Below are 57671 nucleotides of genomic sequence, written 5' to 3'. Positions count from 1 at the left end.
TGATGAAAATTCAGAGGAGATATCTACAGATATATCTGCAGACGAAGAAATAGTGAATGTTTCTTTTAGAATGACTATAGGTGATCTAGTAGATAGTAATATTGTTCAAATATTACCAATTGCTACAGCAAAGAAAATTGTAAGTATTATGATGGGAACTGAGGAAGGTGCACCAGTATCAGAATCTACAAAGGCATCAACTGAAGTGAAAGTTGTAGCTGAGCCTAAAGAAATTTCTATGAATAATGAAGTTGTAGCTAATGAAATAGCTTCAAAAGACATTAATAGAAATGAAAATAATTACAGTGTTCAAGGTCAAGGAATTGTAGAAAATCATGAAGAACCTGTTAACGTGAAGCAAGCATCCTTTGGACAACTAGAAGAAATTAGAGGTGCAGAAATGCCTAAAAATATAGACTTAATATTAGATGTTCCATTAGAATTATCAGTAGAGCTTGGTAGAACAAAGAAGAATATAAGAGATATTCTAGCTCTTACTAGAGGTTCTTTAATTGAATTAAACAAACTAGCAGAGGAACCAGTAGACATCTTTATCAACGGTAAAAGAATTGCCCATGGTGAAGTAGTTGTAGTAGATGAAAACTTTGGAGTTAAAATTACTGAAATTGCTAGTGGAGAGGATAGAGTAAAAAGTCTTTCTAAGTAAAGACTTTTTTTCTATTAATGAGGCAATAACAAGTTTGTAAAAAATTTACTAAAAAACCCTATAAACTTTAATTAAATAGGTTCGAGTATAAAGGTAGAGAGAAGTAGTTGGGAGTGAAAACATGAAAATTAATAATGGAAATATTCACGCTCTATATGTAAATAGCTATAAGACTAAAGAAAATGCTAAAGCCGAAAATTCTAAATCAAACAAGGATATGGTTAAGGATACTTGTCAGCTTTCAACTTTAGGAAAGAGCTTGAATAAATTAGCATTAGAAGAAGAAAGTGTTGGTATCAGTGATAAAGAAGTAGAAAAGATAAAAAGTAGAGTTTCTAAAGGAACCTATACTGTGGATTCGCAGGTTTTGGCTAAGGCTATGATGGCATATGGGAAAGGTGGACAATAGATGAAAAACCAGCTTAAAGGAATATTAGAAGAAGAGTTAAAGGCAATAAAGGCTCTTATAGATATTTTAGAAGCTCAACATGAACTATTGGTTCTTCAAGATGTGTTTAAATTAGAAGCTATAACTAAAGATATAGATGATTGTAGTAGAAACTTAGCAAGAGCTGAAGGTTTGAGAAGAAGCTTAACAGGTAAAGAATCTATTAAAAAAATAGTAGAAGAAGTAGATGAAAAGGAAATTACTCATATATATGATGAGATGGTTAAAGCTATTAACGCTTTAGTAATTCAAAAGGAAACTAATGAACTACTAATAAAACAAAGTCTTAGCTATACAAATTCTATGTTAGCTATGATAAGTCCTAAAAAAGAGCCGGTAGTTTATAATGGATATGGAAAAATAAAGAGATAAGGAGAAGGTTATGTCAGGATTATTTGCAACATTAAATACATCAAAGGGCGGTATGTTTGCTCAACAGCAATATATCAATGTAACTAGCCATAATATTTCAAATGCTAAGACACCAGGTTTTTCAAGACAACATATTGTACTTCAAACAGCAAGACCTCAAACCATAGCAGGGGGAGTAGGTCAAATTGGTACAGGTGTAACAGTTAGTTCTATTGAAAGAACAAGAAATCAGTTTCTTGACTATCAAATAAGAAAGGAAAGCTCTCTTCTTGGGAATTATGGTGTTAGACAAGATTACTTATCAGAAATTGAAGGTATCTTTAATGAACCTTCTGATACAGGAATGTCAGAACTTATGTCAGAATTTTTTGATGCTTGGCAAACTCTTTCTAAGAATCCAGAAAAGTCTGATGCTAGAACAGTAGTAGCTCAAAAGGCAAAAGCTTTAGCAGATGAATTAAATCATACTTATAAGAAGTTAAATGATACTAAGGATAATGCAGCTAAAGAAATACAGAGCAACCTTTTTGAAGTAAATACTATTCTTGATCAATTAAATTCTATAAATAAAGAAATAATAACTGTTACCATTGCGGGGAACAATCCTAATGACTTATTAGATAGCAGAGATTTACTTTTAGATGAGCTAAGTACAAAGTTTGGTATCGATACTAGAAATCAAATACTTAATGGAATTACTTGTAAACCAGAAGATAATGACTCTATGAATCTAATAAGAAATAAAGATTCTCAAGATATTAATAAATTAGGATTTGTAAATAAATTAACAAAAAATCCAGATGGAAGTTATGATATAGAATACTATAAAAATGGAGATATGACTTCAGATAAAAATAAGGTTACATTAACAGGAGTTACCCTTTCTGATGAGCAATATGAAAATTTAAATAATGGAAGAGTTCTTGTTACTGAAGAAGATGGAAATGTAAATCTTACAGGTGGAGCATTAAATAATGATCAAATATTTAATCCATCCTCAGGAAGAATAGGTGGACTTCAATCAATTCATGAAGATGCTGAAAGTTATATAGAACAGACTAATACTTTAGCAAAAACTTTAGCATTTGCAGTAAATGCAATTCATACAGAGGGTATTCCAGCAGGTGAACAGTATGCCTTCTTTGTTAATTCAGGAAATGACCCTCTTGATTATGATGGTATTACAGCGGGAAATATAGTGATGAATTCAGATATTCTAAAAAATGTTATGCTAATTCAGGCTGGAGCAAGTAAGGGTTCAGGTTCTACTGATGGAGATAGAGCGCTAGCATTGGCTAGCCTAAGAGACTTTGGTTTGAATATAGATAGTATTCAAAGTGGTAAAAAGAAAGATGGTTCAGTATATGACTATAAGGCTTTTGTAGAAGAACATCTAGGCATTACCGCTGAAGGTAATGTACCAAAGTTTAATACTATAGATGGAGGAGTTAAGGTAGAAGGCTTCTTTAAGAATACTATAAATAAACTGGGAGTTCAGTCAGAGGAAGCTACAAGAATTGTTAAAAATCAAAATACTTTATTAAAGGGGCTTCTTGAAAGAAGACTTTCAACTTCAGGAGTATCCTTAGACGAGGAAGCAATAAACCTTGTACAATTCCAGCATGCATTCCAAGCTAATGCAAAGGTAATAACAACGGTAGATCAACTCCTTGATGTAGTAATTGGTCTAGTTAGATAGAAATAGTAAAGATATAGAGGTGATAAAATGAGAATAACTCATGGTGTAATGGTTAGTGGCTTTTTAGGTGATATGAATACTAACTTAAATAGCTTAAACAAAATACAAAAGCAATTAAATACTGGTAAGGTATTTTCAAAACCTTCCGATGACCCTTTTAAAGTAGCAAGATCTATGCAGATGTATTCAGAAATAAATGCTAATAAGCAATATAACACTAATATAAAGGATACTATAAACTGGATGGATACCACAGACACGGCACTAAGCAATGGCACTAAGTGTCTTCAAAGAATAAGGGAACTTATGGTATCTTCTGGAAATGCTGCCTATGGTTCATCAGAACTTACTGCTATTAAAGAAGAGATAAATGAGAGAGTGGCAGAATTTGGACAAATCTTAAATACTAGCTTTGATGGAAAGTATATCTTTGGTGGTAAAGATGGAGATTTAAAACCGGTAGAAGTAAATCTAGATGGTGTAACAGGTGAAAATTCCATAAGTATATCAGGAGATGAAAATATTATAAATAAATCTCTAAAAGTAGAGATTTCTTCTGGGGTTACAGTGGATTACAATGTAAATGCGGTAGAAGTTTTAAAGTTTAAGGACAAAGCAGGTAATGATATTGAAGTTACGCAATTCTTTGATGACCTTCTAAATAACTTGAGTGATGTAAATGGTAAGTCAAAGGTTGTAGGAGAAAACTTGGATCAGATGGATAAGGTAATAGAAAATATGATTAGTATAAGTGCTAAGGTTGGTACTGTGCAAAATAGGATGGAAAGTGCTAAGGATCTGAATACAGCACAAAATGAAAACCTTACAGAAATACTATCTGGTAATGAAGATATAGATTTCATGGAAAAGAGTATGGAGATGGCTGTAGCAAGAACCATCTATGTAGCATCCCTACAAACTAGCTCCAAAGTCCTTCAGCCATCAATTCTGGACTTTTTATAAAGACTTGTAGGCTATGAAAATTTTTTTCCGTGCCAGATAAGTGCTTGAAGCAAATTTTACATTAAGAAACTCTAAGTCTACGCTTTTGTGAAATTACCTACCCTCACTATTCGCCATCCTGGCTCAGTGTTCGGCTCTTGCCGTCCGTGGCAAGAGTTACGGTAATTTTACAACGCTACTACTAAGAGTTTCTAAAATTAAAATTTTCATTGCTTCTGCGTTACTTATCCTTGTCACTACAAAGAATTTTTAAATAAAACAAAGTCATGTAAAAGTTGATAGTAGATAGGCAGTAATTAATAAAGATAGAGGTGTTATGATGACCGCAGAGAAAAAAGATAAGAATGTTATTACCTTTAATAATGGGTTGCCGGGGTTTGAGAGTTTAAAAACTTTTGTTCTTGAGGAGATAGAAGGGTCAGAGCCTTTTAAGACCCTTAAGTCTACAGAGGATGAGAATATTGGCTTTGTTACTATAGTTCCCTTTGATTTCAAATTGGATTATGAAGTTAAGTTAACGGAGGCTGTTATAAATTCTCTTAAGATAGAAGCTCCTGAAGATGTTTTGATTTTAAATACGGTTACTCTTAATAGTGATGTTAAGAAGATAACTACTAATTTAAAGGCTCCTATTATAATAAATTTGAAAAATAACCTAGGGTATCAAATGATTCTAGACAGGGAAAACTATAGCATTAAACATCCCTTAATAAAGGAGTGATAGTATGCTAGTGTTAACAAGAAAACCAGGTGAAGGAATTAAAATTGGAGACGATGTAGAGATAACTATAGTTAAAATTGACGATAACTCTGTTAAGGTATCTATCAATGCACCTAAGGAAGTTAAAATATTAAGAAGTGAACTTTATAAAGAAGTAGGAGAAGAAAACATCAATGCTTCTAAAATAAACATGGAGCTATTACCTAAAATAAAAAAATAATCTTATACATAACCCCCAAATAGTTAAATATTAACACTTTTAACTATATGACTATATAACTAGTTAAATAGTTACCTAGTTGTTGTCATAGTGCGGGGTTGAGAGGTTTATCCGATGACTACCAGCTCTAATACTCCATCTTATTTGAAGTGGGAGTAAAGAGCTGCTACGTCCCTGGATAAAGATTTCTAAGGCTTCATAGAAGCTAAGAACTCTGTTTATATATAAAAATCAGGGAAGATAATTAATATAATTTACAGAAACATTTATTATAAAATATTATAATTTGGGGGAATTAATATGGAAGTTAGTAGAGTTAATGTTGGAAGAACCATGGAAGGTGTAACTCCAGCAAGAGAAGTTCAACCTATATCACAAAATAATGCAACGACACAGGAAGCTATAGATAAAAATCAAAATTATAAATTAGAAGAGATTCATAAGGCAGTTGATAAACTTAATAAATTTATGGAAGACGAAGATATCCATGCAGAGTATGAGGTACATGATAAATTTAACCAAATAATGATAAAAATAATAGATAATAAAACAAAGGATGTATTACTTGAAGTACCACCAAAAAAAATTCTAGACATGGTTGCTAAAATGTGTGAAATGGTGGGGATACTTGTAGACAAAAAGGCCTAAACTGGAGGAGATAAAATGTATAATGCAGGTGCTAATGCATATAACGCATACAAAAATAATAGTGTAAATTATGCTTCTAAGGAGCAGTTACTTTTAATGCTTTTAGATGGAGCTGTAAAATTTGCTAAAATGGCTAGACAAGCTATCTTAGATAAAGACATTGTTAGAAGTCATGAAAATCTAGTAAAGACTCAGGATATATTCACAGAACTTATGATTACTTTAGATCAAAATGCTGGTGAGTGGGCTGTAAATATGTATAAAATATATGAGTTTATAAAAGAAAGACTTTTCCAGGCAAACATTAAAAAGGATGTAATAATTATAGATGAAGTTATGCCACTTATAGAAGAAGTAAGGGACACATGGCAAGAGGCATATGAAGCTTCAAAGGGAAAAAGGTAAGGAGGAATAAACATGAGAATTACAGGACTTGCTACAGGGATGGATATAGATCAAATAATTAAAGATACTATGAGTCCCTATAGAATTAAAATTCAGCAACAAAAACAACAAAAGGATATACTGGAGATAAAACAACAACTTTATAGGGATGTAATTAAGGAATCTAGAGAACTTTACAATAAGTATTTTGATGTTGCGAAAACAGATAGTTTGCTTTTTAGTAAGAACTGGTCAACAGTAAAATTTCAATCATCCAATGAAAATGTGTTAACCGTAACTGGTGGTAGTGATGTAAAACCAGGAAATTATACAGTAACAGGAAATACAGCCACAGCAGCTAAAGCAATAGTGACAGAGGGGCTAGATGTAGGTAATAGCATTGCGATAAATGGAAAAGAATTTACGCTACAAGGTGATACAGCAAAAGCAAGGGCTGAAAACTTAAATAAAGAATTAAAAGCAGCAGGAATAAATGTATCTGTTAGGTATAGTGATTTTGCAGGAACAGAAGCTGGAAATCAAAGTGGATTTATCTTTGAATCTACAGTTTTAGGTAAGGATAGCACCTTTACTATAGGTGGGACAAGTTCATCAGTAGGAACTATAGTAGGTGGGATAAATGCAACAGCTGCAACTGTAACTGGTTTTACAGTTCAAGATTTAAAAGATGCTAATGGTGAAATAAATATAAATGGTGAAATAGTAACTATTGATATTACACCTGAAAATGTTAATGATGATATAGAGAAATTATTACAGAGTAAATTGAAAGATAAAAAGTTAACTGCGGAAATTGATGACAGTGGCAATATTACTTTTAGTAGCACAGTATTAGGAAGTAAAGTTGAAGATCCTGATATCAAAATAAGTGGTAATACTGGGATTTTTACTAGCGGAATAGATGCTACTTATACTACTAATGTATTGGATAAAAATTTAATAGATGGTAAAACAATTTCAATTAATGGTAAAGCTTTTAAGGTTGATTTTTCACAAGCTCAATCTGGTAAAGAGGAAGAGTATTTAAATAATTTATTAAAAGAGCAAAATGTAACTGTAACAGCAGTAATAGGTGCCGATAATAACATTACATTAACCTCTAAGATAGCAGGTGAAGCTGGTAAAGTTGATACTGGCATATTAGACACATCTTCAGCTGGTATAAAAATGCCTTCACAAGGAATAGATGCTGAAATAGTAGTAAAAGATGATAAAGGTGGAGTGTATACTCATAGCGGTACTTCTAATACTGTTATTTTAGATGGAATGACTTTTAAATTCACAGGTGAAATACCAGCAGACGGTATAAGTGTAAATGGCAAAAATGATGTTACAGCAGTAAAAGACAAGGTTATCAACTTTATTAATGATTATAATAAGCTTATGGAACAGCTTAACACTTTAACAACAGAAAAAAGAAATAAGAATTATATGCCTTTGACAGACGAACAAAAGAAGGAATTGTCTGAAAGTGAAATAAAACTATGGGATGAAAAAGTTAAACAAGGACAACTATATAAAGATTCTGATGTATCAAGAATAGCAAATGCAATGAAGAGTGCCATGAGAGGCCTTGTGAGCGGTGTTGATGGAAACTTAGAGAAATTTGGCATTAAACCAGTGGCAGATTATCAAGGAAGTAAAAATGGAACTTTTACTATAGATGAGACAAAACTTACAGAAACTTTAGAAAATAATTCAGAAGAAATAATGAAATTTTTCACAAGTATTCCTCCTGAAGTGGAAGGAATGTCTGATCAAGAGAAATATAATAGAACAGGAGTTGCTCAAAGACTAAAATCCATACTTTATAATGAAACTGTTACTGTTTCTTCATCATTAATAAAAAAAGCTGGTATAGAGGGGTCGGCTTCTATAAGTAACAATGAGTTAACAAAATCCATAGGAAAATATGAAAGAAAAATGGAAGATATGGAGAAAGACTTTATAAGAAGAGAACAACAGTTATACTCAAAATGGGCAACAATTGAAAGTATGATGAATAAATTAAACTCTCAACAGAGCAATCTAATGTCTCAATTAGGGATGTCATAGACTATGGAGTTAAGAAATTTATTATTGGAATATAAAGATACTACTAAAGAGTTCATTGAAGCTATGGAAAAGAAAGAATATGAACTTCATGGAGAGGAACTTTTAAATAAAAGAGAAAATCTTTTAAATGAATTAAAAACTATGTCTTTTGATAAAAATAAACTTAAGGAAATTTCTAAGGAAATAGATTTAATAGCATTAGAAGATCAGGCTTTTAAATTGCTTAGTGATGAAAAAAATAAAATAAAAGAAGAAATTTTTAATTTGAAGAAAAATCGTAATGCTATTAAAACTTATGGTGTTAATTTTAAAAATATTAATTTTATTAATAAAGAAGTATAAAGTAAAACTTATAATCTTCGATAAAATTAATATAGGGATTGAAGAATATAAATTAAAAATATTTATAGAAAATATTTATAGAAAATATTAAAAAGGTATAAAGTTATATATAATCAATCCGATTAATAAATTATAAGGCTTAAGCAAAACTCTATATAGGGAAAACTATTACCTTAGGTAATATTTCTAAATAAAAAAATAGGACAAGGATGTCCGTTAAAATCAAGGAGGAATATAAAATGATAATTAATCACAACATGAACGCATTAAATGCACACAGAAACATGGCAATCAATAACAATGGTACAGGAAAATCTATGGAGAAATTATCTTCAGGCTTAAGAATAAACAGAGCTGGAGATGACGCTGCAGGACTTTCTATATCTGAAAAAATGAGAGGACAAATTAGAGGTTTAGAGCAAGCTTCTAGAAACTCAGCAGATGGTATATCAATGATTCAAACTGCAGAAGGTGCATTACAAGAAACTCAAGCTATTCTTCAAAGAATGAGAGAACTAGCTGTACAAGCATCAAACGATACTAACGTTACTGCTGATAGAACTGCTATCGGTGTAGAGTTAACTGAACTTGGTAAAGAAGTAACTAGAATCAAAGATAATACTCAATTCAACGAACAAAACATCTTAGATGGTTCAGCTAAAACTGTAAATATCCAAGTTGGTGCTAACAAAGGTCAAAAAATGGAATTGAAATTTGACACAGCAGGTATCGATTTAACAGCTATAAACACAGCTGTTGGAAGCTTAGCTGCAACTAATGTTGTAGATCATGCTACTGCTACAGCTTTAGTAGAAACAATTAATACTCAAATTACATCAGTATCAACTGGAAGATCAACATTAGGTGCTTACCAAAATAGATTAGAGCACACTATTAAAAACTTAGATAATGCTTCAGAAAACTTAACAGCAGCAGAATCAAGAGTTAGAGATGTTGATATGGCAAAAGAAATGATGAGCTTCTCTAAAAACAACATATTACAACAAGCTTCTCAAGCAATGCTTGCTCAAGCTAACCAACAACCACAAGGAGTTCTTCAATTATTAAGATAGTTGAAAAGCTTGTGGAGTTAATAAAAAGCCAGAATTTTCATTCTGGCTTTTTTATTTTACAAAAATACATGATTGTATGTAGTATTCAAGTTTCTAAAGTTTTTAGGGAAAATATCGATAATTAAGGGAGAAAAGATTTACGGAGGATAATAATAATGAATGTTTTAAAACCATTTTATTATGATGAGTTTAAATGTATAGGTACTCAATGTAAAGATAGTTGTTGTATAGGATGGAAAGTTTATATAGATAAAAAAAGTTATATGAATTATAAAAAAGTAAAAGGGAGATTTAGTAAAATACTAAACCGTGGGATAAGTAGAAATAGAAATAATGAAACTTATTTACACTATGGTGAAATGAACTTAAGAGATGAAAGATGTGAATTCTTAAATGATAAAAGTCTTTGTGATATATATATAAATTTAGGGGAAAAATATTTATGCAATACCTGTAAACAGTATCCTAGAATTATTCATAAGTTTGGTAATTTTTTTGAAAAAACATTGAATTTATCTTGTCCAGAGGTGACAAGAATATTTGTGGAGTCAAATGAAGCTTTTTCTTTTAACGTGGAAAATGAAGAGTTAAGTGATACAGAAAAACAATTTATTCAAGATATTAAATATAATAATGATTTATACAATTTATTATGGAAAGGCCGCGATTTATCTATTGAAGTTGCACAATTTAGAGAAATAGATATATGGAAGAGACTCGTATTTATAAAAATAATAGGAGAACAGCTTCAACAATTAATTAATGAATCGAAATATAATCAATTAGAAAATACCATTGAAGAGTTAAAAAATACAATAACAAGTCTTGAAGTTATAACTTCTTTAGATAATATAGAAAGGGTTAATACAGTAAAAATAGCATTTATTAATGTATTACTTCAAAGAAGAGTGAATATAGGAGAAAATAATATAGTATTTAATGAAATACTAAAAAACTTTAACCTAATATTTAAAGATAATGAAAAGGCTTCTTTAATATTAGAGAAAAAGGAAAATGAATTTAATATTTACTTTAAAGAATATGAGTATATTTTTGAAAATTATATTGTATATAGTTTGTATAATAACTATATAAAGGCTTTAGGTAGTAAAGATTTAAATAAAAACATATTAATATTAACATTAAGTTACAGTACAATAAAAATGTTATTGTTAGCAAAATGGATTAAAAATAATGGAGTATTGAATAAAGACGATATTATAGATGTATTATATTCATTTAGTAGGGTTACGGAGCATAATAATATTTTTATGGAATGCTTATATAAAGATTTAAAGAAAGAAGGCTATGATAGTTTAGCCTATTTAACTATATTAGTTAGATAAAGGTAAGCTATACAATAATATTAGGGAGATTCATTATGTTAAGTTTATGCATGATTGTGAAAAATGAAGAAAACAATTTAGAAAAATGTCTTAATAATATAGCTGAATATGTAGAAGATATAGTTATAGTAGATACAGGCTCTACAGATGATACTAAGAAAATTGCAAAGAAGTATACAAGTAAAGTATTTGATTTTAAATGGTGTAACGATTTTTCAAAAGCTAGAAACTTTTCAATTTCTAAGGCATCAAATGATTGGGTTTTAATTTTAGATGCAGATGAGGTTATATATAAATTTGATAAAGAAAAAGTTGAAAAATTTATTCAGATCAACAGTAAAGTTGTAGGTAGAATAAAGAGAATTAATCCCTTTGAAGATGGAAAAGAAATAAAAAGGTATATCGAAAGAGTAAATAGATTATTTAATAAGAAATACTTTCATTATCAAGGAACAATTCATGAACAGGTGGCATCAAAAGATGGAAGTCAATATAGTATGAAGTCTATTGATATAGAAGCTGATCATATTGGATATTTAAATGAGGTTATTGATGGGACAAATAAATTAGAGAGAAATATAAATTTGCTAATTAATGCTATAAAAAGCAATCCTAATGACCCCTACTTATACTATCAGATAGGTAAATCTTATTATAGAAAAAAAGATTATAGCAAAGCCTATGAGAGCTTTTCAAAATCAGTTGAGTTATGTACAGATTTTAGGTTCGAATACACTGAAGATTTGATAGAAAGCTATGGATATGCTTTGTTAAAATGTGAAAAGTATACAGAAGCAATGAAATTAGACGAGTATAAAAATTACTATGGAGATTCTCCTGATTACAATTTTATAATGGGATTAATATATATGAACAATGGAAAATTTCAAGAAGCTGTTGAGTATTTCGAGAAATGTATTGGGGAAAAGGAAGGCAAGATAGAAGGTATAAACTCATATCAACCTAATTACAATATAGGAGTTATTTATGAAACTCTAGGGTTTAAAGAAGAAGCACTTGGATTTTATCAGGGATGTGGAGAGTATTTACTTGCGAAGAAAAGGATTGAGAAAATGATAGATAAGAAAAAAGAGGGTATAGAAAATTCACAAATGGACTCTAAAAATATAAATGAAGTGAAAAATAATATTCAAAGGTGTATTGAAGATAATAATTTAGTAGAGGCAAAAAAGTTACTAGAAGAAGCTTTTAATGCTACCAATAAAGACATAGAGTTATATTCAATGAAGTCAGTAGTAGAAATTATGGAAAATAGATTAGAAGATGCAGAAAGGACATTAAAATATTCTTTAGAAATTAATTATAAAAATTTTGATATATTACATAACATGGGATATTTGTATGAAATCAAGGGTCAGAATCAATTAGCAGTAGATTTTTATACAAAAGCATTATTATTAAGTGAATCTGAGAAAATGGAACAGGAATTAAGAGGACATATAAATAGTATTAAAATTAATGCTTTTAAAACTAGTATTATAATATTGACATATAATAATTTAGATTATAACAAGATTTGTATCGAGAGTATAAGAAAGTATACTAAAAATAATAACTATGAAATCATAGTGGTAGACAATAATTCAAAAGATGGTACTGTAGAGTGGTTAAAAGAACAGAAAGATATAAAGGTTATTTATAATAAAGAAAATCTTGGATTTCCTAAAGGCTGTAATCAAGGAATAAATATAGCCAATGGAGAAGAAATTTTATTACTAAATAATGACACAATAGTTGCTCCAGGCTGGCTTGAAAACCTAAAGGAGTGTTTATATAGTTCGGAGTACATAGGGGCTGTTGGTCCTGTTACGAACTCTTGCCCTAACTATCAAAGTATACCAATTAGCTATGCTAGTGTAGAAGAGATGATTGAATTTGCTGAAAAGTATAATTACAGTGAACCTAAAAAATGGGAAGAAAGACTACGCTTGATTGGATACTGTATGTTAATTAAAAAGGAAGTTATAGATAAAGTAGGATTACTAGATGAAATATTTACTCCAGGAAATTTTGAGGATGATGATTATTCATTGAGAATGAGAAAAGCTGGATACAAGTTAATGCTTTGTAAAAATAGTTTTATTCATCATTTTGGAAGTGCGTCCTTTGAAAAAATATCTAAAGAGTTTAGCGAGTTGCTTATTAGAAATAGAAAAAAGTTTTTTGAAAAGTGGGGCTTTGATCCATATCATATTGTAGATATGGAGAAAGAGGCTGCAGATATTATTATAAGTGAAGCACAGTCAAATGCAAATATACTTCATATTGGATGTGCTGGAGGAGCTACATTATTAAAAATAAAGAGTGAGGTTCCAAGTTCTAATCTTTATGGAATAGAATGTTGTAAAGACGTTGTAGTCCATAATATTCATCAGAATAATATTAAATTCGGTGGTATTGAAAACTTTAAATCGTATGTAGAAAATTATTTTGACTATATTATTATAACAAAGTTTGATACTTATTTTAATAGTATAGAAGAATGTCTTTTAACTGCAAAAATGTATATAAAAGAAACTGGGTGTATTTTTATTTCTATCCCAATTAATTTTGAAGAAAATGTAAACTTGAAAAAACAACTAGAATATACTTTAAAGAAATTAAATTTTAATTTTAAAACAATAAAAGTAAACGGACAAAACTTACTAGTTTTAAATAAACAGATGTTGAGATTGAAGTCTAATTCCCCACTAGTAAGTGTCCTTATTCCAGCATATAATCGTCCAGAATATCTGAAGATCGCTTTAGAAAGTGTTTTAAATCAGACATATAGAAATATTGAAATTATAATATGTGATGATAGTACTACTGTGGATGTCGAAAATATGATTCAAGAATATTTAAAACAATATAGCAATATAAGATATTATAAAAATGAAAATAATCTTGGACAATTTAATAATGATATAAAATTATTTAATCTAGCTAAGGGAGAATATATTAATTATTTGATGGATGATGATTTGTTTGAAAGAACAAAGATTGAAAAAATGATGTATTATTACCTAAAAGATTTAAATAATGAAATAAAATTGGTTACATCATACAGGAAGCTAATTGATGATAATGGGCTACTACTAGAAGATCAAGATATTAATAAGTGTTTATTTGAAAATGATACCATTATAAATGGAACAGCACTAGGAGATTTTATGGTTAAACTTAATTATAACTGTATTGGTGAACCTACAACTGTTCTTTTTAGAAAAGCTGACTTAACTGAAGAGTTTGGAACTTTTGATGGTAGAAAATATGGGTGTAATGTAGATATTGCTACATGGCTAAATTTATTATCTACTGGTAAGGCAGTATATATTGCTGAACCATTAAGTTATTTTAGAATTCATAGTGGTCAGCAGTTGCAATCTATAAAAATGAAAGTATTGGGAACAATTGATTATGGACATGAAATAATTTCAGGATATAAAAAAGGATTTATACAGAAAAAAGGTGACCTTAAGAAAGCGATAAAATACTATTTAAGGTATGCTATAAAGGTATTTAAACAGTTAGAAGATATAAAAGTAAATCAAGAGGATTATAGAAACCTTATTGGAGTAACATATAGAATAGTAGAGATATTTAATAGATATAATACAAAGAAAGACTATATAAAATTAAAATTTTTATTAAGAAGAATTGAGTATTTTAATGATATAGATAATTCTATGAATATAATTGTAGGAGATATATTAAAAGGAAAGATAAATGAAATAGATATTATATTTGTTATTATAAAAGATATTATAAAAAAAGAAGATGTTGTTCAAATTGTTGCAGCAGCATTACTTAAAGTGGAATTATTTAATATTGCTATAGATTTATTTGGGGTTGCTTGTGATATAAACTTTTCAAATCCAAATAATTTATATAATTATGTACAAGCACTTACTATAGCCAATAAAAAAGAAGAAGCTTTGAAGTTTCTGAATCAGGTTAAAGAATACGAACCACTAGTTAAAGAATTAAAAATTCAAATAATGGAGGCCAAATAATGGATGAAAAAAAAATTTGCTTTATTACCTGTGTAACGGATTTAGAAATCTATAGTGAGAGTTTATTGTATATAAACAGTTTAAATGTACCACAAGGATATGAAATAGAAAGTATTAACATTACAGAGGTACAGTCTGTTGCAAAATCATATAACGAAGCAATGAAAATATCTGATGCTAAATACAAAGTATATTTACATGAAGATATATTTATAATAAATAATAATTTTATACAGGACATGCTAGATGTTTTTTTTAGTGATAATAATATTGGTTTAATTGGTATGATAGGAACAAAAATGTTATCAGGAAGTTGTAACTTTTATGAATCAGATATGATATATGGTAAAATATGCACAAATAAAACTGGTATTATGGAAGTAGATACATTTAATGAAGTAAAAAATAATTATGAGAAAGTTAGTACTATAGATGGATTGATAATGATAACTCAATATGATGTTCCTTGGAGAGAGGATATTTTTGACGGATGGTATTTTTATGATACTGCCCAAAGTGTAGAGTTTAGAAAAGCAGGATATAAAACAGTTATTCCATATTCAAAAGAGCCTTGGGTAATTCATGATTGTGGTATTGTAAATGTTAAGAATAAGTATGAGCATTATAAACAGTTATTTTTGGAGCAATATTCAAAAGATATTTTCCCTTTAGTAAGTATTCTTATACCTGCATATAATCAAACTAAGTATCTGAAAGAAGCATTAGAGAGTGCTATTAATCAAACGTATCCTAATATTGAAATAATTATAGGTGATGATAGCAGTACTGATGAAGTTGCTAAGTTTATAATTCCTTATCTAAAAAAGTATAAAAATATAACGTATTTTAAAAATGAACGGGAAGAAATAGATTATGGTTATATAAATCATATAAACTGCTTAAAAAGATGTAAAGGAGAATATGTTAATTTTTTAAATCATGATGATGTATTTCATAATAGAAAAATTGAGAAAATGATGATGTATCTTTTAGGTAATCCTACGATTACCTTGGTGACATCGGTACGTCAATTAATTGATGAAAATGGTAATGAAATGCTAGGAAATGGGCCATTCTTGAAACTATTTGAAAATGATACGATTCATAGTGGATATGAGTTTTGTAGATTAGTTATAAAAAATTTATTGAACTTTATAGGAGAACCAACAACAGTTTTATTTAGGAAGTGCTATATTGATGAAGTACAATTAAACTATTTTAATGGAGTACGTTTTAAAAACATAGGAGATGTTGCTAATTGGTTTACGCTATTACAGTATGGAGATATTGCGTATATATCTGAACCTTTAAGTTATTTTAGAATACATTCTAAACAGAACTCCCAAAAACCGGAAGTATATATTCAAGGAGTTATTGCATGGTATGAATTAATTAAGCATAGTTATGAGACTGGTATTATTACGAATTTAGAAGAATATAAAATAGTAATAAATAAGTGGCTAACAACATTTATACCGGTATTAAATAAGTTTGTTAAAGAAAAATATGTAGATGCAGATTATAAAAGTCAATTATCAAGTACCTATAGTGACGCTATTAAAGAAATAATCTATAAAGAGGTTGAACATTATTATAAATGTCCTGTTTGTAATAATAAAGTTGAAAGATTTTTGCCTTATCAGTATAAAAAACATAAATCAAGTTTCACAAGCAAGTTTAATTCTATAGGAAGCGATACTGACAATTTCTTATGTCCTATTTGCTATTGTCATGACAGAGAGAGACATCTTGTAAGATATTTTGATATACTGAATATATGGAACAGATTTATATTAAATAAGAATGTTCTTCATATTGCTCCAGAAAAGAATATACAACAAATTATACTTAATTTAGATACTAAAAGTTACGTATGCGGAGATTTATATCCTACTAATAACTTAGTAACAAAAATGGATATTACTAATATACAGATTAAGGAAGAAGAATTTGATTTTATTATTTGTAATCATGTTTTAGAGCACATTCCAAATGACTTAAAAGCGATGAAAGAATTGTATAGAGTTTTAAGAAAAGGAGGTTATGCAGTTTTACAAACACCGTATTCTCCTGAAATATATAAATCCTTTGAGGACAAAAATATAAATACAGATGAGCTTAGAAGCAAATTATATGGACAATCAGATCATATAAGGGTATATGGTCTTGATTTTTTTGAAAGATTGAAAAATGTTGGATTCTCTTTAGATATTATAAAAAATGATGAATTATTTACGAGAAATGAGTGTAAAATATATGGGGTTAATCATAGAGAAGATTTAATATTACTAAGTAAGTAATATTAAATAGAAGAGAAATTAGAAACACCAATATATATTTTTTAGTACAATAAAATTTTAGAAAGTTGTAGTTATAAACTATATTATCTAGTATTATTAACTAAAAACTAATTAATAGAAAATTTTATAAAGATAGAATTATTTGATTACATCTAATGAGATTTCGGTTTTGTGAAAAATGGAAGCGTGGTAATTATAAATCAATGCTTCCAATGAATATACTTTACATGAGGTTAGTTTTAGCTTTTATCATAGATAAAAGAATACTTAAAATTGAAAATACAGAGCTATATTAGGAGGAATGTATAAAATGAAAATATTAGTAACAGGTTTATGTACATTACATTGGGGGAGACTTGAGTATGGAAATATAGGTAATTATTATATAGTAGAGCCATTCTTTAGAGAACTTCATCGTGTATTTCCCGATGCGGAGATAGTTACAACATTTCAAATGACTAAAGAATTTTCTAAAAGAGAAAATGTAAAGTGTCTTCCAATGAATATTTACTATGAATGGTCGGATAATGATGTTAATAATGCTTTGAAAGATTACGCGATTTCTCAAATTTTTAGTGAAACAGGAGAGCTAGTAGATAGTACACCTTATATTGAACAAGTAATGTCTAGTGATATGGTTATCGATATTAGTGGAGAAATGTGGGGAGATAAAGCTGATGCGGTAGGAAAAGATAGGATGGTGGTTAATTTACTAAAAATACGTACTGCTCAATTATTAAATAAACATACAGTTCTATATGCAGTTTCTGCAGGACCATTTAATGATAAAAAAACAAATAAATTAGCAAAAACTGTTTTTGAAAACTTTGATTTAGTTACTATACGAGAACACGAAACAACTTTGAGGCTTAAAGATTTAGGATTTAATATTGATAAGGCACAAGAAATACCATGCCCATCATATTTATTTGAACCGTTTAGTGATAACGAAATGGTTCAAATATTGAAAAAAGAAAAAATTATAGGATATGAAAAACCAACAGTAGGTATGATTGTATGTGGATTTAATATCAGACCTCCTTATGATAAGTGGCCTCGTGAAGATGAAGAGTACTATGAATTTGCTATTGTTATTGAGCATATTGTAAATAATTTAGGAGCTAGAATTGTTCTCATGTCACATAGTAATGGCTTTGATTTGCCACCAAATTTTAAGTTTAAACATGGTAGAGACTATGATGTGGTAAAACAGCTACAACAAGTAGTTAAAAGTCGTGGTAAAGTAAAAAATATGGATGATGTTATATGTATAGAAAATGCTTATATTCCAGCTGAAACAAAATATATTATTGGAAAATTTGATATGCTTGTAACTGGTAGGGTACATGCTTCAGTTGCTGCAGTTTCACAATATATTCCAACTGTATTTGTTACATATGAAAAAGGAGAAAATAGTGGAAAAACTTTAGGATTTTCATTAATAGCGGGACTACAGGATTATGTAGCTAATCCTGTTGCACGAGATATGATAGATAAGGTTAATATGTGTTTTACTGATCGGAAATCAATTCAGTCTCATTTGAAAAAGCAAATACCAAAAGTAAAAGGCATGGCAATACAAGGATTTGATGTGTTAAAAACTTTAATTAATGATAAATAAAATGGATAATATTAAAGTTTTGCTTTTACTAAATTTATTATAAATAATAGCTTATAAAACAATTTTGTAAGAATAGAGAAAAGAGTGTTATAAATTGAAAATTGCAATAATGCAACCATATTTTTTCCCGTATTTGGGATACTTTAGTTTGATAAAGCAGACTGACAAATTCATTTTATTTGACAACGTTCAATTTATTAAACATGGGTGGATTGAAAGAAATAGAATATTAAAACCAAGCAATGGATGGCAATATGTGGCTATACCTTTAATTAAGCATAGTAGAAATACTAAAATCAAAGATATATTAATAAATAATGAAATTGATTGGAGAGATAAAATACTCCGCCAATTAGAGCATTATAAAAAACGAGCTCCTTTTTATAGTGAAACAGTTGATGTGATTAGAAAAGCTCTTGATATTGAAACACCAAGTATTGTGAAATTAAATGAGAATATTATAAAAAAAGTTTGTGAATATATAAATATAAATATAGATATTAGTGTTTTTTCTGAAACGGATTTAAAAATTGAAAAACCTAATGCTCCAGATGAGTGGGCTCTTAACATTTGTAAGACATTAGAAAATGTTGAAGAATATATGAATCCAGAAGGCGGATTAGAATTCTTTAATCGTGAAAAATATGAAAAAGAAGGAATTATGATAAGTTTTTTAAAGATTAATATTTCACAATATTCACAGAGGAGACAAGAATTTGAGGCTGGATTATCTATTATTGATGTTATGATGTTTAATGAACCAACAAAGATAAATAATATGTTGGATGATTATGAGTTATTATAGAGGAGATACATATGTCTATAGATATTAATAAAAGTTATAGTAAAAAATATGTAATTTTGCAAGTTAATAATATTATTGAAATACGTAAGGTGGTTCATGATTTTGATAAAGTATTTAAACCGTCGTTATCAGAAAGACTAATAGATTTAAATGAGTATGCAGAAAAGCTATATAAAAATGCTTTGGTTTTTGTTGCAATTAAAGAAAATGAATTCATTGGTTTTGTAGCTTTTTATGCCAATGATACAAATGATAATATAGCTTATTTAACACAGATAGGGGTAAATGAAAAATCACAAGATAGAAGTGTTGGTAAAAGTTTATTGGATTTATGTATTAAAATTTCAAAAAATAAAGGTATGACATATGTGAAATTAGAAGTTTTTAACTACAATATTAAAGGTATAAAATTTTATCAAAAACATGGATTTTATTTTTCAGGGAATGCCTCTTCACAATCAATATATATGATGAAGAAATTAAAATAGAGGTGTAAATAAATTATGAATAAACCAATTCTAGTAACTCAGTCCTCAATGCCATATTTTGAGGAGTACGTAGAAGAAATTAAGGATATATGGGAAAGCCATTGGCTGACTAATATGGGTATAAAACATAAACGATTAGAAGCTGCACTATTAAAATACTTAAATAATCAGAATATAACACTTTTTACCAATGGCCATTTAGCGTTAGAATGCGCAATATCTGCGTTAAACCTTACAGGAGAAGTTATTACGACCCCTTTTACATTTGCATCTACGACTCATGCAATAGTAAGAAATGGATTAGAACCAGTATTCTGTGATATAAATGATTATGACTATACTATAGATGTAAGCAAGTTAGAAGGTTTAATAACAGATAAAACTTCTGCTATTATTCCTGTTCATGTTTACGGGAATATTTGCAATGTGAAAGAAATTCAAAGGATAGCTAATAAGTATAACTTAAAGGTTATTTATGATGCTGCACATGCCTTTGGGATAACGGTGAATGAAGTTGGTGTTGCCAATTTTGGAGATGCCTCTGTGTTTAGCTTCCATGCTACAAAAGTATTTAATACTATTGAAGGTGGAGCAGTGACTTATAAGGATGAAAAGTTATCTAGAGTATTATATGATATAAAAAATTTTGGTATTACAGGATTAGAATCTGTTGAATATATTGGTGGAAATGCTAAAATGAATGAATTTCAAGCTGCTATGGGTATTTGTAACCTTCGACATATAGATGTGGAAATAGAAAAAAGAAGAAAAGTAGTAGAAAGGTACATAGAAAGATTAAGTGATGTTCATGGAATTAAGTTATGTAAGACTCAACTAGGAGTCAAAAAAAATTATGCGTATTTCCCAGTAGTATTTGATGGATATAAGCTAAATCGTGATGAAGTATTTGAAAAATTAAAAGTTAGAGGTATTTTCCCACGTAAATATTTTTATCCACTTACTAGCAGTTTTAAGTGTTATGAAGGAAGATTTGATGATGAAAAAACTCCTATTGCGAAATATATCTCAGATAGAATTTTATGTCTTCCTCTTTATTCTGATTTAGATTTACAAGATGTAGATAGAATTTGCGATATTATTTTGAATAATTAATTTAAAAACCTACTCATTATTTGTAAAGAATTGATAGAACATATTATAAAAACATAGATTATAAACATTTAAACTTTAATTGTGGAGGTACAATTATGAAAACTTATTTAGTTACTGGTGGAGCTGGTTTTATCGGTTCGAATTTCATTCATTATATATTAAAAAAATATAATGACATTAAGATAATATGTTTGGACAAGCTTACCTATGCTGGTAATCTTGAGAATTTAAAAAATGTAGAGAATAATGCTAATTATAGCTTTATACAAGGAGATATTTGTGATAAAGATCTTGTGGGAAGATTATTTGAGAACTATGATATAGATTATGTGGTAAATTTTGCTGCAGAATCTCATGTAGATAGAAGTATAACTGAGCCCGAAATATTTGTTCAAACTAATGTTTTAGGTACTTCAGTACTCTTAAATGCAGCTAAAAAATCTTGGGAAGTAAATGGTAAATTTAAAGAAGGTAAGAAATATCTTCAGGTTTCTACAGATGAGGTTTATGGTTCTTTAGGAGAAACAGGATTTTTTATGGAGACAACACCTCTTGACCCTCATAGCCCATATTCTTCAAGCAAGACTGGAGCAGATTTATTAGTAAAGGCTTATTATGATACATATAAAATGCCAATTAATATTACTCGTTGTTCAAATAATTATGGTGCATATCAGTTTCCAGAAAAGCTTATTCCTCTTATTATAAATAATTGTTTGAGTAAGAAGCCTCTTCCGGTGTATGGTGATGGACTTAATATCCGTGATTGGCTTTATGTAGAAGATCATTGTAAGGCTATCGATATGGTAAATAACAACGGGAAATTAGGTGAAGTTTATAATATCGGTGGTCATAATGAAAGAACTAATATACATATTATAAAGACAATAATATCCTACCTTCGTGAAAATGTAGATTCTACAATAGATGAAAGTTTAATCACTTACGTAACAGATAGAAAAGGTCACGATAAACGATATGGTATTGACCCAACTAAAATTAAAGAAGAGCTTGGGTGGTATCCTGAAACTAAATTTGAAGATGGAATTAAGATGACGATTAAGTGGTATATTGATAATAAAGAGTGGATGAATAGTATCACTTCTGGTGAATATCAAAGGTACTATAAAAAAATGTATGAAGATAAATAACAAAATTTAAAGGGGGTGTACTTAGTAATGAAGGGAATTATACTTGCCGGAGGTTCTGGCACAAGACTTTATCCTATGACAAAGGCTATTTCCAAGCAAATTATTCCTATATATGATAAACCAATGATTTATTATCCGCTTTCGGTTTTAATGCTTGCTGGCATTAAAGATATTCTTATAATATCCACACCAAGAGATATTGAAACCTTTAAAGAGTTGTTTGGAGATGGTAGTGAGATTGGTCTTAATATTCAATATGAAATTCAAGATAAACCAAGAGGGCTTGCGGATGCTTTTATAGTAGGTGAAAGATTTATAAACGATGATAATGTTGCTCTTGTACTTGGAGATAATATATTCTATGGTTATGGGTTTACACAAAGATTGAAAAATGCAGTGGAAAGAAAAGAAGGTGCTACTATATTTGGTTATCATGTAAGTAACCCGGGAGATTTTGGCGTAGTGGAATTTGACAAAAGCTTTAACGTTGTTTCCATAGAAGAAAAGCCAATAAAACCAAAATCTAACTATGCTGTTCCAGGTTTATATTTCTATGATAATGATGTAATTGAGATTGCAAAGAATTTAAAACCTTCAAAGCGTGGGGAGCTTGAGATTACTGCAGTAAATAATGAGTATTTAAAAAGAGGTAATTTAAAGGTTGAGCTCTTTGGAAGAGGTATGGCTTGGCTTGATACGGGAACTGCATCAGGACTTTTAAATGCTTCAAATTTTGTAGAGGCAGTACAAACAAGACAAGGCCTTTTTATAGCATGTATTGAAGAAATTGCTTATAGAAAAGGTTTTATAGATAGAGAACAATTACGTAAGATTGCTAATTCTATGAATAAAACAGAGTATGGACAGTATCTTCTACAACTTACTAATATGAATGAAGAAGCATTAAAAGAAGTTGCTGCTACAATGGAGAGTTAAAGAATTAAAAAAATCAGTTAAATAATAATCATATAAGTCATGATGGAGTTTTAATATTACAATATCATGACTTTAATTTTATGGAGGTAAATATGAAACTTCTAGTAACTGGAGGAAAAGGTCAGCTTGGATGTCAGCTTAAATACATTATAGAGAAAAATAGCTCCGATATTGGAGAACTTGATGGAAGGTTTAAAAATTGTCAATGTAAATTCATAGATTATGATGAATTAGATATAACAAATTACAATGAAGTTATATCCTTCATTACGTCATTTAAACCTGATGTAGTAATAAACTGTGCAGCATTTACTAATGTAGATGGCTGTGAAAGTGAAAGAGATATAGCCTTTAAAGTGAATACTATAGGACCAAGAAACCTAGCTATAGCTTGTGAAAAATATGATGCTAAACTTCTTCATGTATCTACTGATTATGTATTTAATGGAGAAGGTATTGTTCCATTTAAGGAATATGACATTCCTCATCCTGTAAGTGTTTATGGAAAGACAAAACTTATGGGAGAACAGTATGTAAGAGAAAACTGTAACCGCTATTTTATAGTAAGAACAGCATGGCTTTATGGACAATGGGGTAAAAACTTTGTTCATACCATAATGAAAGCTGCTAAAGAAAAAGGACATCTTGATGTAGTTGAAGATCAAATAGGTAATCCGACTTATGCAGAAGATCTTGCTCATCATATATTAAAAATTATTTTAACTGATGAGTATGGTATTTATCACTGTACTGGTAATGGTGAATGTTCATGGTATGATTTTGCTTGTAAAATTATAGAGTATAGTGGTATAGAGTGCACAGTAAGTCCTATAACCTCTGATAAAATCAACAGAGCAGCAAAAAGACCTGCTTATTCATCTCTTGATAATATGATGCTTCGTGCAATTTCAGAAGATGAAATGCGTCATTGGCAGGAAGCATTAATGAGCTTTATTGAAAAGCTGAACTCATAATAGTGGTATATGGAGGTTTAGAATGGGAAAGTTCAATTTCATAAAAACAGAAATAGAAGGTGTATATATAGTAGAAACAGGAGTTTTCGGAGATAATAGAGGATATTTCATGGAAACATATAATTACAATGATTTTAAAGCGGCAGGTCTTGATATGGTATTTGTTCAAGATAATCAATCGAGTTCCAGAAAAGGAGTTCTTCGTGGGCTTCACTTTCAAAAGATTCATCCTCAAGGAAAACTTGTTAGAGTTATAAAAGGGGAAGTATTTGATGTAGCAGTGGACATAAGAAAACACTCAAAAACCTTTGGAAAATGGGTGGGAGTTATTTTAAATGAAAAAAATAAAAAACAATTCTATATACCAGAAGGTTTTGCGCATGGATTTTTAGTTTTATCAGATGAAGCGGAATTTTGCTACAAATGTACTGATTTTTATCATCCAGAAGATGAGGGTGGCATAGCATGGGATGACGCTGAAATAGGTATAGAATGGCCAATGGAAGGAATAGATGAAGTAATTATATCTGAAAAGGATATAAACTGGAAGTTATTAAATGATAAAAAAGATTGTAAAAATATAAAACAAAGTGACATGAAAATTCGAGTTTAGAAGGGTTATATAAAGGTTGAAAATGATGAAGGATAATATAATTAAGGAAGATGGGTTCATTATAGAATTTTGGGCTAATATATTTAGCTTTTTAAGTAAAATATCTATATTTTCTTTTATAAGAAAAAAGAAAAATGATAATATACATATTTTTGTGGAAAGATGGGTTTTAGGGAATTTATTATTAGCTATTACTACAACTTTAATAGGATATTATTTAGGAAATAAAGTAAAGTGGTTTTTATATATTATAATAGGTTATGCAATATTAAGGGTATTTGAGATTATTATATACCAATTAAATGTATTATTTTTTGATCCGTATCGTGCAGAAAAAAGAGGCAAAAAATACGAGATAAAATCACCTACGAGAATGGTTATCTTATTGTTGCATAACTATGTTGAAGTTATGTTTTGGTATGCTGCTATTATAATAGCTTTAATTCAGTTAAGTGGGAATTTATTAGATGCTACTTGGGGAGAATATGTTCGTTCAAATATACTTTGTATAGCGACTTTTGATAGTAGTGGAATACAAGAAATAGTGGGAGAATTTTATTCTAAATTATCAGGTATAGTATTTTTACAGATAATATCAGGTGTTATAATGACAATTATATCATTAGCCAGATTCATAGGGCTCATGCCCGTGATTGATTCAAAAAATGATTAAGTTTTTATGAAGGAAAAATATACTCAAGGGTATTTATTACAGTATTGGATAAGAGGTGATAAATTTGCATTATAAACTAAATACATTATATTTTAGTGCTACAGATACAACTAAGAAAGTAGTATCTGGTATAACAAAAGGACTTTCAGAAGCTATGAACATAAAAGGAAACATAAATAATATTGATTTTACATTACCAAAGATAAGGGAGAAATCTGTATCTTTTTCAAAGGATGATATTGTTATTGTGGGAGTTCCAGTTTATGCAGGACGAGTACCTAATGTGCTTTTAAAGTATTTAAATTCTATTAAAGGTAATGGTGCGTTGGCTGTTGCAGTAGTGGTTTATGGAAATAGAAATTATGATGATGCTTTTATAGAGTTAAGGAATATATTAGAACTAGATGGCTTTAGGGTTATTGCAGGGGCTGCATTTATAGGACAACATTCTTTTTCTAAAACCTTGGCTAAGAATAGACCTGATGAAAAGGATATGGACATAGTTAGGGATTTTGCTGATGAAATATATAGTAAAATTGCTACTGGAGAAGATGGACAGGTTCTATTAATCAAAGGACAAAAGACTTATAGAAATTATTATATGCCAAGGGATGAAAAGGGAGAGCCTATTGATATAAGAAAGGTTAAGCCAAAAACTAAGGATAGTTGTATAGATTGTAAACTTTGTGCTAGTGTTTGTCCCATGGGATCTATTGACTTTGAAGATGTGACTAAAGTTAATGGAATTTGCATCAAATGTTGTGCATGTATTAAAAAATGTCCTGTAGAGGCAAAGTATTTTGATGATATGGAATATTTAAAACATAAAGAAGAATTAGAAATTAATTTTATACATAGAAAAGAACCAGAATTATTTTGGGAAAGATAATTGTAAAAAGCATTAATGGCTAATAATAGCTGTTAATGCTTTTTATGTGTCATAAAGTTTATAAAAAACCATAAAGTTATTATAATAAATATCGATAATATTAATAATTTTAATTATATATTGCTAAATTTTGTGACAGAGGAGATTAAATTTATGAAAAGCTTAAAATGGAAAATAACTACTATTACTCTTACTATTATTATAATTATTTCGTTATCTATGATGTTTATGGGACTTTTTAAGTCATTTAGTGTTACTAAAAATATTATAAACAAACAATTTGAGCAAACAATAGGTTCTGGTTATAGTATGCTAGAAATTTATCTTAAGGAACAGTTTGGTACATTAAGTCTTAATGATGATAGGAAACTTATAGATTCTAATGGTAAGCCAATTGATGGTGACTATGAGTATATTGACAAATTAGCAGAAGGTATGGATATACTTGCTACTGTATTTGCTAAGTCTGGTGATGATTACGTAAGAGTTTTGACTACAATTAGAGATGATAAAGGGGAACGAATTATTGGAACAAAATTGGATGCTAATGGTAAAGCCTATGAAGAGATTTCAAAGGGTAATGAATACTTTGGAGAAGCTGATATTTTAGGTGAAAAGTATATGACAAAGTATGTGCCTATTTTGGGGGATAATAATGAAGTTATTGGTATTTATTATGTTGGGAAATCTGTAGAATCAATTTTGGATATATATAATGAAGGGGTATTATCTACCATAAAATCAGTAGTTATAGTAATAGTTATTGGACTACTTATATCTGTTGCAATAAGCTATAGCTTAGGAGCATCAATTACAAAACCTATAGTTGCGTTAACTAATACTATAAAAAAACAGTCAAATTTAGATTTTAAGTTTAATGAAAAAGATGAAACATTAAATTATATGAAAAGGAAAAATGAAATAGGTATAATGGCAAATTCTCTGAAGGTTATGGAGGACAATGTAAGAGGCTTTGTTATAAAAACTTCAGAAGGTGCAGAGAAGGTAATAGCAACTTCACAGGAACTAACAGCAACAGCGGAGCAATCATCCATAGCTTCTGAAGAAATATCAAGAACTATAGAAAATATAGCTAGTGGAGCAAGTAGCCAAGCTCAAGATACAGGGGAAGCGGCTTTAAGTGTAGAAGAAATGGGTAGTTTACTAGAAGAGAATAAAGAATATACAGAGGAATTAAATACCGCAGCAAAGGATATAGAAAAGGAAAAAGAAGAAGGCTTTATTATACTAAAAGATTTGGTATTAAAAACGAGAGAAAGTAACAATGCCTCTAAGCAGGTGCATGAAATTATAATAAGTAATAACGAAAGTGCAGAAAAGATAGAAAAGGCAAGTACAATGATTCAATCTATATCAGAACAAACAAACCTACTTGCTTTGAATGCAGCTATTGAAGCAGCAAGGGCAGGTGAGCATGGAAGAGGCTTTTCTGTAGTAGCGGAAGAGATAAGAAAACTTGCTGAAGAATCTAATAATTTTACAGGAGAAATTAAAACTGTAATAGAGGAGTTGAAATTAAAATCTGAAAATGCAGTAAATAGAATGAAAGAAGTAAAAGGAATAATTGATTCCCAATCTGAAAGTGTAGAAAAAACTGAAGAAAAATTTCATAGTATATCAAACTCTATAGAGATAACTAATAATGTTATAGATAAGCTTAATGAATCGTCAGAAAAAATGAATGAAAATAAAGAAAAGCTTGTAGACTTAATGCAAAATTTATCGGCTATAGCAGAAGAAAATGCAGCAGGAACTGAGGAAGCTTCAGCAGCTATAGAAGAACAATCAGCAAGTATCGAAGAAATAGCTAATAGTAGTGAAGGATTGGTAAATATTATAGATGAACTACAAAGTATTATCAATAAATTTACAGTATAATTATTCCACGGGGTCAGACCCCGTGGAAATTTTTTCAATTAAATTTGTTGACAGACACTTGTGAAAGAATGGAAAAGTATTAATGGTTAAAAATAGCTGTTAATGCTTTTCGCTAATCATAAAGTTATTAATAAAAAGTAACGATAAGTAAAATGAATTTAAAGTAAACATAGTTTGAATAAATGGGACTTTATTCCACGGGGTCAGACCCCAAGGGATTTTTTTCCTTGGGGTCTGACCCCATGGTAATTTTTGTGTAAGGAGTGAGATAATGAGATTAAGTAGAAATATGTCCGCTATGAGGATATTTAATAGCTATACTAAAAATTTAGTAGCTCAGTCTAAGGCTTATGGTAGTATTAGTTCAGGTAATAAGATACAGACCTATAGAGATGATCCTAATGCTAAGGCTAAGAGTGATAAGTTGAAGTTAGAGATTAGAGGTCTTCAAATGGCCACTAGAAATATTCAAGATAGTGTGAGTCTTATGCAAACCATGGATGGTGGTATGCAGAGTATAAGTGAATCATTGCAAAGGGCTAGAGAACTTATGGTTCAAGCTGGAGGAACAACTACACTGGAAGATAGAGCAGTTATTCAAAATGAAATAGATCAGAACCTAGAGCATATAACTTATACTGCAAATAATACGGAAATGAATGGTGTAAAACTGTTAGCTGATAAAAATAATCCGGGTGATACAGTGGATCTACTTATTGGAGCAACTAGTGATTATATAACTAAACTGCCAACATATAATTTTACATCCACTGGATTAGGACTGGTGAATGCTGATGGTAGTAACAAAATAAGTGTAGAGAATATAAATGATGGGTTAGAACGATTAGATGATGCTATAGATAAACTAAATTCTGGAAGAGGAAAGTATGGAGCTCTAAGTAATAGAATGGAGTCGACTGCGGATTATACCAGTGAAATAGTAGGTAAGATAGAAGGAGCAGAAGGTGAAATTACTGGTACTGATATAGCGTTAGAAATGGTTGAATATGCTAAAAATTCAATTTTAGTGGAATCAGGTATGGCTATGATGGCTCAAAGCAATGAATTTCCACAGGATATTCTACAAATATTGAGCAATGCATATCCTAATAGGTAGAGAAAAGAAATTTCATGTAGTAAATAAGGAATTTTAAGTAAAAAGTAAATAATTTACGTTTAAAAGGTTGAATGGAAGAAAAATATAGTATATAATGCAGATATGTGAAAAAATTAAATAGGCAAAATTGACGAAAGTTAGTGACGCAAAGCTATAGGGGCTAAGCCTAAGGGTATGCCAGCCAGTTGCCAAAGAGTAAGTATACTTTTTGTTTTAGGTATTATAGAAGTAAATAATATTTTTATTTTAACCTTGTTGTAATTAAAAGCTACTCTTTTTGAGTAGCTTTTTATTATATAAATTTTACAATTTATTACAAAAAAATACAAATTATTTTGTAAAATATACTGAATTATAAACAATTACTCATTTTTGTGTTTTACAATGAATATTTTACATAAAATAACATATAACTATCATTCAATATTTACCATGATATTTTTTACTAATGATGAATTTTGTAGATTTATTTCTATTTAAAGTAAGTTTAAAGTGTATAAAATAAATAAAAAATCGTATAACTAACAAAAAAAAGAAGGGATTTAAGTATTTATGTCTAATTTATAAACATCAAGTATGTTTTAGTGGAAAATGGAGGTATAAAATGTCACAAAATGAAGTATATGGATTATTGAAAAAATCTATGAATGTAACTGTTCAGGCTAATAAGGTTATTGCTAATAATATTGCAAATGTAAATATAAAAAACTATAAGAGATATTATGTTCCTTTTGAACAGGTTATGGAAGAGTCAACAGCTAATGGTAATTTAAAAACTACAAATGAAAGACATATAGGCATTGGAAGCAAAGATGTACAAGTTAAAAGAGATGACAGTGCATCTATGCGAGAAGATGGAAATAATGTAGATATTGAAACGGAAATGACAAGTCAAGCTGCTAATACTATGATGTATGAGTCTTTAGTTAGATTTGCCAGTGGAAAGCTAAATAGTACAAGTAGAGTTATAAAAGGAGGGAACTAAAAGTGGAAGCATTTAGAGGAATGAGAATTTCAGCTAGCGGTCTTACTGCAGAAAGATTAAGAATGGATACTATCTCTTCTAATATTGTTAATGCAGGAACTACTAGAGGAAAAGATGGGAAACCTTATGTGAGAAAAATTGCTATGTTTCAAGAGAACTTAAAGGAAGCCTACAATAAAAGTAATGGAAAAGTAGAGGACAAGTTAAATGGGGTTAAAGCAGTTGGCATTGTAGATGATGAATCAGAACTTATTAAAGTATATAACCCAAGTCATCCAGATGCGGATGAAGAAGGATTTGTAACTATGCCAAATGTAAATATCTCCAATGAAATGGTGGAGTTAATAGCATCAAGTAGAGCTTATGAAGCCAATGTTAATGCAATGAATGCACAAAAAAGTATGTTTTTAAAAACTTTAGAAATAGGTAAATAAAAGATAGGAGTAGTACTTTATGATGAACAATTACATATCAAATGCAACAATTTTTCAAAATGAGCTAAGGGAAATTTATGGGGTAAAAGAAAAGGATACTGAAGAGAATAGCGCTTCAAGTGGCACAGGATTTGCAGCTGTTATAAAGGATGAATTGCAGAAGGTCAACGATCTACAAGTTGAAGCAGATAACAATGTAACAGGATATATTGCAGGAGAAAAAAGTATCCATGAAGTAGTATTAGCTACAGAAGAGGCATCTATGTCCTTAGAGCTTGCTATTCAAATAAGAAATAAGCTAGTTGATGCTTATAAGGAATTTAATAATATGCAAGTATAATGGGGGTAAGGATTAGATGAGTAAGCTATCGGAGCTAATGAAGAAGATAAAAGATAAGTGGAATTCCATGTCGAAAACTAGGAAGATAGCTTTAGTGATAATTGCGGTGGTGACTTTTATAGCAGTAGGAACACTACTTTATGTATCACTTAAACCAAAGTATACAGTTTTATTTTCAAATATGGATTCCCAAGATTCAGGAAAAATTATAGCCAATTTAGAAGGTAAAGGAACTAAGTATAAAATAGAAGGAAATTCAATCTTAGTTGAAAAGTCTCAAGTAGATAAACTGAGAATGGAAATGCTATCTGAGGTTCAAATAACAGAAGGAAGCCAAGGGTTTGAACTTTTTGATGAGGGTAGCATTGGAGCTACAGATGAAGAATCAAGAATAATGTATCAAAGAGCACTTTCTGGAGAACTTGAAAGAACTATAAAGGGTTTTGAAGAAGTAGAGGCTGCAAAAGTAAATTTAGTTTTACCAAACAACTCAGCCTTTGTAACTAAACCAACTCCTGCTAGTGCTTCAGTAACGGTAAAGTTAGTGCCAGGAAATGAACTTTCACCAGAGCAAGTTAAAGCTATTGTACACTTAGTAACAGGTAGTGTGGAAAACTTAGATAAGGAAGACGTTACAATAGTATCAGATAATCTAAAGTTATTAACAGAGGGGTTGTTTGATAATGAAAAAGGAACCCAGGCTACTAGTACAGAAAATCAAATTGATTCAACTAAAAAAGTTGAGAAAGAATATGAAAAGAAAATCTTAAATGTATTAGAACCAATTTATAAAGATAATATAAAAGTATCTGTAAATGCACAACTTAATTTTGATGCTGTAAAGCAAAATAATGTTACATATGATCCAAAGGGATCTGCAGTAGTAAGTGAGCATATTATTAAAAACAATAGTAAGGGTACTGAAAATACTTCAGGAAGTACTGTGGATAATAATATGACTAATGAGCAAGATGCAGAAAAAGATACTGAAAAAGCAGGCTATTCAGAGGAAACAAGAAATTATAATAATACTAAGAGTGAAGAAACAGTTGTGAAGGCACCAGGTCAAGTGGAGAGAATTACCACATCTGTTGTTGTAAATGGAGATATAGATAATGCAACTAAGAACACTATAAAAAATTTAGTATCTGATGCTATTGGTTTTGATGACGCACGAGGTGATGGAATTTCAGTTGAAAGCTTAGACTTTAATGATGATTATAAAACACAAGCAGAAGAAGAGATTAACGCTATGAAGGAAGCAGAAGCAAAATCTAGAAAGATTAAGCTTATTGCTTTAGGAGTAGGGGCAGTTATAGCACTTATACTTATTATTGTAGTTGTTTCTATTATTAGAAGTAAGAGAAAAGAAGATGATGACGAAGAGGAAGAGGCTATAGAAGGACTAGATGTAGTTGTAGGAGATGAAACTTTAGAAACAGTGGCTGATTTATATAAAGATTTAGATTTAGAAGCAGAAACTGAAAGAGAAAAGATCATGAAAGAAGTTAAAAAATATGCAGAAAAGAAACCAGAACAGGTAGCTGATATTATAAAATCATGGATGACTGATGAAGAAGGGAGATAGTAATGGCTAAAACAGAAAAATTTACAGGTATTCAAAAGGCAGCAATATTATTTATCTCTTTGGGACCAGATGCATCTGCAGCGATAATAAAAAGATTAAATGAAAGAGATATACAAAAGATAACCTATGAGATTGCTAATATGTCATCGGTTAAAGCTGAGGATAGACAAGCTATTTTGGATGAATTTATGGAATTAAATAAGGCTAAGGATTATATTCTTGAAGGTGGAGTAGAGTATGCTAGGAGCGTTTTATCTAAAGCTTTAGGAACTCAAAAGGCCAACGATATTCTAGAGAGAGTTACAGAGTTTTCACAACAGTTTAGACCTTTTTCTATTGCTAGAAAAGCTGATGCAACTCAGCTTATGAATGTAATTTCAGGAGAACATCCTCAGACTATAGCATTAATACTTTGTCATCTACAGCCTGACAAAGCGGGTCAGATAATGTCTGCACTTCCATCTGAATTACAGAGTGAAGTTGCTTTTAGAGTTGCTACTATGAGCAATATATATCCGGTGGTAGTAAAGGAAATTGAAGAGGTATTAAATAGTAAGTTATCTTCAGTGGTTACTAGTGAAAGTAGTGTTATAGGAGGAGTTCAATCTTTAGTTAATATACTTAACCAAGTTGATAGGACTACAGAGAAAAACATTACAGAAGGTCTTGAAAGAGAAGATATGGAACTTGCAGATAAAGTTAAGGAATCTATGTTTGTATTTGAGGATATTATTACTATCAATGATGTGGAAATTCAAAGAATTTTACGTGAAGTTGATAATAAGGAGCTATGTATGGCGCTAAAGGGTACTTCAGAACAAGTAATAGAAACTATATCAAGAAACCTTTCAAAACGTGCAGCAGCTACATTGAAAGAAGATATGGAATTCTTAGGACCTGTAAGACTTATGGATGTTGAAAAAGCTCAACAAAAAATTGTTGCTTTAATTAGAAGACTAGATGAAGCAGGAGAAATAACAATTGTAAGAGGTGGAGACGATGCACTCATCTTATAGGGTAATAAAAAGTGTTAATGTATGTGAAAGTGGAACGAAGGCAATAGATACAGACTTTTATATAGAGCCAGCTCAAATAATAGAAGAGACCATAGATCTTGAGGATACTAATCCTAGGAGTATGGAGGAGTATTTAAAACTAAAGAAAAAGGGTGAAGAAATAGTTGAAAATGCCCATAAAGAAGAGGAAGCTATTCTTGCAAATGCAAAGGGAAAAGTAGAAGAGCTTCTATATGAAGCCAAGGAAGATGGATTTAATAAGGGTTATGAGGAAGGCCATAGTATCGGTTATAGAGAAGGCTTTGACAAGGCTTATGATGAAGGAGTAAAAAAAGGTGAAGAGATAATCCAAAATGCAAATTTTATTCTTTACCAAGCTAAGGAAGAGTATGATAAATTTCTTAAGTCTAAGGAGATGGGCATTAGAAAAATTATTATAAATGCAGTAGAAAATATGCTTAAAAAGGAGTTGGAAAGTAAGGAAGCACTAAATGGATTACTTTTCAACATCCTATCTGAAGAGAAAAATGCCAAGATGATAATTATAAGGGTAGCACCTAACTATTTAGAAGAAATAGAGACAAAGATAGAAGAATTCAAGCATAGTATGGGCATCAGAGGAGAAGTAGTGGTTTTACAGGATAATTATTTAGAGTATGGAACCTTAGTTGTTGAAAAGGATGATGGAAAAACCACCTTTACTATTAAGGGTAGCATAGAGAAACTAAAGGAAATTCTCATGGAAGCATAGAGGAAGATGGTATTATGATTAATTTGAATATAGGAGACATTGAAAAAAATATTAATAAAACAAATTTTAATCATATGGAAGGCGTAGTTAAAAATATTATAGGTCTTACCATTGAAGTAAAAGGTGTTAAGGGTTTTGTAGGGGAAATTTTCCATATATATAATGAGGAAGATAAAACTATAGCCTGTGAAGTAGTAGGTTTTAAAGATGGAAATCTAATTCTTATGCCCCTTGGAAACTTAATAGGTATATCTCCTGGATGCAGAGTAGAGAGGACAGGAAAGCAGTTAAGTATAAAGTGTTCAGATGAACTTTTAGGAAGAGTTTTAGATGGAATTGGAAATCCTTTAGATGAAAAGGAATTGTCCCTTTATAAGAATTATCCCTTGGAAGCTATGCCACCAGACCCATTGAAGAGAAGAAGGATTAAAGAAGTTCTTCCTACAGGTGTAAGAGCCATAGATGGATTTCTTACTTGTGGTGAAGGACAAAGAATTGGTATCTTCGCTGGTTCAGGGGTAGGAAAAAGTACTACACTGGGAATGATTGCTAGAGAAGCTAAGGCTGATGTAAATGTGATATCCCTAATAGGAGAAAGAGGTAGAGAGGTTTTAGATTTTATAGAAAAAGATCTAGGTCCAGAAGGGTTAAAGAAATCTGTAGTAGTATGTGCTACTTCTGATCAACCAGCACTTGTTAGGCTAAAGGGTGCATTTACAGCAACAGCTATTGCGGAGTACTTTAGGGATAAAGGATTAAAGGTTATTCTTATGATGGACTCAGTAACACGTTTTGCTATGGCACAAAGGGAAATTGGTCTTGCCATAGGAGAGCCTCCAGCTACTAAAGGATATACTCCTTCGGTTTTTGCAATGTTACCTAAACTTCTTGAGCGTAGTGGTATGTCTGACAAAGGATCTATTACAGCTTTTTATACCGTCCTTGTTGATGGAGATGATTTTAATGAACCCATTGCAGATGCGGTAAGAGGTATTTTAGATGGACATATTGTCTTAAGCCGTGAGTTAGCTACTAAAAATCATTATCCAGCCATAGATGTACTTAAAAGTGTATCCAGACTTATGCCAGAAATTGCAGAGGAAATCCATATAAAGGCTGCTTCCCTTGCTAGAGATTTAATGGCCTCTTATAAAGAAGCAGAAGATTTAATAAATCTAGGAGCTTATGTAAAGGGAAGTAATTCTAAAATAGATATGGCCATTGAGTATATAGATAGTATAAATGGATTTTTAACTCAAGAAATAAAAGAAGGTTGCGAAATTGAAGCTAGTAAAGACATGCTTATTAATATGTTTAAATAAAGGTGGTGTAAATTTTGGGACAAACTTATAAATTTAAATTACAAAGGTTATTGGATTTAAGAGAAAAAGAAGAAGATGGTAAAAAAATAGTTTTTATGGAGGCTCTAAGGGAAAAGAACAGAGTAGAAGAAGAGCTTAAAAGTCTAGAGGATAGCTTCCAAAGATACTCTACTGTGAGTAATAACATGAGTGTAACTGAAAGAAAAATTCAACATCATTATTTAAATCTATTAAATAGTACTATTGATATTACACAAGAAAAGCTTAAAACTGATGAAGAAAGAGTGAAGCACACTAGGAAAGAATTAGTTACTGCTCAAGTAAATAAAAAGATTGTAGGCATATTAAAAGATAAGGATCGGGTAGCATTTATAAAAGAAGAAAATCGAATAGAACAAATTCAAAATGATGAATTTGCACTTTATGGATTTATACGTGAGTGTGGGAGGCGATAAATTTGATGGAAATGGCACAATTTAGTGTTGGAAATGACCTGTATAAAGGTAGCAGTACTAGTGATAAAGTTAAAAAGTCTGAAGGAAATAAAGGATATTCCAATAAGGAATTTTCTAAGGAACTTAAAAACTACAGTACAGATAATGAAAGCTCTAAAACTAAATCAGTAAATTCTATTAAGCAAGAAAAAGTTGAAGAGCCTTCGAAGGATTACATAGTGAGCTCTGAGGAAGTTCATGAAGATGAAAAGCTAATTACCTCAGAAGATATGCAGTCACTAATAAATCTAATAATAGCTCTTTTGAATAAGGAGGATACTTCTAAGGCTGAAACAGTTTCTTCTGACCTTATTAGTAGAAATGAAGGTAAAGTGGAACTGCAACCTTTATTAGACCTTTTAGGAAGTGAAAAAAAGGTAAATGGCCTATTAGAATTATTAAGGGAATCATCAATTAATAGTGACATGAAAAATAAACTTACAGAGTTATTAACTTTAATTAATGAAGATATTACTGAGCTAGACAATAGTAGTGAAAGTCTTATGAAACTATTAACATCAGAAGAAGGTATAGATAATGATGATCTAATAAGTCAGTTACAAAAAATAGTTTCAATGAAGGATGCTGACAAAGAAGAGGATCCTTTAAATATACCTAGAAGAATAGAACTGGAAACTAATGTTATAGAAAAAAGTAATGTAGTAGCTGGAGTAGGCGATAATGAAGAAAGTAGCAGTAAAGATAGTAAATTTTCAAAGGAAACAGCTATTTTGAATAAAGTAATTAATGGTGAAGAGAAGGATTCAAAGGTTACAAGAGCTGCTGATTTTATGTCATACTTTGAAAATAGTGTGCAAAAATCAGGAGAAGTATCTAGTGAAAAGCCTATAGCTATTACAAAGAGTGATGTTAATAATGATGTGATAAAAGCTCTATCATATATGGATAAAAATGGAATAAAGGATTTAACTGTAAAAATTTATCCTAAAGAGTTAGGTGAAATATCCATATCCGTAAGTATGGAACAAGGTTCTTTAAAGGCAATGATTAAGGCTACATCAAAGGAAACCGTAGAGATGTTAGCGTTAGGACTTAAGGACATAAATGAAAAGTTAAATGGAAACAACATAAAAATACAATCAGTAGATATAGGACTTTATGAAGAGGATACTACCTATTTTGCTCATGAAAACAGCCAAGGCAAAGCATCTGAAAATGGTGGACAAAGAGGTAGTGAAAAGGGTAGACAAGGTTCAGAGGTGAATATAGTTGAAGAGGATGTTATATCTGAAGCTAATGTGAAAGCCTCTAATGAGATAGATTTACTAGTTTAGGAGATGATAAAATGGCAATATCAACTAATAATACAACAGCACCTTGGGTTGAAGGAAATAAAACTAAAAATGGTACACCGATTGTAAAACCAGGGGCAGAACTTGACAAAAATTCCTTCTTTAAAATATTAGCTGCTGAGCTTTCTAATCAGGATCCAACTCAATCACAAGATACTACTGCATATGTCTCACAGTTAGCTCAATTTACAACCCTTGAACAGATGAGTTCATTAAATTCTACAATGACTCTTTCTTCTGCACAAGGATTAACTGGAAAATTTGTAGCTTTAGATGCCTTAGATGCTAATGGAGTACCTCAGTGTGGCGTAGTTAGGGCTGTGTATAAACATAAGGGAGACGTTTATGTTACTGTGGAAGGTGTAGATGGAAAGTATACAGATTATGAATATAGTCAAGTTACAGATGTTATTGATTCAGGAGATCCAAACATGGATAACTTAACCTTCTCTAATGCAGTAACATTGATGGGTAAAATTGTTGAAATAGCACTACCAGCAGATACATCTGTAGAAAAGCCTAAGGGAGATGGCAAGGAAGAAGAAAAGCCAGTTGAACCTAAGAGTATTACAGGGAAAGTTCTAGAAGTATATAGGGATGCAGAAGGCATAAAGCTTAAGGTTGAAGTTGAAGTTGACGGAAAAATAGAAATTAGAGATTACTTATTTGACTCTGTAATTGGAGTAAAAGGTTAATAAAATTATATTAAAAAATAGAGAATCGGAGGGATAGTATAATATGTTAAATTCAATGTACTCAGGGATATCAGGTTTAGGAGCAAATCAAAAAAAGTTAGATGTAATAGGAAATAACGTGGCTAATTCAGGAACTACTTCCTTTAAATCATCTTCAGTTACTTTTCAAGATAGTATGTATCAAAGTTATAAGGGAGCATCTGGTCCAGGATTAAACTTAGGAGGAGTTAACCCTTCTAGAGTTGGTATGGGAGTTTCTATACAAAGTATAGTAACAAATATGGCTCAGGGAAGTCTGCAACCAACAGGAAGGCCTTATGATGTAGCTGTAGATGGGACAGGATATTTTATAGTAGCTAAAGGAAAAGAAAGTGGCACAATAACAGTTAATCCAGATCAAAGTATGGAATCTACAACTTTAGAGAGTTTCTATACAAGGGATGGTTCTTTTAAGGTAGATAGTAAGGGTAATCTTCTAAATTCTAATGGATATAGAATTATGGGTTATGCTATAAGTGATGGAACATCAACATCTCCTTTAGGTGGAATAGTTAATTATGTAGATGGAGAATCAGAAAACTTAAATGCTAATCAAAATGAATTAGTAGCACTTAAAATACCAGAGACTGTTTCTAAGCTAGTAACTGACAAAGATGGGAATCCAGAAGTAGATGCTGGTGGAAATCCAACAGGAAGAAGAGAAGATGTTAGGATTCAAGGTTTCTCTATAGAAAATGATGGATTAATTAAGGCTGTACTTGCTGATGGTAGTACTACTGTTCTTGGACAAGTTGCTATGGCATCATTTACCAACAATGAAGGGCTTGAGCAAAAGGGAAATAATATGTACTCTCCTTCAGCAAACTCAGGAAATCCATTAGCTAGAGTTGGTAAATATACTGATAAAGCTGCTTTAGGTGGAAGAGAAGACAATGGCAAGGCTTATGGACAAGTTTTAAATGGATTCTTAGAGATGTCAAATGTTGATTTATCTGCACAGTTTACAGATATGATAGTTGCAACTCGTTCTTTCCAGGCTTGCGGTAAAATTATCACCACTGCAGATGAAATATTACAAGAACTTGTAAATTTAAAAAGATAACTTATGTAAATATGTAAATGTGATTTTCCTTAGGCTAAGACGGTGCTTATATTGATCTTAGCTTAAGTAAATTTACTATATCATAGGAGGTATAGGAGAATATGATAGAGGTTAATCCCTTAAATGGAAGCAAATTTATTCTTAATAGTAATCACATTGAAAAAATTGAAGAAATCCCAGAGACAGTAATTACCTTAGTCAATGGAAAAAAGTATTTAGTTAAAGAAAGTTCTAAAGAAATAGTTGATAAGGTTATAGAGTTTAGACGAAAATACTGGGCAAATGTACGGTTGGAGGAAAGCAATGAAGAAGAATGATATGTTAACAGCTATAGGTTTTGTGATTGCAATTGTTCTTGTATTTTATGGAATGCTAAATGGAGGATCATTAAAGTTATTCTTTGATGTACCATCCTTAGCTATAACAGTAGGAGGGTCCTTCGGTGCACTTTTAATGTCTTATCCGATGAATGAAATAAAAAGATTTATCAAGGTTGCAGCACAGGCGTTCAAAGAAGATGGAACATCTAAGGTAGATAATATTGCACTGTTTGTTAATTTATCTAAAAAAGCTAGAAGAGATGGACTACTTTCTTTAGAAGAAGATATACAAGAGATTAATAACGAGTTTGTTAAAAAAGGTTTAAATATGATAGTTGACGGTATTGAGCCTGAATCTATTAGAGAAATTATGACTTTAGAAATTAAAGAATTAGAAAAAAGACATGAAGATGCAGCATCTATGTTCACAACTTGGGGAGCATATGCTCCAGCCATGGGTATGATTGGAACATTGATTGGACTTATACAAATGCTTGCTAACTTATCAGATGCAGACAACTTAGCATCAGGTATGGGTAAGGCTCTTATTACAACTTTTTATGGTTCAATGCTTGCTAACTTAGTTGTACTTCCTATAGCAGGAAAGCTAAATTATAAAACATCTAAGGAAGTAAACCAAATGGAAATGATGATTGAAGGAGTACTTTCTATACAATCAGGAGTAAACCCAAGGGTAATTGAAGATAAAATGATAGTATATTTATCACCAGAGGATAGAGTAAAGTATTTAAGTAGTGTTAATCAAGGAGAGTAGGTGAATAATTATGGCCAAGAAAGACGTAAAAACTGATGGGTGGTTAGCTACTTATGCAGATACTGTTACTTTGCTATTAACCTTCTTTGTTTTACTTTATTCACTATCAACTATAGACTCACAAAAGTTTCAGCAGATAGCTGTAGCCATGCAAAGTGCTTTTAGTGGTAAGGCTGATAGGTCCATCCTTGAATTTAATTCAACTAGTGGTGATGTACCTATAGTTGGAAAACCACAGCTTACAGTGGAGGATGCTCAAGAAAATGAAAACTTGGAAATTTTAGAGGATGTATTAACTTATATTAAAGAAAATGATTTAGAGAATGATGTTCAAATATATGAAGATGAAAAAGGTCTTAATATACAGATGAAAGATTCGGTTCTTTTTGATACTGGAAAAGCAGAACTAAGGTCGGATAGTAAAACCGTATTAGATAAGGTTAGTGATTTAATAGGAAAGGTAGATAACAAGATTATAATTGAAGGTCATACAGATAATTTACCAATTAGCAGACCAGGTATGCCAAATAACTGGCATCTATCTTCTGAAAGAGCATTAAGCGTACTTGATTATTTTCTAGATAGTAAAAAAATTTTAAATCCTCAAAGGTTTTCAGCTCAGGGATGTGGAGAGTATAGACCTATAGCTAAAAATGATACAGATGAAGGTAGAGCTAAAAATAGAAGAGTCAATATTATAGTTGTAACTAATGTAAAGGAGCAGTAAAATGAACAAAAAAAATAGCAAAGGTAATGAGTTAGAAAAAGAAAAGGGCGGAAGTTCTAAATTGGTTCTAGTTATAGTAACCGCTATAGTAATATTTGCACTTATAAGTGGAGCTGTATTTGTTGGATATACCGTTGCAACAAAGAATGTAGGTAAAAATAGCAATGGCACTAGTGAAAGTAATGTAGTAGAAAAGGAAGCTACCTTAAATTTAGACGAGTTTTTAGTAAATTTGAGTGATGAGGGAAAGTCTAAATTTGTAAAGGTGAAAATTTCCTTAGGGTCAAATTTAGAGAATGAGGATTTGCAAGAAGAACTTAAAGCAAAGATTCCGCAAATAAGAGACAGTATAAATAAGGTATTAAGAGCTAAGAAATCTACGGATTTCAAAACAGAGGGAGATGCTTTATTAAAAGAAGAGATAATCGTAAAGGCAAATGAGCTTTTAAATAGTGGTAAGATAACCAATATTTACTTCACAGATATAATTGTTCAATAGGTGACATATGGATAGTCAATTGATTTTAACCTTATTAAAACTTGTAATATTTTTCCCCTTAGTTATAGGATTAATTCTTTGGCTAGGGAAGACCGTTGAGAAATATAGTCACATAAACAGCAAATCTACAATGAGAGTAGTAGAGAGACTAACCATTAGTAAGGATAACTCTCTGCTCATTGTAAAGATAAGAGATAAATTTTATTTAGTAACTTCAGCTCAAGGAAAAATAGAAATTGTAGAAGAAGTTGCGGGGGAAGATTACAAAGAAATTGAAATGATTAAATTGAAGAATAGTAGTGAGTTAAAACAAATTTTTAAAAACAAGTATCTAAAATGGAGAAAGTAAAATATTATTTTAGGAATAAAGGGATAATACATATGAAAAAATTTGATCTAAAAAAGTTTATAAAACCCATAATGCTAATACTACTGGTGTTTTGTGTTATTTCAATTAGTAGTAAAGTAGCTTATGCTACTGGAGATACCATGCCAATTCCAGATATAAATATATCCTTTGGTGATGGGGATGCAAAAACTCCTACTGAATATGTGGACAATATAAAATTATTATTAGTACTAACAGTACTTACAATACTTCCATCAATCCTTATAATGACTACAGGATTTATAAGAATTGTAACTGTACTTTCTTTCTTTAAGAGTGCTATAGGAGCTACATCACTGCCTAAACAAATAATTGTTGGGTTGTCCTTATTTTTAACTTTCTTTGTAATGGCACCTACCTTTTCAGAAATTAATGAGAAGGCAGTTCAGCCTTACATGAAGGAAGAAATAACAATGGATGTTGCTATAGATAAAGGGATAAAGCCCATGAAGGAATTTATGTTAAAGCAAACTAGAGTAAAAGATTTAAAGTTGTTTCTTGAAGCTGGAAAGGTAGAGGACGCTGTTAAAGTGGAAAAGGATGCAGATGGTAAGGAAACTTATAATTATGATGATGTTCCGCTTTATACAATTGTACCAGCCTTTGTTATAAGTGAGTTAAGAACAGCCTTTGAAATAGGATTTTTGTTATTTATACCATTTATATTGGTGGACATTGTAACTGCTAGTGTTCTTATGTCTATGGGTATGTTTATGTTACCGCCAGCTATGATTTCTTTGCCATTTAAATTACTTTTATTTGTATTAGTAGATGGATGGAATTTGTTAAGCCAATCCTTAATACTAGGATTTTAGAGGGGTGATGTAATATGACACAGACTATGGTGGTTGCAATATTACAGGATATGGTGAAGACAGCTTTAATGGCAGCTGGACCAATACTACTTACTGCTACGGCAGTAGGTCTTTTGATAAGTATATTTCAAGCCACAACTCAGATACAAGAACAAACTTTAACCTTTGTACCTAAAATAATAGCTGTGGCAATAGTGGGAATAATTACTGCCACTTTTATAGGAAACACAGTAATAGGTTTTACTCAAAGAATTTTTTCAATAATTTCTAATATAGGAGCTTAGGTGGGATAACGTTGGTAGATATTTTAATGTTTATAGCTTTTTTAATGGTATTTATGAGGATAACATCCTTGATTTTTACAGTGCCAACCTTTTTCCCAACAGGAACACCCAATATAGCAAAGATTGGTGTAGGACTTATTATATCCATGATTTTATCTCCTATAGTCAGTACTGAAGCATTACCAGAAATAAGTAATATATTTGTTTTAATAGTTCTTATAGGTAAAGAAGTAATCATAGGAATATGTCTAGGATATATAGTAAATTTACTGTTTAGTGTTGTACAGATGGCAGGACAAATTATGGATTTTTCCATGGGCTTTTCTATGATGAGCTTATTTGACCCAGTTGCAGGTGAAAACATATCAGTAATGGGAAGGTTGATGTACTGGATTTGTCTTGCTGTATTTATGCTAATTGATGGACATCTTATTTTAGTGCAGTGTCTTATAGATAGTTTTACTTCAGTTCCTGTAGGAACTGTAACCTTCAATAAAGAAATTTTAGGATATATTATTCAAGTTGTATTTGAATTTTTTACTATTGGGATTAAGATTGCAGTGCCAATAATGCTTATAATACTTATGACTGAAATTGTATTAGGCTTAGTATCAAGAGTTATGCCTCAGCTTAATGCTATGATACTAGGAATGCCAATCAAGATTTTTGTTGGGCTTGCAACCTTTATAATTTCTATTCCTTTAATTATGAAAATTATAGCCTCAAATTTTGGTGCTATTAAGCATATATTTTCGGAAATCTTTACTATGATGCCCTTTATATTAATTTCCGCATCTAATGATAGTGGAGATAAGACGGAAAAGCCTACTCCTAAAAAGCTTCAAGATGCTAAGAAAAAAGGTCAAGTAGCTAAAAGTAAGGAATTATCTTCTGCCTTAACTCTTTTAGCAGCTACTTTAGTTATAGCTATCTTAAGTAGCTTTGTGCTGAAGGTATTAAGCTCCAGTATGAAAAAGTATCTAGGGAGCTACTTAAATTTTCAGTTAAGCCAAGAGAGTTTAGTAGGACTTTTAATAAAGGTATTCATGGATATCTTTAAAATATTTATACCAGTTGCAGTTCCTATTATGGTTATAGGCGTAATTGGATCAATAATTCAAACGGGTTTTATATATACTGGAGATCCATTAAAACCTAAGTTTAGCAAACTAAATCCTATAAGTGGATTTAAAAGAATGTTTTCTATAAGATCCTTAGTGGATTTAGTAAAAAACTTGGGTATTGTTTCTATTGTAGGATATATAGGATATAAGTTTGTTATAGATAATTACTATAGTCTTTTGAACTTTGGAAATCTTAAAACAGGAACAATACTTACAGAATTGGCTAGCTTAATAATTAATGTTTTTGTTAAAGTTGGTATAGCCTTATTAATAATAGGATGCATAGATTTTTTATATCAGAAATTCCAACATAATAAGGATTTAAAAATGACTAAACAAGAGATAAAGGAAGAATATAAACAACAAGAAGGAGACCCTATAGTTAAGGGGAAAAGAAAACAAAAGCAAAGAGAAATGGCTATGAGAAGAATGATGCAATCAGTACCAGATGCTACTGTTGTAATTACAAACCCGACCCACATTGCGGTGGCTTTGAAATATGAAGAAAATAGTGGAAAAGCACCAATAGTTGTGGCAAAGGGCAGTGAGTATGTGGCGTTAAAGATTAAGGAAAAGGCTATTGAAAATAATGTACCAATTATAGAAAATAAACCATTAGCTAGACTTATGTTCAAAGAAGTGGATTTAGATAAGGAAATTCCCTTTGATATGTATAAAGCAGTGGCAGAAATATTAGTATTAGTTTATAAAATGAAGAAATAACGTAAAAAAGGATGATAATTATGCTTAAAGATAAGGGATTTAGTATTAAGAATAACTTAGATATAATAGTAGCATTTGGGGTAATTCTTATTGTACTAATGATAATTATACCATTGCCCCCGGAAATACTTGATTTTTTCTTTGCCATTAATATTTCAATATCTATAATTATAATGTTACTTACAATGTTTACTACAAATGTATTGCAATTATCAGTATTTCCAACATTATTACTTGTAACTACTCTATTTAGATTAGCACTAAATGTATCCTCTACTAGACTAATTCTAGGACAAGCAGATGCAGGAAAGATAGTGCAGGCTTTTGGAGAGTTCGTAATTGGTGGTAACTATTTTGTTGGAATAATAATATTTTTAATTATTGTTATTATACAGTTTTTAGTTATAACTAGTGGTGCTGGGAGAGTATCTGAGGTTTCAGCAAGATTCACCTTAGATGCAATGCCAGGAAAACAGATGAGTATAGATGCAGATTTAAATGCAGGAATGATTACAGAAGAAGATGCTAGGAAAAAGAGACTTGACCTTCAAAGGGAAGCAGATTTTTATGGAGCTATGGATGGTGCGTCTAAATTTGTTAAAGGTGATGCCATAGCAGGTATTATAATTACTATAATAAATATTTTAGGTGGTATTGTTATAGGGGCAGTAATGATGGATATGAGTATAGGAGAGTCTGCTGCTAAGTTTACACAACTCACCATAGGAGATGGACTTGTAAGTCAATTGCCTGCACTGTTAATTTCTACAGCTTCAGGTATATTAGTTACTCGTTCAGGAAGTGATGATAACTTTGGAACACAGGTTTCATCACAATTGACAGCATTTCCAGTAGTTATAGCAATTGCATCTCTAGTACTATTTATCCTTGGATTAATTCCAGGGATGCCTATGCTAGTATTCTTTGCTCTATCTGCAGCAGCTGGAACAAGTGCTTACCTAATGTATAAGGATGAAAAGCAACAAGTTAAGCAGAAGATAGAAATAGAAGAAAAGGAAATTGTAGAGAGTGAGAGCAGAGAGCCAGAAAATGTGATGAATTTAATTTCTGTTGAGCCATTAGAGGTAGAAATAGGCTATGGGCTTATTCCTATGGCTGATGAATCCTCAGGAGGAGATTTGTTGCAGAGAATCTCATCAGTGAGAAGACAATGTGCTATAGAGATGGGAATTGTGGTTCAGCCTATTAGAATTAGAGACAATCTACAAATTAAAAATAATGAATATGTAATAAAGATAAGAGGAACAGTGATAGCTAGAGCGGAGATAATGCCAAGCATGTTTCTATGTATGAATCCTTCTGGAGAAGATATAAATATGCAGGGAATAAAGACAATAGAGCCTACCTTTGGAATAGATGCTCTATGGATAAATAAGGATCAAAGAGAAGATGCAGAGATAAAGGGACTTACTGTGGTAGATCCAACTACAGTTATGGTTACTCATCTTACAGAAACTATTAAAGCTCATTCTTATGAACTTCTTGGGCGTCAAGAAACTAAAGTTATTTTAGATTCTGTAAAGGAAAAGTATCCTACTGTGGTAGAGGAACTTGTACCAGACCTTATGACCATAGGAGAAATTCAAAAGATTTTACAAGGACTTTTAAAAGAGAAGGTATCTATAAAAGACATGGTAACTATATTAGAATGTCTTGCTGATAATTCACGAAATACTAAGGATATTGAAATGTTAACGGAATATGTAAGATTTTCACTAAGCAGAACTATTTGTAATGATTTAGTGGATGAAGAACATAGAATTACAGCAGTAACCATATCTCCAGATATAGAAAAGCTGATAGGAAGTAATATTCAAAAATCTATGCAGGGTTCTTTCCCAGCCATAAATCCAGATATTACAACAGAAATATTTAATAGTATCAAGGTAATGTTAGAAAGCACCCACTTCCCAACTAATATACCTATAATTCTAGTTTCTCCAAGAATTAGACCAGCATTTAGAAAGCTTATAGAAATGGTATTTCCAAGTATTGTAGTGTTGTCTTTAAATGAAATACCTAATGATGTAGAGATAAGGACCGAAGGAGTTGTATCTATCTAATGATTATAAAGAAATATGTAGCTTCTACCATGAAGGAAGCATTAAGTAAGATAGGTAAGGAATTAGGCAAAGATGCTGTAATTATAAGTCAGAGAGCTATAAGAAAGCCTGGTATTAAAGGGTTATTTTCTCCTAAAGTAGTGGAGATAACCGCAGCTGTTGAATCTAAATCTAATGATTTAAGTTGGAATGATAAAGAAATAAATAGTAATAGTATTTTACCAGTAGATATAGTAAACAATGATGAATTGGAGCTAAGACAAGAAGTTGAAACGATGAAGAGTCTTATAAATTCCTATTTTTCTACTCAAAGCAATAATTCTATAAATGAGGAAATGGAATTAGAAGAATTAGATAACAATAACAAAGAAGAAAATCAATTAGAACAAGAAAAGGCTAATAATAGTGAAATTTATTTTAAAGAAGCTAAGGAAATACTTAGAGAATTAGATATATCTAAAGATATAGTTGAAGAATTAACAGAAACTATAAAAATAAATAAACAAGTGTCTTCCATTGATGAAATCATGAATGGAATTAAAGAGGAACTTAGCGCTACTATAAAAATAGATTCTAGTGAAATAAATGGAACCATAGCTTTAGTGGGTCCTACAGGAGTAGGAAAAACTACAACTATAGCAAAGCTAGCAGGGGAGCTAGCTCTTGTAAAAAAGAAAAAGGTAGGTTTAATTACTGTAGATACCTATAGAATAGGAGCAGTAGAACAGTTAAAAACCTATGCAGATATTATGAATATTGATTTCAAGGTGGTATTTTCATTAACTGAGATGGAAGAGGCTATAAACTCAATGAAAGACTGTGATGTGATTTTATTAGATACTACTGGTAGGAGTAGTAAAAATACTATGCAAGTATTAGAATTAAAGGCTTTTCTAGATAGGGCTAAAGTCGATAATGCTTATTTAGTAGTCAGTGCTACTACTAAGAGTGGTGACATGGACATCATTGCTAATGGATTTTCTAATATAAAATACAAGGGACTAATACTAACTAAGTTAGATGAGACTTCAACTTATGGTTCCATACTAAATATATGTAGAAGGACTGAGGTTCCTATTAAATTTATCACTGTAGGACAGAATGTACCAGATGATATAAAGATACCATTGGAGGATGAGATAATAAAATTGGTGTTAGGGGAAAATAGTATATGTTAGACCAGGCTTCAAGATTAAGACAGATGGTATTTGAAAAGCAAGGTGCTATGGAAGAAAGCAATAATAGTACTAAAATTTTTACCATAACTTCCGGTAAGGGAGGGGTAGGTAAGAGTAACATGGTAATTAATTTAGCAATTTCTCTTAAAAAACTAGGAAGAAAAGTCTTAGTACTAGATGCAGATTTAGGTATGGGCAATGTAGATGTTTTAATAGGGACTATACCTAGATATACTATTTTTGATATAATATTAAATAATAAATCCGTTAATGAGGTAGTAATAAATGGACCTTTAGGTATAAAAATTTTATGTGGAGGTACAGGACTTTCTAGATTAGATGACTTAAATATGTGGCAAAGAGAAGTTTTACTTAATAAGTTAGGCGAAATAAAAGATTTTGACTATATATTAATTGATACAGGAGCAGGCATAAATAGAACCGTTATGGCTTTTATCGAATGTAGTCATGAAGTTTTTATTGTTACTACTCCGGAACCAACAGCATTAACGGACGCATACAGCTTATTAAAAACCATATGTAATCATAATGTGAAAAATAGAGCGAAAATTATTGTTAATAAGGTTTTAACTAAAGAAGAAGGAAATAATACTTTTAATAGACTTAATAGTTCAGCAAATAGATTTCTAGGAGTTAATTTAGTGCATTTAGGAAACATCGCTGAAGATAAAAAATTAGTGCAAGCTGTAAGAATGCAAAGGCCTGTGGTATTGTCTTTCCCTAAAAGTGAAGTAAGTGAAAACATTGAGGCTATTGCAAAGCAGTTAGAAGGTATATCTTATAATAAGGGCAATAGCATCCAGGGTATATTTAAAAAAATGCTTAATATTTTTTCATAGGAGGAGAGTATGAAAGCTAATAATATTATGGAAATCAATAATAAAATAGAGATTTATACAAAAAATCGAGAATTAGCAAAATCAAAAATTCAAGATATTGATGAAGAAGGTATATATATAGCTATAGCTACACCTATACTAAATGGCATAAGTTATCCTTTAAGTACTGGAGACACAGTTAAGTGTAATTATAATGATGGAAAAGGTAATATATATAATTTTCAGGCTAAGGTGAAAGGAAGAAAATTTGATAAAATAGCCTTGATTACATTGGAAAGAGAAAGTAAATTGCAGAAGGTACAAAGAAGAGACTATGTAAGATTGCCCTTTATAAATATGATGAGATATTCACCAATAGATAAATATAATGAAAGTATCCTTAGGGATATTGAAAACTGTAATTATAGGGAAGGACAAACTTTAGATTTAAGTGGTGGTGGTATTAGAATAAAGATAAAGGAAAGTCTTAATTTAGGACAACTAGTCATGTTGAATACTAAGATTAATAACGAAGATATATTAGCCTTAGGTAAAATCGTTAGAGATGAAACACAAAATAAAGATGAATATGTATATGGAGTAAAATTTCAATTTATTGATGATAAGGTAAGGGAAAACATAATACAGTTTATTTTTAAGAATATGAGAAAGTTAATGAAAACGAAGTAGGAGGGAAATGATGTGTCTGTAGCTTGTGATGTAGATGTTAGAGAAGAGATAATTAAAAAAAATATACCTCTTGTAAAGTATATTGCTTCCAAGATTATCGTAGGGAAAAATAAATATGTTGAATATGAAGACTTAATAAGTTATGGAATGATTGGGCTTATGGATGCTATAAATAAGTACGATGACACTAAGGGTATGAAATTTTCCACCTATGCTGCCATAAGAATAAATGGAAGTATTATAGATGAAATACGAAAAAATAGTCCTATATCGAAAAGAGCTATCGATAAGCTTAATAGATACAATAAGGTAGTGGAAGAATTACAAAATAAGCTTTACAGAGAACCAAAAGATATTGAAGTAGCTGAAAGGATGGAAATAAGTTTAAAGGAGCTTACAGATATACAAGGTTATGTAAACTATATTTCAATGATGTCCTTAGAAACTATTTTATTTGGTGATGATGAGGAAATGTCTTTAATCAATTCTATAGAGGATACTAAAAGTCCCTCTCCACAAAAGTCTTTGGAAGAAAAAGAAATGCTAGAGTACTTGAGGAGAGGCCTGGATAATCTAAAGGAAAGAGATAGACTTATACTAAATCTATACTACTTTGAAAAACTTACTTTAAAACAAGTAGGAGCAGTGTTAGAGGTATCAGAATCAAGAGTTTGTCAACTTCATAGTAGAGCTATTTTAAATTTAAGAAAAGAAATTGAGAAACTCCAATATGATATTAGATCGTAGAAGATAGGTGAGAATATGTATATTTTATTAATTATTATTGGAGTGGCTTTAATTGCTACAAATATAAGGACTATAATGAGAGAAGAAAATAACTTTAGTAAAGCTATGATAGATGCAGAATCTAATATAGATGAAGTAGATATGAGACTTATTGAAATAAGAAGTGATTTTGCTAAAACAATTACAGAATTACAAAGAGAAATAAATGATTTAAAAAAAGTAAATCATACTGAATTTATTAAAAATGAATTATTAGAAAAAAGGGATGATTCAGATAAAAATATTAGTAACGATGAGTACATAAATACCTTGGTAGATAAGATTGATTCCTTAGATAATAATATTATTCTTGAAGGAAAAAATATGGATGAGTTAATAAATGATTTAAAAGAAGAAGAAAAAGACAGTAATCCTAAAAAAGATATAAAAGGTAATAGCTTAAAAGTGGAAGAAGTAAAAGCCTTATTAGCTGAAGGCTTAAGTGAAGAAGGTGTAGCACAACAGCTGAATATAGGAAAGGGTGAGGTCTTATTAATAAAGGAATTATATTTAAAATAAAAAGGTGTATGAGAGCTTTAGGTGATAGAAAAATTTTATTTGGTATAGGCATTGGCATAATACTAGGAATATTTTTTACTATACCTGCAAAAATAGATTATAAACTTAGCGATGGTGAAATTGAAATAAGAGCAAAAAAGTTAGGAATGACCTATCCAGACCAGATTAAAATTGATATAAAGGCGGGTGCAAACAATGATTAGAGGATTGTATACAGTAGCTTCAGGAATAATTACCAGTGAAAAAAATCAAAGTGCTATTATGAATAACATAGCAAATATAAACACCACAGGATATAAATCGCAGATATTGTCCATGAAGAGTTTTGATGAGGTATATATTTCTAACAAAGATGGAAAAAACAATGAAAGAGTAACCATTGGAGCTATGAGTAATGGAGTAGAAATAAATGATCGAACCACTAATTTCTCACAAGGAACTATAAAGGATACAGGAGTAACAACTGATTTTGCTCTTCAGGGAGAAGGATTTTTTGTAGTTCAAAGACAAACCGCTAATGGAGCTACAAATTATTATACAAGAGATGGTCATTTTGCTGTAGACACTTCAGGATATTTAGTGACATCTAATGGAGATAGGGTACTTAGTAGGAGTGGAAATGGACTAGCACCTATATATATAGGTGAAGGAAGTATTTCTGCAGACAATATTGGGAATATATCTGTGGATGGACGAGAAGTTGGCAGATTAGCTGTAGTTGATTTTCCAAAGGATAACCAAGGTAAATATGAAAATCTTAATGAATTTACATATAACCTTTATGAAGGAGTTAATCCTACCTTTGTTAATAATCCTTATGTGGTTAATAAATCGCTTGAAGGATCTAATGTTAGCGTAGTTCAAGAAACTAGTAACATGATGACTGTTATGAGAAACTTTGAAAGTAATGCAACTATTTTAAAGGTTTTAGATTCTACCTTGGACAAGGCTGTCAATGAAATAGGTAAAGCTAGATAGAATTAATAGAGAAAGAAAAATTTGAGGAGTGAGTTTATGTACGGTATGTTTTACACCAATAGAAGTGCAATGGAGGCACAACAGAATAAATTAGACTTAGTATCAAATAATATAGCAAATTCCGGTACTATTGGATATAAAAAAGTGACATCTACATTCCAAGACCTTTATACCAGTTCATTAGAGAGACTAGGAGTACCATGGTCTAAGAATGCAAATACTGAACTTTATGTTGGTACAGGAGTGAAATCTACTAATGAAGTTAGAATAAAAACTCAAGGAAGCTTAACTAATACAAAGATATCTACAGATTTAGCTATAGATGGAGAAGGATTCTTTAAAGTATATAAACAAGATGGAAGTGTAGCTTACACTAGAAATGGAAACTTCAAAGTGGATGCTTCAGGAATTTTAGTAGATAATAATGGATATAGATTATCTATAACTGATGCTAATGGTAATGAGATAAATGTGCCAGGGGGCCAAATTAACTTTGCTAAAGATAAGTTTTCTATAGATGCAAATGGAGCTTTATCCTTAGATAATGATGGAAGCTCTATAAAAGTTGGAGATATTAAAACCTATAAGACCATAGGTGATACAGATTTTATTTCTGCAGGACAAAGCTTATTTGTTCCAATAGAAGGAGCTATTGTAATGGAGACTACGGATAGAGATATTTATCAAGGGTTTACGGAAAGATCTAATGTAGATATGGCTACTGAGATGACTGATATGATTGTAGCCCAAAGAGCTTTTCAATTAAGCTCGTCTGCATTAAAAACTGCAGATGATATGTGGGGAATGATAAACAATTTAAGATAGCAATGGAATAGAAAAGAATGAAAGACATAGTTTTTCATTCTTTTTTTATGTACTAAAACATATAATATAATATTAACAAAGGATAAACTTTAAATAGGAGGGGTGATATTATGGGGTAGGATATTTATTTGGATGTTTGCTAAGTATATTATTTTGGAAGTTTGATAGACATAGGTTAGCAATAGAAGTCAATGAGAAATTTAGTTCTAAAATAAGAAGCAAAGTAGTTTTACAATGGGTATATTTTATACTTATATCTACCATGGGGGTAATGATAAGTCTTATATCTAATAGGGAAATTATTAATGCTATTGTAGCTTTCTTTGTTATAGAGATAAGCAATAGTGAAAGAAAAACAGTAATTAAAAAGTCCACTGAAAAAAAGGAGTTTTACAATACTTTATCCTTAATTAGCAAATCATTGATTTGTGGTTTTTTGGCACCCTTAATTTATATTATAATCATAGGTAATGGAGGAGGAGTAATATATACATTAATATATTATATGAGTGACGATGAGAGTCTAAAGTTTATTAATGGTATATTAAATGTGTTAAATATTATTCCAACTTTAATAGGTGGAATATTCTTATATATTGTCTATATTATTAGAAATAAAACCTTTAAAATTAATTTCAAGGGGGATTTTTTTAAAAATCTATTTACTAATCCACTCTTAAACATTTATATTTTTGCTGCATACATTGAATCAGTTAATTTTTACTACATAGAAGATAAGGGGGTACATTATCTAAAAAGTTATGGAGTGTATCAAGGAAAGATTGATGATTTATGTGTTAAGGATTTTTTAACTGTTATATATGGAGTATGTTTTATTTTCTTTGTTATATTTTGGATTTATATTATTAATAAGGGTTCATTTCTTAAATTAGTAGTACAGTAAATAAAAGGAGACTGTCTTTAAGGACAGTCTCCTTTGGAGTTAAAGAATTACTTAATTTGGTTTATAACCTCTGTAAGAGGTGGGATAACTTGTTTCTTTCTAGAAACTATCTGGTCAATATATGCTGTTCCGTTATTTAACTTAATGTTAAAGGCTCTTGAGAATACTTCTTTGTGTTCACCACACACGATGAATAAAGAAGAACTTTTAAATATGTCAGTAACCATAAGAATAATTAAGTCAAACTTTCCTTGATTTGCTTTTTCATTCATTACAGTTTTTAAATCATTAATTAGTGGAGTAAATCCATCCATATAAGTAGTTGTTATTTGTCCAACACCTACTTTAAAATTACCCATATTAAAGATTTTGAAATCTTGGTATAAAAGTTCCTTTGAGCTTTTTCCTTCTAATGAAGTTCCCGCTTTAAACATCTCTTGGGCAAATTTTTCTATATCTATACTTGCAATTTCAGCTAATCTCTTTAGGATAATTTCGTCTACAATAGTTGCTGTCGGAGATTTTAATAGTAGAGTATCGGAAATAATAGCGCCACATAATAATCCAGCTACTTTCTTAGATGGTCTAATTCCATTTTCAAAGAATATATTAGCAACTATGGTAGAAGTACTTCCTACGGGCTCATTTCTAAAGTATATTGGTTGACCTGTTTGAATATCTCCTATTCTATGGTGGTCGATAATTTCTAAAATGTCTGCATCTTCAAGACCGTCTACAGACTGAGTCTTTTCGTTATGATCCACTAAAATTACTTTCTTTCTTTGTTGGGTTATTAAATGATATCTAGAAATGCTTCCAACCACTGAACCATCTTCATCTAAAACTGGATAACTTCTATACCTAGTTTCTAGCATAATATCTTTAATCTCCTCAATGAAGTCACTAGTAGAGAAGGTAATTAAATTATTTTTAGTCATTACGTATTCTATAGGAATACTTTGAGGTATTAGTCTGGCAGCAGTAAAAGAGTCGTAAGGAGTAGTGATTATAGTGCAGCCTTTTTCTTTAGCTAAGTCAATAATTTTTTCAGAGGGAGTTGTATTATTAGTGATTATCATTAATCTAGCATTACAATCTAATACAAATTCTTGAACTAACTCACGGTCTCCACAGATACAAATATCTTCCGCTTCTATTAAATTTCTATCATTTGGTTCCATCATAGAAACTACAACTTTACCCTTAAGTTCTAAGTTTTCATCTGATAAGTAAACAATTTTAGCGGATAGAGTTTCTAAAATGTTACTTAGACTTGTTTTACTTTTAGCTAAAACGTAATTATCCCAAATATCTAGATAACTAGCAGCCAGATTTGATACAGATACAATTCCAGCTAATTTTTCATTAGGATGTATAACTGGGAGAGTTTTAATATTTTTTTGCTTCATTATAGACCAAGCCATTTTTAAGGATATGTCTGAAGCAATAGGAGCTACAGTATCTATTTTTAAATCTATAATTTGAGGTTTTACAGTTTGAACAAGCTGTGGTGGCTGAACTCCAAAGTAATCTAGGATAAATTGAGTTTCTCTACTAATTTCCCCTAGTCTAATTGGAATAGCATTGATTCGTTGAGTTTTGTTTTTAAACTCTGAATAAGCAATGGCTGCACAAATAGAATCAGAGTCAGGGTTTCTATGACCTGTTATGTATACTTTATTTACCATGAATAACCTTCCTTTATAATATCTATTCTTATTTATAATTAGTATTTTAAAGGTTTATTTACCTTATGTAAAGTTAAAGTTTTCATATACTGGTAGGATGGTACATATATTTTAATGATAGATTATTTCTAACTATAAATAAAAAAATTGTAAGGGGGAAAAAATGTGAGTGCTAAAGAATATAGAGGGCTATCTACCAATGAAATAGAAGATAGGCTGAAAGAATACGGATTAAATGAGTTACAGAGTAAGAAAAAAGTGTCACCTATAAAAATATTCTTGTCACAATTTAATGATTTGATTATTTGGATACTAATGGTGGCAACTGTTATATCAGGTTTTATGGGGGATAAAGCAGACGCTATAACTATTCTAATAATTATAGTAATGAATGGAGTTTTAGGTTTTGTACAAGAATATAAAACTGAAAAATCCTTAGAACAGTTAAAAAAATTATCCTCACCTACTGCTAAGGTAATAAGGAATGGAAAAATTGAAGTTATTAATTCCATATATCTAGTACCAGGAGATTTGGTTATATTAGAAAGTGGGGATAGGATACCTGCTGATAGTATTTTAGTTGAAGGAAATAATCTTATGATGGATGAATCTCTTCTAACTGGTGAATCCGTAGGAGTGCACAAGAATCCAGAGGATAGTGATAATAATATATATATGGGAACTATTGTATTAACAGGTAGGGGAAAAGCAAAGGTATATGGAACTGGAATGAATACAGAAATGGGTAGAATAGCTCATATGCTTCACTCTATAGAAGATGAACCATCCCCACTAAAGGAAAGATTAAATTCACTTGGAAAGGTACTTGTAGTTCTTTGCTTAACTATATGTGCTGTGGTAACCTTTTTAGGTATTTATAGAGGTGAAAATGTCTATGACATGTTTTTATCTGGCGTTAGTTTAGCTGTTGCTGCAATTCCAGAAGGGTTATCAGCTATAGTAACTGTTGCCCTTGCATTAGGAGTATCAAGAATGCTTAAAAGAAATGCCCTAGTAAGAAAGTTACCAGCGGTAGAAACTCTAGGATGTACATCTGTAATATGTAGTGATAAAACAGGAACTTTAACAGAAAATAGAATGACAGTAACAGCACTTCTTCATAATGGAAAAATTCATGATATTGATGAAGATAAAAGTTTTGACCATGATATTTTAAAAAAGATATTTGTATATTGTAATGATTGTAACTATAATTATTCTTCTAATTCCATGGAAAAGGCTTTAATGGGAGATCCAACAGAGACTGCTTTAATAAAAGGCTTCTTTAAAAAGGTTTCTGAAATAGAAGGATTTAATAGTAAAGTAGAGAGGATTTTTGATATCCCCTTTGATTCTACAAGAAAAATGATGACAGTAATTGTAAAGGACGTAACTACTAAGAAGGATGTATGTTATGTTAAAGGAGCTCCAGAGCGAGTACTTGATAGATGTTCACATATATTAGTAAATGGAAGGGCAGAGCCATTAACTATTCCTTATAGAAGAAGTGTAGAAAAGCTTATTGATGATATGTCCTTTAGAGCTCTCAGATGCATTGCAGGTGCATATAAAGAGAATAACTTAATTAAAGGAGACAAGGTGGAAAATGGTTTAATTTTTGTAGGGGTGGCTGGAATTATAGACCCACCAAGAAAAGAAGTAAAGGATGCAGTTTTAAAATGCAGGGTTGCAGGAATAAGACCAGTTATGATTACAGGTGATCATAAAAATACAGCCTTTGCTATAGGAAAAGATCTAAATATATGTAATGAAAGCAAGGAAGTAATTACAGGAGCTGAACTTGATAGAATAAATGATAAAGAACTTGAAAAGTCCATAGATGATTATAGAATATTTGCGAGAGTTAGCCCTAAACATAAATTAAGAATAGTAAAGGCTTTTAAAAGTAGGGGTAATATTGTAGCTATGAC

The 57671-nt window shown here is 30.5% G+C and carries 58 protein-coding genes and 1 riboswitch (1 of these 59 running past the window's edge); of the genes, 57 read left to right on the top strand and 1 reads right to left on the bottom strand.

The features are described from left to right. The 56 genes from fliY to B3630_RS02385 form a co-directional block, all read left to right on the top strand. Positions 1 to 667, top strand: partial view of a flagellar motor switch phosphatase FliY gene (gene fliY, locus B3630_RS02660; RefSeq protein ID WP_346895331.1) — the 3' portion only. 518 nt of this gene lie to the left of the window's left edge; 667 of the gene's 1185 nt are visible here — the last part of the coding sequence; its start codon lies off the left edge, out of view; it ends in the stop codon at positions 665 to 667. Between the two features lie 121 nt (positions 668 to 788). Then, the gene (gene flgM, locus B3630_RS02655) at positions 789 to 1076 is read left to right on the top strand and encodes a flagellar biosynthesis anti-sigma factor FlgM (protein ID WP_346847861.1); all 288 of its coding nucleotides are present in this window, start codon (positions 789 to 791) and stop codon (positions 1074 to 1076) included. After that, complete coding sequence (locus B3630_RS02650) at positions 1077 to 1487, top strand: flagellar protein FlgN (RefSeq protein WP_346877350.1); 411 nt, start codon at positions 1077 to 1079, stop codon at positions 1485 to 1487. Positions 1488 to 1497: 10 nt separating this feature from the next. After that, positions 1498 to 3186 carry a flagellar hook-associated protein FlgK gene (gene flgK, locus B3630_RS02645; RefSeq protein WP_346895303.1) on the top strand — a complete coding sequence of 563 codons (1689 nt, stop codon included), beginning with the start codon at positions 1498 to 1500 and terminating at the stop codon, positions 3184 to 3186. A 27-nt stretch (positions 3187 to 3213) separates the two neighbouring features. Beyond that, entirely contained in the window at positions 3214 to 4149 is a 936-nt protein-coding gene (flgL, locus tag B3630_RS02640) for a flagellar hook-associated protein FlgL (protein ID WP_346895301.1), read from the top strand. 316 nt (positions 4150 to 4465) lie between these two features. Beyond that, on the top strand, positions 4466 to 4870 hold the full coding sequence (gene fliW / locus B3630_RS02635) for a flagellar assembly protein FliW (RefSeq protein WP_346895299.1): 405 nt from the start codon (positions 4466 to 4468) through the stop codon (positions 4868 to 4870). 4 nt (positions 4871 to 4874) lie between these two features. Then, entirely contained in the window at positions 4875 to 5090 is a 216-nt protein-coding gene (gene csrA / locus B3630_RS02630) for a carbon storage regulator CsrA (RefSeq protein WP_346895297.1), read from the top strand. A gap of 300 nt (positions 5091 to 5390) precedes the next feature. Beyond that, positions 5391 to 5738, top strand: coding sequence for a flagellar protein FlaG (locus B3630_RS02625; RefSeq protein ID WP_346885393.1), 348 nt, complete (start codon positions 5391 to 5393; stop codon positions 5736 to 5738). 15 nt (positions 5739 to 5753) lie between these two features. Next, positions 5754 to 6143, top strand: coding sequence for a flagellar export chaperone FliS (fliS, locus tag B3630_RS02620; RefSeq protein WP_346895295.1), 390 nt, complete (start codon positions 5754 to 5756; stop codon positions 6141 to 6143). A 12-nt stretch (positions 6144 to 6155) separates the two neighbouring features. Next, a complete protein-coding gene (gene fliD / locus B3630_RS02615; protein ID WP_346895293.1) occupies positions 6156 to 8198 on the top strand; it encodes a flagellar filament capping protein FliD in 2043 nt (680 codons plus the stop codon). 3 nt (positions 8199 to 8201) lie between these two features. Further along, positions 8202 to 8540, top strand: a complete 339-nt coding sequence (locus tag B3630_RS02610) for a hypothetical protein (protein WP_346895291.1) — start codon at positions 8202 to 8204, stop codon at positions 8538 to 8540. 239 nt (positions 8541 to 8779) lie between these two features. Continuing rightward, positions 8780 to 9613 carry a flagellin gene (locus tag B3630_RS02605; RefSeq protein ID WP_346895289.1) on the top strand — a complete coding sequence of 278 codons (834 nt, stop codon included), beginning with the start codon at positions 8780 to 8782 and terminating at the stop codon, positions 9611 to 9613. A 155-nt stretch (positions 9614 to 9768) separates the two neighbouring features. Next, positions 9769 to 10959, top strand: a complete 1191-nt coding sequence (gene fliB / locus B3630_RS02600) for a flagellin lysine-N-methylase (protein ID WP_346895287.1) — start codon at positions 9769 to 9771, stop codon at positions 10957 to 10959. Positions 10960 to 10994: 35 nt separating this feature from the next. Further along, positions 10995 to 14975 carry a glycosyltransferase gene (locus B3630_RS02595; RefSeq protein ID WP_346895285.1) on the top strand — a complete coding sequence of 1327 codons (3981 nt, stop codon included), beginning with the start codon at positions 10995 to 10997 and terminating at the stop codon, positions 14973 to 14975. Next, positions 14975 to 17275 carry a glycosyltransferase gene (locus B3630_RS02590; protein ID WP_346895283.1) on the top strand — a complete coding sequence of 767 codons (2301 nt, stop codon included), beginning with the start codon at positions 14975 to 14977 and terminating at the stop codon, positions 17273 to 17275. The genes B3630_RS02595 and B3630_RS02590 overlap by 1 nt, the downstream gene beginning before the upstream one ends. A gap of 310 nt (positions 17276 to 17585) precedes the next feature. Then, positions 17586 to 18896: a polysaccharide pyruvyl transferase family protein gene (locus tag B3630_RS02585; protein WP_346895281.1), complete on the top strand. Its 1311-nt coding sequence runs from the start codon at positions 17586 to 17588 to the stop codon at positions 18894 to 18896. Between the two features lie 94 nt (positions 18897 to 18990). Next, positions 18991 to 19701, top strand: coding sequence for a WbqC family protein (locus tag B3630_RS02580; protein ID WP_346895279.1), 711 nt, complete (start codon positions 18991 to 18993; stop codon positions 19699 to 19701). A gap of 11 nt (positions 19702 to 19712) precedes the next feature. Next, positions 19713 to 20189, top strand: coding sequence for a GNAT family N-acetyltransferase (locus B3630_RS02575; protein ID WP_346895277.1), 477 nt, complete (start codon positions 19713 to 19715; stop codon positions 20187 to 20189). 15 nt (positions 20190 to 20204) lie between these two features. Next, on the top strand, positions 20205 to 21302 hold the full coding sequence (locus tag B3630_RS02570) for a DegT/DnrJ/EryC1/StrS family aminotransferase (RefSeq protein WP_346895275.1): 1098 nt from the start codon (positions 20205 to 20207) through the stop codon (positions 21300 to 21302). Between the two features lie 95 nt (positions 21303 to 21397). Then, positions 21398 to 22453 (top strand): dTDP-glucose 4,6-dehydratase, encoded by a 1056-nt coding sequence (gene rfbB / locus B3630_RS02565; RefSeq protein ID WP_346895273.1) that lies wholly within the window; start codon positions 21398 to 21400, stop codon positions 22451 to 22453. A gap of 27 nt (positions 22454 to 22480) precedes the next feature. After that, positions 22481 to 23389 carry a glucose-1-phosphate thymidylyltransferase RfbA gene (rfbA, locus tag B3630_RS02560; protein WP_346895271.1) on the top strand — a complete coding sequence of 303 codons (909 nt, stop codon included), beginning with the start codon at positions 22481 to 22483 and terminating at the stop codon, positions 23387 to 23389. A 92-nt stretch (positions 23390 to 23481) separates the two neighbouring features. Then, positions 23482 to 24363 (top strand): dTDP-4-dehydrorhamnose reductase, encoded by an 882-nt coding sequence (gene rfbD, locus B3630_RS02555; protein WP_346895269.1) that lies wholly within the window; start codon positions 23482 to 23484, stop codon positions 24361 to 24363. 22 nt (positions 24364 to 24385) lie between these two features. Continuing rightward, on the top strand, positions 24386 to 24976 hold the full coding sequence (gene rfbC, locus B3630_RS02550) for a dTDP-4-dehydrorhamnose 3,5-epimerase (RefSeq protein ID WP_346895267.1): 591 nt from the start codon (positions 24386 to 24388) through the stop codon (positions 24974 to 24976). 22 nt (positions 24977 to 24998) lie between these two features. After that, a complete protein-coding gene (locus B3630_RS02545; protein WP_346895265.1) occupies positions 24999 to 25649 on the top strand; it encodes a hypothetical protein in 651 nt (216 codons plus the stop codon). 64 nt (positions 25650 to 25713) lie between these two features. Then, positions 25714 to 26538: an EFR1 family ferrodoxin gene (locus B3630_RS02540; RefSeq protein ID WP_346895263.1), complete on the top strand. Its 825-nt coding sequence runs from the start codon at positions 25714 to 25716 to the stop codon at positions 26536 to 26538. Between the two features lie 153 nt (positions 26539 to 26691). After that, the gene (locus tag B3630_RS02535) at positions 26692 to 28437 is read left to right on the top strand and encodes a methyl-accepting chemotaxis protein (protein WP_346895261.1); all 1746 of its coding nucleotides are present in this window, start codon (positions 26692 to 26694) and stop codon (positions 28435 to 28437) included. A 271-nt stretch (positions 28438 to 28708) separates the two neighbouring features. Continuing rightward, positions 28709 to 29554, top strand: coding sequence for a flagellin (locus B3630_RS02530; protein WP_346895259.1), 846 nt, complete (start codon positions 28709 to 28711; stop codon positions 29552 to 29554). 110 nt (positions 29555 to 29664) lie between these two features. Continuing rightward, positions 29665 to 29747: riboswitch (cyclic di-GMP riboswitch) on the top strand. Positions 29748 to 30158: 411 nt separating this feature from the next. Next, on the top strand, positions 30159 to 30539 hold the full coding sequence (gene flgB / locus B3630_RS02525) for a flagellar basal body rod protein FlgB (protein ID WP_346895257.1): 381 nt from the start codon (positions 30159 to 30161) through the stop codon (positions 30537 to 30539). 2 nt (positions 30540 to 30541) lie between these two features. Then, positions 30542 to 30973 carry a flagellar basal body rod protein FlgC gene (gene flgC / locus B3630_RS02520; protein ID WP_084178021.1) on the top strand — a complete coding sequence of 144 codons (432 nt, stop codon included), beginning with the start codon at positions 30542 to 30544 and terminating at the stop codon, positions 30971 to 30973. A 19-nt stretch (positions 30974 to 30992) separates the two neighbouring features. Further along, the gene (fliE, locus tag B3630_RS02515; RefSeq protein ID WP_346895255.1) at positions 30993 to 31313 is read left to right on the top strand and encodes a flagellar hook-basal body complex protein FliE; all 321 of its coding nucleotides are present in this window, start codon (positions 30993 to 30995) and stop codon (positions 31311 to 31313) included. Between the two features lie 16 nt (positions 31314 to 31329). Further along, entirely contained in the window at positions 31330 to 32901 is a 1572-nt protein-coding gene (gene fliF, locus B3630_RS02510) for a flagellar basal-body MS-ring/collar protein FliF (protein ID WP_346895253.1), read from the top strand. Between the two features lie 2 nt (positions 32902 to 32903). Beyond that, positions 32904 to 33917 carry a flagellar motor switch protein FliG gene (gene fliG, locus B3630_RS02505; protein WP_346895251.1) on the top strand — a complete coding sequence of 338 codons (1014 nt, stop codon included), beginning with the start codon at positions 32904 to 32906 and terminating at the stop codon, positions 33915 to 33917. Next, positions 33901 to 34668 (top strand): FliH/SctL family protein, encoded by a 768-nt coding sequence (locus B3630_RS02500; RefSeq protein WP_346895249.1) that lies wholly within the window; start codon positions 33901 to 33903, stop codon positions 34666 to 34668. The genes fliG and B3630_RS02500 overlap by 17 nt, the downstream gene beginning before the upstream one ends. 14 nt (positions 34669 to 34682) lie before the next feature. Next, positions 34683 to 35990 carry a flagellar protein export ATPase FliI gene (gene fliI, locus B3630_RS02495; protein WP_346895247.1) on the top strand — a complete coding sequence of 436 codons (1308 nt, stop codon included), beginning with the start codon at positions 34683 to 34685 and terminating at the stop codon, positions 35988 to 35990. A 14-nt stretch (positions 35991 to 36004) separates the two neighbouring features. Further along, positions 36005 to 36445, top strand: coding sequence for a flagellar export protein FliJ (gene fliJ / locus B3630_RS02490; RefSeq protein WP_346895245.1), 441 nt, complete (start codon positions 36005 to 36007; stop codon positions 36443 to 36445). A gap of 5 nt (positions 36446 to 36450) precedes the next feature. Then, positions 36451 to 37779 carry a flagellar hook-length control protein FliK gene (locus tag B3630_RS02485; RefSeq protein WP_346895329.1) on the top strand — a complete coding sequence of 443 codons (1329 nt, stop codon included), beginning with the start codon at positions 36451 to 36453 and terminating at the stop codon, positions 37777 to 37779. Positions 37780 to 37790: 11 nt separating this feature from the next. Continuing rightward, positions 37791 to 38492, top strand: coding sequence for a flagellar hook capping FlgD N-terminal domain-containing protein (locus B3630_RS02480; RefSeq protein ID WP_346895243.1), 702 nt, complete (start codon positions 37791 to 37793; stop codon positions 38490 to 38492). 43 nt (positions 38493 to 38535) lie between these two features. Beyond that, entirely contained in the window at positions 38536 to 39594 is a 1059-nt protein-coding gene (locus tag B3630_RS02475; protein WP_346895241.1) for a flagellar hook-basal body complex protein, read from the top strand. A gap of 101 nt (positions 39595 to 39695) precedes the next feature. Continuing rightward, on the top strand, positions 39696 to 39911 hold the full coding sequence (locus B3630_RS02470) for a flagellar FlbD family protein (protein ID WP_346895239.1): 216 nt from the start codon (positions 39696 to 39698) through the stop codon (positions 39909 to 39911). Next, a complete protein-coding gene (locus tag B3630_RS02465; RefSeq protein ID WP_150845021.1) occupies positions 39898 to 40689 on the top strand; it encodes a MotA/TolQ/ExbB proton channel family protein in 792 nt (263 codons plus the stop codon). The genes B3630_RS02470 and B3630_RS02465 overlap by 14 nt, the downstream gene beginning before the upstream one ends. A gap of 10 nt (positions 40690 to 40699) precedes the next feature. Beyond that, positions 40700 to 41416 carry an OmpA family protein gene (locus B3630_RS02460; RefSeq protein ID WP_346895236.1) on the top strand — a complete coding sequence of 239 codons (717 nt, stop codon included), beginning with the start codon at positions 40700 to 40702 and terminating at the stop codon, positions 41414 to 41416. A gap of 1 nt (position 41417) precedes the next feature. After that, positions 41418 to 41915, top strand: coding sequence for a flagellar basal body-associated FliL family protein (locus tag B3630_RS02455; RefSeq protein WP_346895234.1), 498 nt, complete (start codon positions 41418 to 41420; stop codon positions 41913 to 41915). Positions 41916 to 41922: 7 nt separating this feature from the next. Further along, a complete protein-coding gene (locus tag B3630_RS02450) occupies positions 41923 to 42264 on the top strand; it encodes a flagellar biosynthetic protein FliO (RefSeq protein ID WP_346895232.1) in 342 nt (113 codons plus the stop codon). A gap of 32 nt (positions 42265 to 42296) precedes the next feature. Next, the gene (gene fliP, locus B3630_RS02445; protein WP_346895230.1) at positions 42297 to 43118 is read left to right on the top strand and encodes a flagellar type III secretion system pore protein FliP; all 822 of its coding nucleotides are present in this window, start codon (positions 42297 to 42299) and stop codon (positions 43116 to 43118) included. Between the two features lie 14 nt (positions 43119 to 43132). Next, positions 43133 to 43402, top strand: coding sequence for a flagellar biosynthetic protein FliQ (locus B3630_RS02440; protein ID WP_035129252.1), 270 nt, complete (start codon positions 43133 to 43135; stop codon positions 43400 to 43402). Between the two features lie 11 nt (positions 43403 to 43413). Further along, positions 43414 to 45249 (top strand): fused FliR family export protein/FlhB family type III secretion system protein, encoded by a 1836-nt coding sequence (locus tag B3630_RS02435; RefSeq protein ID WP_346869929.1) that lies wholly within the window; start codon positions 43414 to 43416, stop codon positions 45247 to 45249. A gap of 20 nt (positions 45250 to 45269) precedes the next feature. Continuing rightward, positions 45270 to 47333, top strand: a complete 2064-nt coding sequence (gene flhA, locus B3630_RS02430) for a flagellar biosynthesis protein FlhA (protein ID WP_346895228.1) — start codon at positions 45270 to 45272, stop codon at positions 47331 to 47333. Next, positions 47333 to 48511 carry a flagellar biosynthesis protein FlhF gene (flhF, locus tag B3630_RS02425; RefSeq protein WP_346895226.1) on the top strand — a complete coding sequence of 393 codons (1179 nt, stop codon included), beginning with the start codon at positions 47333 to 47335 and terminating at the stop codon, positions 48509 to 48511. Before flhA ends, flhF begins: the two co-directional genes overlap by 1 nt. Further along, the gene (locus B3630_RS02420) at positions 48505 to 49371 is read left to right on the top strand and encodes a MinD/ParA family protein (protein ID WP_346895224.1); all 867 of its coding nucleotides are present in this window, start codon (positions 48505 to 48507) and stop codon (positions 49369 to 49371) included. Before flhF ends, B3630_RS02420 begins: the two co-directional genes overlap by 7 nt. 9 nt (positions 49372 to 49380) lie before the next feature. After that, entirely contained in the window at positions 49381 to 50040 is a 660-nt protein-coding gene (locus tag B3630_RS02415) for a flagellar brake protein (RefSeq protein ID WP_346895222.1), read from the top strand. 12 nt (positions 50041 to 50052) lie between these two features. Then, positions 50053 to 50787, top strand: a complete 735-nt coding sequence (locus tag B3630_RS02410; RefSeq protein ID WP_346869934.1) for a FliA/WhiG family RNA polymerase sigma factor — start codon at positions 50053 to 50055, stop codon at positions 50785 to 50787. A 15-nt stretch (positions 50788 to 50802) separates the two neighbouring features. Then, complete coding sequence (locus B3630_RS02405; protein ID WP_346895220.1) at positions 50803 to 51345, top strand: hypothetical protein; 543 nt, start codon at positions 50803 to 50805, stop codon at positions 51343 to 51345. A gap of 8 nt (positions 51346 to 51353) precedes the next feature. After that, positions 51354 to 51548 carry a hypothetical protein gene (locus B3630_RS02400; protein ID WP_346895218.1) on the top strand — a complete coding sequence of 65 codons (195 nt, stop codon included), beginning with the start codon at positions 51354 to 51356 and terminating at the stop codon, positions 51546 to 51548. Then, complete coding sequence (locus B3630_RS02395; protein ID WP_346895216.1) at positions 51541 to 52323, top strand: flagellar hook-basal body complex protein; 783 nt, start codon at positions 51541 to 51543, stop codon at positions 52321 to 52323. The genes B3630_RS02400 and B3630_RS02395 overlap by 8 nt, the downstream gene beginning before the upstream one ends. A gap of 36 nt (positions 52324 to 52359) precedes the next feature. Then, positions 52360 to 53148: a flagellar hook-basal body complex protein gene (locus B3630_RS02390; RefSeq protein ID WP_346895214.1), complete on the top strand. Its 789-nt coding sequence runs from the start codon at positions 52360 to 52362 to the stop codon at positions 53146 to 53148. Positions 53149 to 53284: 136 nt separating this feature from the next. Continuing rightward, positions 53285 to 54052, top strand: a complete 768-nt coding sequence (locus tag B3630_RS02385) for a hypothetical protein (protein WP_346895212.1) — start codon at positions 53285 to 53287, stop codon at positions 54050 to 54052. Between the two features lie 47 nt (positions 54053 to 54099). Here B3630_RS02385 and B3630_RS02380 read toward each other — a convergent pair whose 3' ends face one another. After that, complete coding sequence (locus B3630_RS02380) at positions 54100 to 55740, bottom strand: putative manganese-dependent inorganic diphosphatase (RefSeq protein WP_346895210.1); 1641 nt, start codon at positions 55738 to 55740, stop codon at positions 54100 to 54102. Positions 55741 to 55905: 165 nt separating this feature from the next. On the opposite strand from B3630_RS02380, the gene B3630_RS02375 reads away from it, so the two are divergent. Next, positions 55906 to 57671, top strand: a 1766-nt coding sequence (locus tag B3630_RS02375; protein WP_346895208.1) for an HAD-IC family P-type ATPase, incomplete at its 3' end; no start/stop codon positions are given.

The sequence above is a fragment of the Clostridium sp. UBA7503 genome (genome assembly GCF_002477055.1).
GTDB lineage: Bacteria > Bacillota > Clostridia > Clostridiales > Clostridiaceae > Clostridium_J > Clostridium_J sulfidigenes.
Note: the sequence above shows the minus strand (reverse complement) of the source record. Positions and strands in the feature narration are given on the sequence as shown.

Excerpts from the sequence above, each read along its gene's own strand:
- fliF (WP_346895253.1), top strand. The coding sequence starts at position 31,330 with ATGAGTAAGCTATCGGAGCTAATGAAGAAGATAAAAGATAAGTGGAAT.
- B3630_RS02465 (WP_150845021.1), top strand. The coding sequence starts at position 39,898 with ATGAAGAAGAATGATATGTTAACAGCTATAGGTTTTGTGATTGCAATT.
- B3630_RS02585 (WP_346895281.1), top strand. The coding sequence starts at position 17,586 with ATGAAAATATTAGTAACAGGTTTATGTACATTACATTGGGGGAGACTT.
- rfbA (WP_346895271.1), top strand. The coding sequence starts at position 22,481 with ATGAAGGGAATTATACTTGCCGGAGGTTCTGGCACAAGACTTTATCCT.
- B3630_RS02595 (WP_346895285.1), top strand. The coding sequence starts at position 10,995 with ATGTTAAGTTTATGCATGATTGTGAAAAATGAAGAAAACAATTTAGAA.
- fliW (WP_346895299.1), top strand. The coding sequence starts at position 4,466 with ATGATGACCGCAGAGAAAAAAGATAAGAATGTTATTACCTTTAATAAT.
- csrA (WP_346895297.1), top strand. The coding sequence starts at position 4,875 with ATGCTAGTGTTAACAAGAAAACCAGGTGAAGGAATTAAAATTGGAGAC.
- fliP (WP_346895230.1), top strand. The coding sequence starts at position 42,297 with ATGAAAAAATTTGATCTAAAAAAGTTTATAAAACCCATAATGCTAATA.
- B3630_RS02590 (WP_346895283.1), top strand. The coding sequence starts at position 14,975 with ATGGATGAAAAAAAAATTTGCTTTATTACCTGTGTAACGGATTTAGAA.
- B3630_RS02480 (WP_346895243.1), top strand. The coding sequence starts at position 37,791 with ATGGCAATATCAACTAATAATACAACAGCACCTTGGGTTGAAGGAAAT.
- B3630_RS02570 (WP_346895275.1), top strand. The coding sequence starts at position 20,205 with ATGAATAAACCAATTCTAGTAACTCAGTCCTCAATGCCATATTTTGAG.
- rfbC (WP_346895267.1), top strand. The coding sequence starts at position 24,386 with ATGGGAAAGTTCAATTTCATAAAAACAGAAATAGAAGGTGTATATATA.
- rfbB (WP_346895273.1), top strand. The coding sequence starts at position 21,398 with ATGAAAACTTATTTAGTTACTGGTGGAGCTGGTTTTATCGGTTCGAAT.
- flhF (WP_346895226.1), top strand. The coding sequence starts at position 47,333 with ATGATTATAAAGAAATATGTAGCTTCTACCATGAAGGAAGCATTAAGT.
- B3630_RS02605 (WP_346895289.1), top strand. The coding sequence starts at position 8,780 with ATGATAATTAATCACAACATGAACGCATTAAATGCACACAGAAACATG.
- B3630_RS02545 (WP_346895265.1), top strand. The coding sequence starts at position 24,999 with ATGATGAAGGATAATATAATTAAGGAAGATGGGTTCATTATAGAATTT.
- B3630_RS02625 (WP_346885393.1), top strand. The coding sequence starts at position 5,391 with ATGGAAGTTAGTAGAGTTAATGTTGGAAGAACCATGGAAGGTGTAACT.
- fliE (WP_346895255.1), top strand. The coding sequence starts at position 30,993 with ATGATGAACAATTACATATCAAATGCAACAATTTTTCAAAATGAGCTA.
- B3630_RS02400 (WP_346895218.1), top strand. The coding sequence starts at position 51,354 with ATGAGAGCTTTAGGTGATAGAAAAATTTTATTTGGTATAGGCATTGGC.
- flhA (WP_346895228.1), top strand. The coding sequence starts at position 45,270 with ATGCTTAAAGATAAGGGATTTAGTATTAAGAATAACTTAGATATAATA.
- B3630_RS02440 (WP_035129252.1), top strand. The coding sequence starts at position 43,133 with ATGACACAGACTATGGTGGTTGCAATATTACAGGATATGGTGAAGACA.
- B3630_RS02455 (WP_346895234.1), top strand. The coding sequence starts at position 41,418 with ATGAACAAAAAAAATAGCAAAGGTAATGAGTTAGAAAAAGAAAAGGGC.
- B3630_RS02450 (WP_346895232.1), top strand. The coding sequence starts at position 41,923 with ATGGATAGTCAATTGATTTTAACCTTATTAAAACTTGTAATATTTTTC.
- rfbD (WP_346895269.1), top strand. The coding sequence starts at position 23,482 with ATGAAACTTCTAGTAACTGGAGGAAAAGGTCAGCTTGGATGTCAGCTT.
- fliG (WP_346895251.1), top strand. The coding sequence starts at position 32,904 with ATGGCTAAAACAGAAAAATTTACAGGTATTCAAAAGGCAGCAATATTA.
- B3630_RS02395 (WP_346895216.1), top strand. The coding sequence starts at position 51,541 with ATGATTAGAGGATTGTATACAGTAGCTTCAGGAATAATTACCAGTGAA.
- B3630_RS02380 (WP_346895210.1), bottom strand. The coding sequence starts at position 55,740 with ATGGTAAATAAAGTATACATAACAGGTCATAGAAACCCTGACTCTGAT.
- B3630_RS02610 (WP_346895291.1), top strand. The coding sequence starts at position 8,202 with ATGGAGTTAAGAAATTTATTATTGGAATATAAAGATACTACTAAAGAG.
- flgB (WP_346895257.1), top strand. The coding sequence starts at position 30,159 with ATGTCACAAAATGAAGTATATGGATTATTGAAAAAATCTATGAATGTA.
- B3630_RS02575 (WP_346895277.1), top strand. The coding sequence starts at position 19,713 with ATGTCTATAGATATTAATAAAAGTTATAGTAAAAAATATGTAATTTTG.
- fliD (WP_346895293.1), top strand. The coding sequence starts at position 6,156 with ATGAGAATTACAGGACTTGCTACAGGGATGGATATAGATCAAATAATT.
- B3630_RS02420 (WP_346895224.1), top strand. The coding sequence starts at position 48,505 with ATGTTAGACCAGGCTTCAAGATTAAGACAGATGGTATTTGAAAAGCAA.
- fliI (WP_346895247.1), top strand. The coding sequence starts at position 34,683 with ATGATTAATTTGAATATAGGAGACATTGAAAAAAATATTAATAAAACA.
- B3630_RS02530 (WP_346895259.1), top strand. The coding sequence starts at position 28,709 with ATGAGATTAAGTAGAAATATGTCCGCTATGAGGATATTTAATAGCTAT.
- B3630_RS02535 (WP_346895261.1), top strand. The coding sequence starts at position 26,692 with ATGAAAAGCTTAAAATGGAAAATAACTACTATTACTCTTACTATTATT.
- flgM (WP_346847861.1), top strand. The coding sequence starts at position 789 with ATGAAAATTAATAATGGAAATATTCACGCTCTATATGTAAATAGCTAT.
- flgK (WP_346895303.1), top strand. The coding sequence starts at position 1,498 with ATGTCAGGATTATTTGCAACATTAAATACATCAAAGGGCGGTATGTTT.
- fliB (WP_346895287.1), top strand. The coding sequence starts at position 9,769 with ATGAATGTTTTAAAACCATTTTATTATGATGAGTTTAAATGTATAGGT.
- B3630_RS02415 (WP_346895222.1), top strand. The coding sequence starts at position 49,381 with ATGAAAGCTAATAATATTATGGAAATCAATAATAAAATAGAGATTTAT.
- B3630_RS02460 (WP_346895236.1), top strand. The coding sequence starts at position 40,700 with ATGGCCAAGAAAGACGTAAAAACTGATGGGTGGTTAGCTACTTATGCA.
- flgL (WP_346895301.1), top strand. The coding sequence starts at position 3,214 with ATGAGAATAACTCATGGTGTAATGGTTAGTGGCTTTTTAGGTGATATG.
- B3630_RS02470 (WP_346895239.1), top strand. The coding sequence starts at position 39,696 with ATGATAGAGGTTAATCCCTTAAATGGAAGCAAATTTATTCTTAATAGT.
- B3630_RS02500 (WP_346895249.1), top strand. The coding sequence starts at position 33,901 with ATGCACTCATCTTATAGGGTAATAAAAAGTGTTAATGTATGTGAAAGT.
- B3630_RS02390 (WP_346895214.1), top strand. The coding sequence starts at position 52,360 with ATGTACGGTATGTTTTACACCAATAGAAGTGCAATGGAGGCACAACAG.
- fliS (WP_346895295.1), top strand. The coding sequence starts at position 5,754 with ATGTATAATGCAGGTGCTAATGCATATAACGCATACAAAAATAATAGT.
- B3630_RS02475 (WP_346895241.1), top strand. The coding sequence starts at position 38,536 with ATGTTAAATTCAATGTACTCAGGGATATCAGGTTTAGGAGCAAATCAA.
- B3630_RS02405 (WP_346895220.1), top strand. The coding sequence starts at position 50,803 with ATGTATATTTTATTAATTATTATTGGAGTGGCTTTAATTGCTACAAAT.
- B3630_RS02485 (WP_346895329.1), top strand. The coding sequence starts at position 36,451 with ATGGAAATGGCACAATTTAGTGTTGGAAATGACCTGTATAAAGGTAGC.
- B3630_RS02650 (WP_346877350.1), top strand. The coding sequence starts at position 1,077 with ATGAAAAACCAGCTTAAAGGAATATTAGAAGAAGAGTTAAAGGCAATA.